Origin of the sequence: Streptococcus oralis, assembly GCF_001578705.1 — a bacterium.
Classification (GTDB): Bacteria; Bacillota; Bacilli; order Lactobacillales; family Streptococcaceae; genus Streptococcus; species Streptococcus oralis_J.
Genome location: NZ_KQ969037.1, coordinates 551,821 through 593,369, shown reverse-complemented (window position 1 = coordinate 593,369; position 41,549 = coordinate 551,821). Strand labels below are relative to the sequence as shown.

The following is a 41,549-nucleotide window of genomic DNA, read 5'->3' as shown; positions in this document are numbered from 1 at the left end:
GAGAATGCTAGTTATCCCTTGACTAATTGTGGAGAGCGTACCGCTATTTTCAAAGCAGTTTCGGAGGGACAACGGGAGTTTTCAGAGTTGATTGTCTACGGACAAACTGAAAACCCCATCTCACCATGTGGTGCTTGTCGTCAGGTCATGGTTGAGTTTTTTGAACAAGATCTAAAAGTGACCTTAGTCGCTAAAGATAAATCGACGGTCGAGATGACGGTCGGGGAGTTACTTCCATACTCATTTACAGACTTAAATTAGTCTGAGCTACTCTTCGAGTGGCTGTGGTCTACGTGACCAAACGATCTATACTTGCAACATCGTTGCGCATCTTATTTAGGAGGTTCAGTAATGAACAAGAAACAATGGCTAGGCCTTGGTCTAGTTGCAGTAGCAGCAATTGGCCTTGCTGCATGTGGTAACCGCTCTTCTCGTAACGCAGCTTCATCTTCATCAGATGTGAAGACAAAAGCAGCAATCGTCACTGATACTGGTGGTGTTGATGATAAATCATTCAACCAATCAGCTTGGGAAGGTTTGCAAGCTTGGGGGAAAGAACACAACCTTTCTAAAGATAAAGGTTACACTTACTTCCAATCAACAAGTGAAGCAGACTATGCTAACCACTTGAACCAAGCAGCAGGAAACTATAACTTGATCTTCGGTGTTGGTTTTGCCCTTAAAAATGCAGTTGAAGAGGCAGCAAAAGAACACACTGACTTGAACTATGTCTTGATTGATGACGTTATCAAAGATCAAAAGAACGTTGCAAGTGCTACTTTTGCAGATAACGAAGCGGGTTATCTTGCAGGTGTTGCTGCGGCTAAAACAACTAAGACAAAACAAATCGGTTTTGTAGGTGGTATGGAATCTGAAGTTATCTCACGTTTTGAAGCTGGTTTCAAAGCAGGTGTTGCTTCAGTAGACTCATCTATCAAGGTTCAAGTAGACTACGCTGGTTCGTTTGGTGACGCAGCTAAAGGTAAAACAATCGCTGCTGCTCAATATGCCGCTGGTGCAGATATTGTTTACCAAGTAGCTGGTGGTACAGGTGCAGGTGTCTTTGCAGAAGCAAAATCATTGAACGAAAGCCGTCCTGAAAATGAAAAAGTTTGGGTTATCGGTGTAGACCGTGACCAAGCAGAAGAAGGTAAATACACTTCTAAAGATGGTAAAGAATCAAACTTTGTTCTTGCTTCAACTTTGAAACAAGTTGGTACAGCTGTAAAAGACCTTGCTAATAAAGCGGAAAAAGGTGAATTCCCTGGTGGACAAGTTATTGTCTTCTCATTGAAAGATAAAGGGGTTGACTTGGCAGTAACAAACCTTTCAGAAGAAGGTAAAAAAGCTGTCGAAGAAGCAAAAGCTAAAATCCTTGATGGAAGCGTAAAAGTTCCTGAAAAATAATGGATAAAAGTCATTTCTTAGGAAGCGGCCATCGGTCGCTTCTTTAAGAATTGAGGCAATTTTTGTCTCAATAGAGCTTGTTAATGTGATTAGCAGGTTTTATTGAAATAAAATAAACCTCTGAAAGGAAGAGCATATGGCACACGAAAATGTCATTGAGATGCGGGATATTACCAAGGTGTTTGGTGAATTTGTAGCAAACGACAAGATCAATTTGCAACTGCGAAAAGGTGAAATCCATGCACTTTTAGGAGAAAATGGAGCGGGTAAATCCACTCTGATGAATATGCTGGCAGGACTTCTTGAGCCAACTAGTGGTGAAATTGCAGTGAATGGTCAGTTTGTAAAACTAGACTCCCCTTCTAAAGCCGCTAGTCTTGGAATTGGGATGGTTCACCAACATTTTATGTTGGTCGAAGCTTTTACAGTAGCTGAGAATATCATTTTGGGGAGTGAAATCACTAAAAATGGTATGCTAGATATAGCCGAAGCTACTAGAGAAATCAAGGCTCTTTCTGAACGTTATGGTTTGGCAGTGGATCCTGCTGCTAAGGTGGCGGATATTTCCGTTGGTGCCCAACAACGTGTAGAAATCTTGAAAACACTTTATCGTGGTGCTGATATCCTCATCTTTGACGAACCTACGGCAGTATTGACTCCTTCAGAGATTGACGAGTTGATGGCTATCATGAAAAACCTTGTCAAAGAAGGAAAATCCATTATTTTGATTACCCATAAACTGGATGAAATTCGTGCGGTATCCAATCGTGTGACGGTTATCCGTCGTGGGAAATCAATCCAGACGGTTGAGATTGCTGGAGCTACCAATGCTGATTTGGCAGAAATGATGGTAGGGCGCTCTGTCTCCTTTAAAACGGAGAAACAGGCACCTCAACCAAAAGAAGTAGTTTTGTCTATCAAGGACTTGGTTGTTAATGAAAACCGTGGTGTTCCAGCTGTGAAGAATCTTTCTTTGGATGTTCGTGCTGGTGAGATTGTTGGTATTGCAGGTATTGATGGCAATGGTCAATCTGAACTCATTCAAGCCATTACAGGTCTTCGTAAGGTTGAGTCTGGTAGTATTGAATTAAAAGGCAAATCAATCGTGGGGATGCACCCACGACAAATTACGGAACTCAGTGTAGGGCATGTTCCTGAAGACCGTCACCGTGATGGTTTGATTTTGGAGATGATGATTTCAGAAAATATCGCTCTTCAAACCTACTACAAAGAACCACTCAGTAAGAATGGTATTTTGAACTATGCCAATATCACTTCACATGCAAAGAAATTAATGGAAGAATTTGACGTCCGTGCGGCAAGCGAATTTGTTCCAGCAGCAGCTCTTTCAGGAGGAAATCAACAAAAAGCGATTATCGCTCGTGAAATTGATCGTGATCCTGATCTCCTTATAGTCAGCCAACCAACTCGTGGTTTGGATGTCGGTGCCATTGAATATATCCACAAACGTTTGATTGAAGAACGTGATAACGGGAAGGCTGTCCTTGTTGTCAGCTTTGAATTGGATGAGATTTTAAATGTCTCAGACCGAATTGCTGTTATTCACGATGGTAAGATTCAAGGTATTGTATCGCCAGAAACGACTAACAAACAAGAACTTGGTGTCTTGATGGCAGGTGGAAACTTGGGAAAGGAGAAGAGTGATGTCTAAAAAATTACAACAAATTTCGGTTCCCTTGATTTCCGTATTCTTAGGAATCTTGCTCGGGGCCATTGTCATGTGGATCTTCGGCTACGATGCTATCTGGGGGTATGAGGAGCTGTTTTATACAGCTTTTGGTAGCCTTCGTGGGATTGGGGAAATTTTCCGTGCCATGGGACCTCTAGTCTTGATTGGTCTTGGTTTTGCTGTTGCTAGTCGGGCAGGTTTCTTCAACGTTGGACTTCCTGGTCAAGCGCTTGCCGGATGGATTCTCAGCGGTTGGTTTGCCTTGTCGCATCCAGATATGCCACGTCCAATGTTGATTTTAGCGACTGTGATGATTGCTCTGATCGCAGGTGGAATTGTTGGTGCGATTCCAGGTATTCTCAGAGCTTATCTCGGTACGTCAGAGGTTATCGTAACTATTATGATGAACTACATTGTATTGTATGTAGGGAACGCCTTTATTCATTCTTTCCCGAAAGACTTTATGCAAAGTACAGACTCAACGATTCGTGTGAGTGCCAATGCTAGTTACCAGACACCATGGTTATCTGAGTTGACTGGCAATTCTCGGATGAATATCGGTATCTTCTTTGCTATCATTGCTGTTGGTGTGATTTGGTTCTTGCTCAAGAAAACGACTCTCGGTTTTGAAATTCGTGCAGTTGGTCTCAATCCCCATGCCTCAGAGTACGCTGGTATTTCAGCAAAACGTACAATCATCCTATCAATGATTATTTCTGGTGCCTTGGCTGGTCTTGGTGGAGCTGTCGAAGGTCTAGGAACCTTCCAAAACGTTTACGTTCAGGGGTCATCATTAGCTATCGGATTTAACGGGATGGCGGTTAGTTTGCTTGCTGGGAATTCACCAATTGGAATCCTCTTTGCTGCCTTCTTATTTGGTGTTCTGCAAGTTGGTGCGCCGGGTATGAACGCAGCACAAGTTCCGTCTGAGCTTGTCAGCATTGTAACAGCGTCTATTATCTTCTTTGTCAGTGTTCACTATATTATCGAACGCTTTGTCAAACCTAAAAAACAAGTTAAAGGAGGTAAGTAAGGATGTCTATTACAACATTACTCACCCTCTTAGTCTCTTCTATGCTGATTTACTCAGCACCACTTATTTTTACGAGTATCGGAGGAGTTTTCTCTGAACGTGGTGGTGTCGTTAACGTCGGTCTTGAAGGAATTATGGTTATGGGAGCCTTTTCTGGGGTTGTCTTTAACCTTGAATTTGCAGAACAACTTGGAGCAGCGACCCCTTGGATTTCCTTGTTAGTTGCTGGTATCGTGGGAGCTATTTTCTCCCTCATCCATGCAGTCGCTACAGTTCATTTCCGTGCGGACCATGTTGTCAGTGGTACAGTATTGAACTTGATGGCTCCTGCCTTAGCAGTTTTCTTGGTTAAAGTTCTTTATAACAAAGGGCAAACGGATAACTTAAGCCAGACTTTTGGACGTTTTGATTTCCCAGTTTTGGCTGATATCCCTGTGATTGGAGATATCTTCTTCAAGTCAACCAGTCTACTAGGTTATATCGCGATTGCCTTCTCATTCTTTGCATGGTTTATTCTCTTTAAGACACGTTTTGGTCTTCGCCTTCGCTCTGTTGGTGAACACCCTCAAGCAGCGGATACCTTGGGGATCAATGTCTACAAAATGAGGTATCTTGGGGTTATCATTTCAGGTTTCCTTGGCGGAATTGGTGGAGCTATCTACGCCCAATCAATCTCAGTCAACTTCTCAGTGACAACCATTGTAGGGCCCGGATTTATTGCTCTTGCGGCAATGATCTTTGGTAAATGGAACCCAATCGGTGCTATGCTTTCCAGTCTCTTCTTTGGACTTTCACAAAGTTTGGCAGTTATCGGTTCTCAATTGCCTTTCCTACAAGGAGTGCCAGCGGTTTACCTTCAAATCGCCCCTTATGTCTTGACCATCCTTGTCTTGGCAGCCTTCTTTGGAAAAGCAGTTGCACCAAAGGCAGATGGTATCAACTATATCAAATCAAAATAACAGGCTTATTAATAGCATACAAAAAACGTCAGTTCAAACTGGCGTTTTATTTTTTAGGATTTTGATGAGTTAAGTTCAGTCCCCAAGGAACGAGGTTTTCAGTTTTGTTTTTGATGCGTGTGATATTATCCTTGTGACGAATGATAATCAAGCTAGCAAGTGCTAGGATAATCAGAATGAAGAGAGGGTCATAGCTGTTTAGGATAAAACCAAATAGTGGAAATAGGAGAACTCCGATAACGGCCGCGATAGAAGCAACAACGCTAGATAGCGAAATCATGCTACCCAGATAGAGGGTTCCAAAAAATACAATCGCTAGGTAGAGACAGAAGACAGGCACAAATCCAAAAACAACTCCAGCACTTGTTGCGACAGCCTTGCCACCTTTAAATCCTGCAAAGATAGGAAAGGTATGTCCAATCACAGCCAAAAGTCCAAAGGCAAGAGGTGATACACCTTGTTGGTGGAAAAGAATAGGAAGTAGAGTTGCCAAGGCTCCTTTAAAGAAGTCAATCACAAAGGTTGCCATACCTGCTTTCTTACCTAAAATACGGAAAGTATTGGTCGTACCAGTATTTCCAGAACCGTGTTCACGCAGATTTGTTTGAAAGAAAATTTGTCCAATCCATAGACCAGACGGAATCGAACCTAGCAAATAAGCTAGTATTAATAATACAAATGTCATCATGTGTCTATTATACCATGAAATGGTGTGGAAAGCAGAGAATATCTTGTGAAATTGTGACAGCTGAATGGGAAAAATTTTGCAAAATCCCTAGAAAACCTGTAAAATAGAAAAGATGAACAAATAGGAGGTTCCTTGTGTCAAAAAAGGAAATCAATATTAACAACTACAATGATGATGCCATTCAGGTGCTAGAAGGGTTGGATGCAGTCCGTAAACGTCCGGGGATGTATATCGGATCGACTGACGGTGCGGGTCTCCATCACCTAGTCTGGGAAATTGTGGACAATGCAGTCGATGAAGCCTTGTCTGGATTTGGTGACCGCATTGATGTGACCATCAATAAAGACGGAAGTTTAACCGTTCAAGACCATGGTCGAGGAATGCCGACTGGGATGCACGCCATGGGAATTCCAACTGTTGAGGTTATCTTTACCATTCTCCACGCTGGAGGGAAATTCGGTCAAGGGGGTTATAAGACATCTGGTGGTCTCCACGGGGTGGGATCTTCAGTCGTTAATGCCCTTTCTAGTTGGCTAGAAGTTGAAATTACTCGTGACGGTACAGTCTACAAGCAACGTTTTGAAAATGGTGGAAAACCTGTTACAACCTTGAAGAAAATTGGTACAGCACCCAAGTCTAAGACAGGTACCAAGGTTACTTTCATGCCTGACGCGACGATTTTTTCTACGACAGACTTTAAGTACAATACCATTTCAGAACGTCTCAATGAGTCAGCCTTCCTCTTAAAAAATGTCACCTTGTCATTGACGGACAAGCGAACAGATGAAGCGATTGAGTTCCACTATGAGAACGGAGTTCAGGACTTTGTTTCCTATCTGAACGAAGACAAGGAAACCTTGACGCCAGTCCTATACTTTGAAGGCGAAGACAATGGTTTCCAAGTGGAAGTTGCCCTCCAGTACAATGATGGATTTTCAGATAACATCCTATCCTTTGTCAATAACGTTCGTACGAAAGATGGTGGAACGCATGAGACAGGTCTTAAGTCTGCCATTACTAAGGTCATGAACGATTATGCGCGTAAGACGGGACTTCTCAAGGAAAAAGATAAGAACCTTGAGGGTTCAGACTATCGTGAAGGACTAGCAGCTGTTCTTTCTATCCTAGTTCCGGAAGAACACCTCCAGTTTGAGGGTCAGACAAAGGATAAGCTGGGAAGCCCACTAGCTCGTCCAATCGTCGATGGGATTGTGGCTGATAAGTTGACCTTCTTCCTTATGGAAAATGGTGAATTGGCTTCCAATCTCATTCGCAAGGCTATCAAGGCGCGTGATGCGCGTGAAGCGGCACGTAAGGCGCGTGATGAGAGCCGAAATGGTAAGAAAAATAAAAAAGACAAGGGCTTGTTGTCTGGAAAATTGACTCCAGCCCAGTCTAAGAATCCAGCAAAGAACGAGCTCTACCTAGTCGAAGGGGACTCTGCCGGTGGTTCTGCCAAACAAGGCCGTGACCGTAAGTTCCAGGCTATCTTGCCCCTTCGAGGTAAGGTGATTAATACAGCCAAGGCCAAGATGGCAGATATTCTCAAAAATGAAGAAATCAATACCATGATTTATACCATCGGTGCGGGTGTGGGAGCAGACTTCTCCATTGAAGATGCCAACTATGACAAGATCATTATCATGACCGATGCGGATACCGATGGTGCCCATATTCAAACTCTTCTCTTAACATTCTTCTACCGTTATATGCGTCCGCTAGTTGAGGCAGGACATGTCTATATCGCCCTTCCGCCTCTTTACAAGATGTCAAAAGGGAAAGGCAAGAAAGAAGAAGTGGCCTATGCTTGGACGGACGGAGAGCTAGAAGAACTCCGTAAACAATTCGGTAAAGGCGCTACTCTCCAACGCTACAAGGGTCTTGGTGAGATGAATGCGGACCAACTCTGGGAGACGACTATGAATCCTGAAACCCGTACCCTTATCCGTGTCACCATCGAAGACCTAGCACGCGCTGAACGCCGCGTCAATGTCCTCATGGGAGACAAGGTCGAACCACGCCGTAAGTGGATTGAGGATAATGTCAAGTTTACGCTGGAGGAGAGTGGGGAGATGGTGTTTTAGGGGGAAGAATGTATGGATAAACAAAAATTGATATCTTTTTTCTTTGATTTTACTGGAATGGATTTGGACAAGCTTTTAGAGGGGCTGGGAATAGATGAAAAACTTGAAACCCAAAAAATTCAAAATGCAGTAAACGATTTTGAAAAATATATATTGGAAAGACATGGCGAAAATCCTAGTTATGAGGGTATAGCCAAATTCTGGAAGGAAAATCAAGTTTCTGAAGAGCTTATAAAAATTCGGTATAACTTGAATAGTAAATATAAAGATTATAAAGAATTTAAAAATCACCTCAAAACAATGATTAGTAGCCAAGACTTTAATCCTGATCTGTTTTTTGAATTGATGGATGAATTTGAAAAATGTTTGTCTGATACGATACTTGATCTTTCAACACTCTCAAAATCTGATGTTGCGCTACATAAAAATTGCATGAAGATACTAGGGGTGAAATCGCTAGTTTGTCAGAACAAAGTAGCAAGCAACATCAGGAACTTTTAGAGGTGATTAAACAAGTGCAGAGTCCGGATATTTCAGATTTTGATTGGTATTTTGAAGCTGTCGAGTTAGAAGGTCGTTCTGTTAACTGTTATGAATTGAAATCTCAGTATAAAGATTTAGTATTGAAGGATGTCAAATTTTGGTATGTCAATAAGTTATGGAAAGAGAGACTTGAAGGCGAAATTGACCGAGCTTTAACATGGATTGGATTTATTGAAGATGACATAAAGATTATAGATGAATTTTCTGAAAAGGGCATTCTAAAAATCTTAGGAGATAAATATGTTACCTTGTATCAAAAATATAATTATCAGACTATGAAAGCATGCTTTGAACGTTTAAATTTCAGAGAGCACTATCTACAAAGTAAAGCTATTTTTGAAGATCTGTTTTCCGATGGAACCTCATATAAATGGATTGTGACGAACAAAGCCGAAATAGGGGATATTAAAGTTGGGAGTAAACTTTCTAATACAGATGTAGAGGGTTTCAAAAAATTCTATACTCTTGATTGTGTTGGCGGACCAGCACAATTGGTGAATGACTTTTTCTATGAAGGGAAAAGTCTTCTAGTTATTGAAGGAACTTTTAAAGGTAATAAAATTTATACTGTATTTGAATTTACGACTTCAGGTCAGGCTAATACAAGAAATTTAATTCCGAGCAGAGCTCAATCGTTATCCGATGAAGATGATAAAATTATTGAATTAATAGAAAATTCAATTAAAAAAGGTCTGGATTATGATTTGAATAAGTTTATTGATTATAGTAGTCTATCCAAGATGAAGCATTACTTTATTGAACCTTTAGATTAAAAACTTTTTATATATCCTAGTATTTCACCCCCAAAACAAGAAATCCCACCTGAAGAATATCTTGTCTGGAGGGAAATAACCCAAATCACACATGTGTGTTTTGAGTTATTGGAGTAAAATACGAATATTTAGATATGTTCTGAATTATTTTAGAGCAAAAACTTAAAAACACATCATTGAAAGAGGAGTTTTATGAAAAAAGAATATGGAATCACTAGTTTAACTGTGCGCAATTTGGAAAACAACGAATTTTTCCAGCTCATGTCTGAGAGCAAGGACGAGTTGGAGGCTTTTACAAAAGCCAATAAGTCTGAGCAGGTTTACGCAACGAAGCTTGGGGATATGGAGAAACTTCTTGAGACTTTGCAAGCTGGTTTGCACCGTTCCAAGGCCAGTCAAACGGTGGCTAGTCTGGAAACGTCTGATCGTGAGCGTGATGATGCGCTTTCTACCTTGACTGGTTTGGTCAAGGCCTTCTCTCGTGTCAAAGAAGCAGGTAGCAAGGAAGCTTACGACAAACTCAGCAAACTTTTCAAGAATTATGCTGGGCTAACGAGTATGAGCTACGAAAAAGAGACAGAAGCTATTAACCATTTGCTAAAGGAGCTAAAAGATACTGACTACCAAACTGCCCTTGCAACCCTGCATTTGACAACTCATGTAGAAACCTTGACAAAGGCGCAGGCTCAGTTTGAAAAAGCCTATAAGAAGCGCTTGGCTGAGCAAAAAGGCAAGGCACCTAGTCAAAACAAGGAATTTCGTGTGAAACTGCAGGAAATCTATGACTTCCTTGTGGATTTTACTGCAATCAACGCTTATGCTTATCCAGATAAAAAGCAGTATGCCGATCTCCGTGACCATCTCAACGCTATCCGTAGTCGCTATAAAAAACGCAAGCCAATCAAAAAAATTACCCCAACACAACCAGAAGAAGCCAAGTAGGTTGTTCTGGTTAATTTATGCGAGTCAAAATAAATCTTAGAAAGTGAATATAGGATATAAAGATGAATGAATTAGTGATTGGATTATTTGCGGCTCTGTTAGGTGCAATTGTATCAATCTTTACCTTATATACCAATTATAGAAGTTCTTTAGATGGCATTTCAGGCTGGCGCTCAAAGCTTTTTGATGCAGCTTCTGCTAAAGAAATTACGCTTAAAGAAGTTCAGGTGTTAAGGACAGCTCTACGCTATGAACCAACTCAGAAAGTTCAAGAAAACACTTTTGATTGGATATCTAATATCATGATTTACTATTGTGATTATATTTCGTTAAAGTATTTTGAACATCATGAAACAAGTCTCTTGTATCAAGAACAGGAAATCATCAGAGTTTTTATCAGATGTCTGTTGAAGAACCATTGGGAATACAATGCTTCTATGCTATCATCGTTGAAATTTTTGAAGGTTTATTACAATGCTTCAAAACAACCAGAATTTATTCGTGAAACGTATGAGAAAGCAAAGGCAATAAGTAGAACCTTAGAGAATGACAATGAAGAATACGATCTGATTGAAAAAATCAATAAAAAGATGATGGGAAGTGTATGAGATGAAGCATGATATAGATATTAAGATCACTAAAAATAGTGAGGAGAAGATAAATAAATTTAATGTTGAAGATTATTTAAAAAATGTAAAATCTAGTGAAACTAATCAAGTGGAGGAAGACAAGGATAATATTATGCCAAAAATTTCAGGTTGGGCCATATTGCTCATGATTGTTATTGTAGGAGTTAATTTTGCAAGCAATCAAAGCTGGTGGTTCAAGCCAATTGGACGTCAAACAAATGTATTAGCTGTTCTGTTAGTAGTTTTACTTATTATTAATGAGCTTTTTAAAAAGAAAAAATAAAAACAAAGATGGCTGTCAAAGTCATGAAAAAACTAGGCATGAAATTTGTCAAAGAATTTGATAATGAAAAAGTTCCAGCAGACAGTCCCCTTTATAGACATATCCTCTACAGAATCAAGAATCTCCACTAAAAAGGCAGGTATTTCCATGAGAACAGAATCCGAAATGTTGAATCTAATTTTACAAATCGCAAAAAATCTCCAAGTCGAGGCTGTCGCCATGTCTGGTTCACGGACAAATCCAAAAGCACCAAAAGATGAGTTTCAGGATTACGACGTGGTCTATGTCGTGGACGACTTAGATAATCTGACGAGTGACCTTTCTTGGTTAGACCAGTTTGGCACTCGTACCATTGAGCAGCATAATGTCCTAGGCAACCGTCGACTTTATCTGATGCTATTTGAAGATGGAAATCGGATTGATTTGATCCTCTGTCCTACGGAGTATATTCAAGAGTGGGTGGATAGTGAAGCAGGGTTCACCGTTTTAGAAGATCCTAAGGGTTTGTTTGAACCTTATCTACCGAGTCCTCAACGCTTTTGGACGAGCCCAGCTAGTGCAATAGAGTTTGACAAAGCCTGCAATGAATTTTGGTGGGTATCAGCCTATGTGGTTAAGGGTATTCGTCGTAAGCAACTCATCTATGCGACGGACCATCTCTACGGCATTTGTCAACAAGAACTCTTGAAGATCTTAGCTTGGCAGGTTGCAAGTGATAATGGAACAGTCGATATCGGCAAGAACTACAAGTATCTTTTCCAGTATTTACCTGCAGAGAAGGAGAAGGAATTCTCGAATCTGCTTGATTTTTCAAGTAAAGAGAAAATCACTCAGTCTTTGTTTGCTACGATGGACCTTTTCCACAGAGAAGCGCAGGCCTTCTCTCTTAAAACCGGCTTCCACTATGACAAAGTAACCGCAGAGAGGATGATCAAGTATGCTGAGGAGAGACTCGAAACAAATGAAACATTTACAAAATAATAAGACAACAAAATTTTTACTGATTAGTTTTCTCATTTCTTGGGGATTTGGTTGGGGATTGCTCGCTTTTCTGACGCAAATGAGCCTCTTAAGTCTAGCAAGTCCACTAGGAGTTTTTCTCCATTTACTAGGAGGTTTCGGTCCAACCATTGCAGCCATTTCTTGTTTGCCTCAAAAATCCATTAAAAGCATAGTCTCTTTTATCTTAGGGGACTCAAAGAAATATATTTTGTTATTTCTTTTACTAATTTTCGTGCAGACAGGTGTCATTGCTTTCTCATCTAAGGAGCTTAATCCGGCTTTTCCACTAGGAAATTTGTTTGTTGTTTTTTTGAGTGCAGTCTGTGTTTATGGTGGCGAAGAAGAATTGGGATGGCGAGGCATCTTGCAACCAACTTTGGAAACTAGATTCTCCTTTTGGATTTCCGGTTTGATAACAGGTTGTATTTGGGCAATATGGCATGTACCTTTATGGTTTGTGATTGGAAGTTCCCAAAGTAGGATGCCTTTTATATTATTCAGTCTATTTGCAATTTATCTCAGTATTGTTCTAGCAGCTGTTTTCAAAAAGACTAAGTCGATCCTTTATTGCGCCATTTTTCACGGCCTAATTAATACCCTACTTAGCTTATTTGTTATTAAAATTAATCTTTTATTCATTCTAGGATTAGTAGGATTGCTCTTCTTTTCTCACTACCTACAAAGAAACAGTTAAATTTATACAATATAGATTTACTTTACAATAAAACACTAAAAAGAGAATTATTATGTCTAACATTCAAAACATGTCCCTTGAGGACATCATGGGAGAGCGCTTTGGTCGCTACTCCAAGTACATCATTCAAGACCGAGCTTTGCCAGACATTCGAGATGGCTTGAAGCCGGTTCAGCGTCGCATTCTTTATTCGATGAATAAGGATGGCAATACTTTTGACAAGAGCTACCGTAAGTCTGCCAAGTCAGTTGGGAACATCATGGGGAATTTCCACCCACACGGTGACAGTTCCATCTATGATGCTATGGTCCGTATGTCTCAGGACTGGAAAAATCGTGAGATTTTGGTCGAAATGCACGGGAACAACGGTTCTATGGACGGAGATCCGCCTGCGGCGATGCGTTATACCGAGGCTCGTTTGTCTGAGATTGCAGGCTACCTTCTTCAGGATATCGAGAAAAAGACAGTTCCCTTTGCTTGGAACTTTGACGATACTGAGAAAGAGCCGACTGTCCTGCCAGCAGCATTTCCAAACCTCTTGGTCAATGGTTCGACTGGGATTTCGGCTGGTTATGCCACAGACATTCCACCTCATAATTTGGCTGAGGTTATCGATGCGACAGTTTACATGATTGACCATCCAACTGCCAAGGTGGACAAACTCATGGAATTCTTGCCTGGACCAGATTTCCCGACGGGAGGAATCATACAAGGGCGTGACGAAATCAAGAAGGCCTATGAAACTGGGAAAGGGCGCGTGGTCGTTCGCTCTAAAACTGAGATTGAAAAGTTAAAAGGTGGTAAGGAGCAAATCGTTATCACTGAGATTCCTTATGAAATTAATAAGGCCAATCTGGTCAAGAAAATCGATGATGTTCGTGTCAATAACAAGGTGGCTGGGATTGCTGAAATTCGTGACGAGTCTGACCGTGATGGTCTTCGCATTGCTATCGAACTCAAGAAAGACGCGAATACCGAGCTGGTTCTTAACTATCTCTTCAAATACACTGACTTGCAAATCAATTACAACTTTAACATGGTGGCGATTGATAATTTCACGCCTCGTCAGGTCGGGATTGTTCCAATCTTGTCTAGCTACATCGCCCACCGTCGTGAAGTAATTTTGGCTCGTTCCCGCTTTGACAAGGAAAAAGCTGAGAAACGTCTTCACATCGTCGAAGGTTTGATTCGCGTGATTTCGATTTTGGACGAAGTCATTGCCCTTATCCGTGCTTCTGAGAACAAGGCTGACGCTAAGGAAAATCTTAAGGTTAGCTATGATTTTACAGAAGAGCAGGCTGAAGCTATCGTTACATTGCAACTTTATCGTTTGACCAATACAGACGTGGTTGTCTTGCAAGAAGAAGAAGAAGAGCTTCGTGAAAAGATTGCTATGCTTGCTGCTATCATCGGTGATGAGCGGACTATGTACAATCTCATGAAGAAAGAGCTTCGTGAGGTTAAGAAGAAATTTGCGACTCCTCGTTTGAGTACTTTAGAAGATACAGCAAAAGTCATCGAGATTGATACAGCCAGTCTTATCTCCGAGGAAGATACCTATGTCAGCGTGACCAAGGCAGGCTACATCAAACGGACTAGCCCTCGTTCCTTCGCAGCTTCTACGCTGGAAGAAATTGGCAAACGTGACGATGACCGTTTGATTTTTGTTCAATCTGCCAAGACAACGCAACATCTCTTGATGTTCACGACTCTTGGGAATGTCATTTATCGACCAATCCATGAGTTAGCAGATATTCGCTGGAAGGACATCGGAGAGCACTTGAGCCAAACGATTACAAACTTTGAAACCAATGAAGAAGTTCTCTATGTCGAAGTCGTGGATCAGTTTGATGATGCGACAACCTACTTTGCTGCCACTCGTCTCGGCCAAATCAAGCGTGTAGAACGCAAAGAATTCTCTCCATGGCGGACCTACAAGTCTAAGTCTGTTAAGTACGCTAAACTCAAAGACGAGACAGACCAAATTGTAGCAGTGGCTCCGATTAAACTGGATGATGTTCTCTTGATTAGTCAAAACGGTTACGCCCTTCGTTTCAATATCGAAGAGGTTCCGGTTGTTGGTGCCAAGGCTGCGGGTGTCAAGGCTATGAATCTGAAAGCAGATGATGCACTTCAGGCTGCCTTTATCTGTAACACCTCATCCTTCTACCTCTTGACCCAACGTGGAAGCTTGAAACGTATTTCTTGTGAGGAAATTCCAGCGACTAGCCGTGCCAAACGAGGCCTACAAGTCTTGCGTGAGTTGAAAAACAAACCGCATCGTGTCTTTTTAGCAGGAGCAGTTTCAGAGCAAGGTTTCGTTGGTGATCTTTTTAGTACAGAAGTAGAAGAAAACGACCAAACGCTGCTGGTCCAATCCAATAAAGGAACAATCTATGAGAGTCGATTGCAAGACCTCAACTTGTCAGAACGTACTAGCAATGGAAGTTTTATTTCTGACACCATTTCAGATGAAGAAGTTTTTGATGCTTACCTCAAAGAAGTCTTTAAAGAGGATAAAGCAAATCCTTAAAAAGAATCAGTCCAAGGGGCTGATTTCTTTATGTTGAAAAAATTTTCAGAAAATTACAAATAATACTTGAAATTTTACTAGAAAAGTGTAGAATAGAACACATAGTTTGAATAGTATAAAGGAGAAACACATGACAGTTGCAATTGATTGGGAAAATCTTGGTTTTGCTTATATGAAACTACCTTACCGTTATATCGCTCATTACAAAAATGGTCAATGGGATCAAGGAGAATTGACAGAGGATGCAACCTTGCATATTTCAGAGTCTTCTCCAAGTCTCCACTATGGACAGCAAGCATTTGAAGGTCTGAAAGCCTATCGTACGAAGGACGGCAGTGTTCAATTGTTCCGTCCTGACGAAAATGCCAAGCGTTTGCAACGTACTTGCGACCGTCTTTTGATGCCACAAGTTCCGACAGAAATGTTTGTAGAAGCTTGTAAAGCAGTTGTGCGTGCAAATGAAGAATACGTCCCACCATATGGAACAGGTGGAACCCTTTATCTTCGTCCACTTTTGATTGGTGTTGGAGATATCATTGGGGTAAAACCAGCAGAAGAGTATATTTTCACCATTTTTGCTATGCCAGTTGGTAACTATTTTAAAGGTGGATTGGTTCCAACGAATTTCTTGATTCAGGATGAATACGACCGTGCAGCTCCAAATGGTACGGGTGCGGCCAAGGTAGGTGGAAACTATGCTGCTAGCCTCCTCCCAGGTAAAATGGCCAAATCACGCCATTTCTCAGATGTTATCTACCTAGACCCATCTACACATACAAAGATTGAGGAAGTCGGATCAGCCAACTTCTTTGGAATCACGGCCGACAATGAATTTGTTACGCCATTGAGTCCATCCATCTTGCCATCTATTACCAAGTACTCTTTGCTTTACTTGGCAGAACACCGCTTGGGCTTAACACCGATTGAAGGTGATGTCCCAATCGACAATTTGGATCGTTTTGTAGAGGCAGGTGCCTGTGGTACAGCAGCGGTTATTTCTCCAATTGGTGGCATCCAACACGGCGATGATTTCCATGTTTTCTATAGTGAAACAGAAGTAGGACCTGTTACACGTAAACTCTATGATGAATTGACGGGTATCCAATTTGGTGATGTGGAAGCACCAGAGGGATGGATTGTCAAAGTGGACTAAAAGACATGAAGTAAAGAAGAACTCCGTAGCAGTTGTAATCGCTGAAGTGGAGTTTTTTCTTGCTAGTTTGAGCATTTTCTTGTACAATAGAAAAAGTGAAAAGAGGTACAGTATGAGTAAAAAAGATAAGAAAATTGAAATCCAATTAACAGATGCAAAAGTGACTGTTGGAAAAGACAGTTATGAAGGTTACGTTTTGACAATCGGGAAAAAGGTCATTGGTGAAATTGCCGAATTAGATAGTCAATTTGCCATCATAAAGAATGGAAATGTCGATAGTTTTTATAAAAAACTTGAAAAAGCTGTGGAAATTTTGATTGAAAACTATAATTTAACAAAATAATGCTTGTTTTTTTGAAAATTTCATGATATAATAGTTTTCGTTAAGCATTGGAGAGATAGCGAAGAGGCTAAACGCGGCGGACTGTAAATCCGCTCCTTCGGGTTCGGGGGTTCGAATCCCTCTCTCTCCATCTCATCATTGGGGTATAGCCAAGCGGTAAGGCAAGGGACTTTGACTCCCTCATGCGTTGGTTCGAATCCAGCTACCCCAGTTCTTAGGTAATAAATTCAAGATAAAAAGAAAAATATCTTAGGGTATTTTATTTTTATATTGGAAGACGTGAACAATACGAACATGTTCTTGCGGGTGCTTAGGAAAAAAATTATAAGTATGTCAAGTTTTGGAAAAGACTTGATTGTTGGAGGATTTTTTAGATGAATGAATTTGAAGATTTGCTAAATAGCGTTAGCCAAGTTGAGCCTGGTGATGTTGTTAGTGCTGAAGTATTGACAGTTGATGCGACTCAAGCTAACGTTGCAATCTCTGGAACTGGTGTTGAAGGTGTCTTGACTCTTCGCGAATTGACAAACGATCGCGATGCAGATATCAATGACTTTGTGAAAGTAGGAGAAGTATTGGATGTTCTTGTACTTCGTCAAGTAGTTGGTAAAGATACTGATACAGTTACATACCTTGTATCTAAAAAACGCCTTGAAGCTCGCAAAGCATGGGATAAACTTGTAGGACGCGAAGAAGAAGTTGTTACTGTTAAAGGAACTCGTGCCGTTAAAGGTGGACTTTCAGTAGAATTTGAAGGTGTTCGTGGATTCATCCCAGCTTCAATGTTGGATACTCGTTTCGTACGTAACACTGAGCGTTTTGTAGGTCAAGAATTTGATGCTAAAATCAAAGAGGTTGATCCAAAAGAAAACCGCTTCATCCTTTCACGTCGTGAAGTTGTTGAAGCAGCTACTGCAGCAGCTCGTGCTGAAGTATTCGGTAAATTGGCTGTTGGTGATGTCGTAACTGGTAAAGTTGCTCGTATCACTAGCTTTGGTGCTTTCATCGACCTTGGTGGTGTTGACGGATTGGTTCACTTGACTGAATTGTCACACGAACGTAACGTATCACCTAAATCAGTTGTAACTGTTGGTGAAGAAATCGAAGTGAAAATCCTTGATCTTAACGAAGAAGAAGGACGCGTATCACTTTCACTTAAAGCAACAACACCTGGACCATGGGATGGCGTTGAGCAAAAATTGGCTAAAGGTGATGTAGTAGAAGGAACAGTTAAACGTTTGACTGACTTCGGTGCATTTGTTGAAGTATTGCCAGGTATCGATGGACTTGTTCACGTATCTCAAATTTCACACAAACGTATCGAAAATCCAAAAGAAGCTCTTACTGTTGGTCAAGAAGTTACTGTTAAAGTCCTTGATGTTAATGCTGATGCAGAACGCGTATCACTTTCTATCAAAGCTCTTGAAGAACGTCCAGCTCAAGAAGAAGGACAAAAAGAAGAAAAACGTGCTGCTCGTCCACGTCGTCCAAAACGTCAAGAAAAACGTGATTTCGAACTTCCAGAAACACAAACAGGATTCTCAATGGCTGACTTGTTCGGTGATATCGAACTTTAATCAAATTGATAATCACAAAATCCTTTGTTTAAAACAAGGGATTTTTCTTTTGTCTCTTTCCCATTTTTGATATAATAGTTCTATGTTAGATTCAGAAAAACAATCACAATATCAATTGTTAAATGAGGAACTCTCTTATTTACTAGAAGGTGAGACCAATGTTCTTGCCAATCTTTCGAATGCTAGTGCCCTCCTAAAATCTCGCTTTCCGAATACTGTATTTGCAGGGTTTTATCTGTTTGATGGTAGCGAGTTGGTTTTAGGGCCTTTTCAGGGTGGTGTTTCTTGTATTCGCATTCCACTTGGGAAAGGCGTGTGTGGAGAAGCTGCTGAGTTTCAAGAGACTGTTTTAGTTGGCGATGTGAGTACCTATCCAAACTACATTTCTTGTGATAGTATGGCCAAGAGTGAAATCGTGGTTCCCATGCTCAAGAATGGTCAATTGCAGGGTGTCTTAGACCTGGATTCTTCACTTATTGATGATTACAATGCCATTGACCGTGATTACTTGGAACAATTTGTCGCTATTTTGCTTGAGAAGACAGAATGGGACTTTACGATGTTTGAGGAGAAAGCCTAATGTATCAAGCACTTTATCGAAAATATAGAAGTCAAACTTTTTCACAATTGGTCGGACAAGAGGTTGTGGCTAAAACCCTAAAACAAGCGGTCGAGCAGGAAAAGATTAGTCATGCTTATCTTTTTTCAGGCCCTCGTGGAACTGGTAAGACCAGTGTAGCCAAGATTTTTGCCAAGGCCATGAACTGTCCGAACCAAGTGGACGGAGAACCATGTAATAACTGCTATATCTGCCAAGCTGTGACAGAAGGTAGTTTAGAAGATGTTATCGAAATGGATGCAGCTTCGAATAATGGAGTCGATGAAATCCGTGAAATTCGTGATAAATCCACCTATGCTCCTAGCTTGGCTCGTTATAAGGTCTATATCATAGACGAGGTTCATATGCTGTCTACAGGAGCCTTTAATGCGCTTTTGAAAACCCTAGAAGAGCCAACTCAAAATGTTGTCTTTATCTTGGCGACAACTGAATTGCACAAGATTCCAGCAACCATTTTATCACGTGTTCAACGTTTTGAGTTTAAATCGATTAGAACGCAAGATATTAAAGAGCATATCCAAACAATTTTGCAAAAAGAGAATATCAGTTCTGAACCAGAGGCTGTGGAAATTATCGCTAGACGTGCTGAAGGTGGGATGAGGGATGCCTTGTCTATTTTGGATCAAGCCTTGAGTTTGACGCAAGGGAATGAGCTCACGACTGCCATCTCTGAGGAGATTACAGGCACTATTAGTTTATCAGCTTTAGATGATTATGTAGCTGCCTTGTCCCAACAGGATGTTCCAAAAGCGCTTGATTCTTTGAATCTTTTGTTTGAAAATGGCAAGAGCATGACTCGTTTTGTGACGGATCTCTTGCAGTATTTGCGTGATCTACTGGTTGTTCAGACAGGTGGCGAAAATACTCATCATAGTTCAGTTTTTATGGACAATCTAGCTCTTTCCCAGGAAAGTCTCTTTGAAATGATTCGTCTAGCAACAGTAAGCTTGGCAGATATGAAGGCTAGCTTGCTACCCAAGATTTACGCTGAGATGATGACCATACGTTTAGCTGAAATCAAGCCTGAATCTGCGCTTTCAGGAGCTGTTGAAAGTGAAATTTCTGCACTGAGACAGGAAGTCGCCCGTCTCAAACAAGAACTTGCCAATGTGGGCACAGCTCCTAAACAAGTTGCGCCAGTTCCTAGTCGTCCAGCCACTTCCAAGACAGTCTATCGAGTAGATCGTAATAAAGTTCAATCTATCCTGCAAGAAGCTGTCGAAAATCCTGATTTGGCACGACAAAACTTGATTCGCCTCCAGAATGCATGGGGAGAAGTGATCGAAAGCTTAGCTGGTCCGGATAAGGCCCTTCTCGTAGGTTCTCAACCAGTTGCGGCCAATGAACACCATGCTATTTTAGCCTTTGAGTCTAATTTCAATGCTGGTCAAACCATGAAAAGGGACAACCTCAATACCATGTTTGGCAATATTCTCAGCCAGGCAGCTGGATTTTCACCTGAGATTTTGGCAATTTCCCTAGAGGAATGGAAAGAGGTTCGAGCAGCATTTTCAGCTAAAAACAAGTCTCCTCAAGCTGACCAAGAGGTGGAAGAAGAGAGCTTGATTCCAGAAGGATTCGAATTTCTAGCTGATAAAGTCATGGTTGAAGAAGACTAAAAGTGGATTTCATGATACAATAATCTTATGAATAGACAACAATTTATTATAATAGCGTTATTCACGGCTGCTGAGACTTATTTTTTCAATGAATCTTTGATGACTGGTCGCTATGTTATGGCAGCTTTTTGGGCCATTCTACTCTTTCGAAATTTTAGGTTAAGTTACGTGATGGGAAAAATCGTAGACGCTATTGATCAACACTTAAACCGCAAGAATTAGCCCCCAGCTTCTAGACAAAATCAAAGCCTTTTAGGCTTTTTTTTGTTATACTAGTAGAGTATATTTATTGACCTTTTGTCCTATTTTTTAGGGATTGTAAGCAATTTCCTAAAGTATTGAGCAAAATGTTTGAAAAAGAAAGGAACTATTATGTCAGTATTAGAGATCAAAAATCTTCACGTTGAGATTGAAGGAAAAGAAATTTTAAAAGGAGTCAATCTGACTCTGAAAACAGGAGAAATCGCAGCTATCATGGGACCAAATGGTACTGGTAAATCAACTCTTTCTGCCGCTATCATGGGGAACCCTAACTATGAAGTTACAAAAGGGGAGGTCTTGTTTGACGGCGTAAATATCCTTGAGTTGGAAGTGGACGAGCGTGCGCGTATGGGACTTTTCCTTGCCATGCAATACCCATCTGAAATCCCTGGAATTACCAACGCAGAATTTCTTCGTGCAGCTATGAATGCTGGTAAAGAAGATGATGAAAAGATTTCAGTTCGTGAGTTCATCACTAAACTAGACGAGAAAATGGAATTGCTCAACATGAAAGAAGAAATGGCAGAGCGTTACCTCAACGAAGGTTTCTCTGGTGGTGAGAAAAAGCGTAATGAAATCCTTCAACTCTTGATGTTGGAACCAACTTTTGCCCTTTTGGATGAGATTGACTCAGGTCTTGATATTGACGCCCTTAAAGTTGTATCGAAAGGTGTCAATGCTATGCGTGGCGAAGGATTTGGTGCTATGATCATCACTCACTACCAACGTCTTTTGAACTACATCACACCAGACGTTGTACACGTGATGATGGAAGGTCGTGTGGTCCTTTCTGGTGGTCCAGAATTGGCTGCCCGTTTGGAACGTGAAGGATACGCAAAACTAGCTGAAGAACTTGGCTACGACTACAAGGAAGAATTGTAATTCCCTCGTATCTTTTAGGAGAAGTAAATGACTAAAGAGAATATTAAACTTTTTTCAGAAATGCACGCTGAACCAAGCTGGTTGGCTGACCTCCGTCAAAAAGCCTTTGATAAGATTGAGAGTTTAGAATTACCAGTTATTGAGCGTGTCAAATTTCACCGTTGGAATCTGGGAGATGGAACCATCACAGAAAGTGAACCTTCAGCAAATGTTCCAGACTTCACAGCTCTAGATAATCACTTGAAGTTGGTGCAAGTTGGAACGCAGACTGTTTTTGAACAAACTCCAGTTGAATTGGCTGAACAAGGAGTAATCTTTACAGACTTCCACTCAGCTTTAGAAGAAATTCCCGAACTTATCGAGGAATTCTTCATGTCATCTGTTAAGTATGACGATGACAAGTTGGCAGCCTACCATACAGCTTACTTTAACAGTGGTGCTGTTCTCTATATTCCAGATAATGTTGAGATTACAGAACCAATTGAAGGTATTTTCTACCAAGATAGCGATAGCGATGTCCCATTTAACAAGCATATCCTTATCATTGCTGGTAAAAACTCTAAAATAAGCTATCTTGAACGTCTAGAGTCACGAGGTGGAGGTAGTGCAAAAGCAACTGCCAATATTACAGTTGAAGTGATTGCTCGTTCTGGTGCGCAAGTGAAATTTGCAGCTATTGACCGTTTAGGTGAAAATGTCACTGCCTATATTAGCCGTCGTGGTAAACTAGGCAACGATGCAAGCATTGACTGGGCGATTGGTGTCATGAATGAAGGAAATGTCGTTGCGGACTTTGATAGCGACTTGATTGGAAATGGTAGCCATGCTGACCTTAAAGTCGTAGCTCTTTCAAGTGGCCGTCAGGTTCAAGGGATTGATACTCGAGTGACTAACTACGGTTGCAACTCAATCGGAAATATCCTCCAACATGGGGTTATCCTTGAAAAAGCGACCTTGACCTTCAATGGTATTGGACACATTATCAAGGGTGCTAAGGGAGCAGATGCGCAACAAGAGAGCCGTGTTCTCATGCTTTCAGACCAAGCACGTTCAGATGCCAACCCAATTCTTTTGATTGATGAAAATGACGTAACTGCAGGTCACGCGGCTTCTATCGGGCAGGTGGATCCAGAAGATATGTACTACCTCATGAGCCGTGGCTTGGATAAGGCGACTGCGGAGCGTTTGGTTGTTCGTGGTTTCCTTGGATCTGTTATCGTTGAGATTCCAGTCCAAGAAGTTCGTGATGAAATGATTGCAACGATCGAAGAAAAATTGTCAAAACGCTAAGGGGAAGGCTATGTTAGATGTAGAAGCGATTCGCAAGGATTTTCCAATTTTAGACCAGATTGTCAACGATGAACCTCTGGTCTATCTGGACAATGCTGCGACGACACAGAAACCACTAGCAGTTCTGGAAACAATCAACCGCTACTATGAGCAGGACAATGCCAATGTTCACCGTGGTGTTCATACCTTGGCTGAGCGAGCAACAGCTTCTTATGAAGCTGCTCGTGAAACCATTCGTAAGTTTATCAATGCAGGCTCTACAAAGGAAGTTCTCTTTACCAGAGGAACGACAATCAGCCTTAACTGGGTGGCACGCTTCGCTGAGGAAATCCTGACTGAGGGAGACCAGGTCTTGATTTCTGTCATGGAACACCATTCCAATATCATTCCTTGGCAGGAGGCCTGCCGCAAGACTGGAGCAGAGCTTGTCTATGTTTATCTCAAGGACGGAGCTCTGGATATGGATGACTTGCGAGCTAAATTGACTGATAAAGTCAAGTTTGTCTCTCTAGCTCACGCCTCAAATGTTCTTGGTGTGGTCAATCCTATCAAAGAAATCACTCAATTAGCCCACCATGTTGGAGCTATCATGGTGGTGGATGGTGCTCAATCTACACCTCATATGAAGATTGATGTACAGGACTTGGATGTGGACTTCTTTGCCTTTTCGGGTCACAAGATGGCTGGTCCGACTGGTATCGGTGTGCTTTATGGCAAAGAAAAGTATCTTGAGCAAATGTCACCAGTTGAATTTGGTGGTGAGATGATTGATTTCGTCTATGAGCAATCTGCTAGTTGGAAGGAATTGCCTTGGAAATTTGAGGCTGGGACACCCAATATGGCAGGAGCTATTGGACTTGCAGCTGCAGTGGATTATCTAGAAAAGATTGGTATGGATGCCATTGAAGCTCATGAACAAGAACTGATTGCATACGTCTTTCCAAAATTGCAGGCCATTGAAGGTTTGACTATTTATGGTTCGCAGGATTTGGCTCAACGTTCAGGTGTTATTGCCTTTAACCTAGGTGATCTTCATCCCCATGACCTAGCTACAGCACTGGATTATGAAGGAGTGGCTGTTCGCGCTGGTCATCATTGCGCCCAACCTTTGCTCCAATATTTGGAAGTCCCAGCAACAGCTCGTGCAAGTTTTTATATCTACAATACTAAGGCGGATTGTGACAAACTAGTCGATGCTTTACAAAAGACAAAGGAGTTTTTCAATGGCACTTTCTAAACTAGATAGCCTTTATATGGCAGTGGTGGCAGACCATTCGAAAAATCCACATCACCAAGGGAAGCTGGAAGATGCTGAGCAAATCAGCCTCAATAATCCAACCTGTGGGGATGTCATCAACCTCTCTGTCAAGTTTGACACAGAGGACCGTTTGGAAGATATTGCTTTTCTAAATTCAGGATGCACGATTTCAACTGCCTCTGCTAGTATGATGACAGATGCCGTTTTAGGAAAAACCAAGCAAGAAATTTTAGAACTTGCGACCATTTTTTCAAAAATGGTGCAGGGGCAAAAAGATGACAGACAAGATAGTCTTGGAGACGCTGCTTTCTTGTCAGGTGTTGCCAAATTCCCTCAACGAATCAAGTGTGCAACCCTAGCTTGGAACGCTCTTAAGAAGACAATTGAAAATCAAGAAGATAAATAAGAAACATAGAAATATATAATGAAAGAAAGGAAATTATGGCTGAAGAAAGAGTAGAACCAAAACCAATTGACCTTGGTGAATATAAATTTGGTTTCCATGATGATGTAGAGCCTGTCCTATCGACAGGAAAAGGACTCAACGAAGGTGTTATTCGTGAATTATCTGCTGCCAAGGGTGAGCCAGAGTGGATGTTGGAATTCCGTTTGAAGTCTTATGAAACCTTCAAGAAAATGCCTATGCAAACTTGGGGAGCGGACTTGTCAGAGATTGACTTTGATGACTTGATCTACTACCAAAAACCATCTGATAAACCAGCCCGTTCTTGGGATGATGTACCTGAAAAGATCAAAGAAACCTTTGAACGTATCGGAATTCCAGAAGCTGAGCGTGCCTATCTAGCAGGAGCCTCTGCTCAGTACGAGTCAGAAGTGGTATACCACAACATGAAGGAAGAGTTTGAGAAGTTAGGAATTATCTTTACAGATACAGATTCTGCCCTCAAGGAATACCCAGACTTGTTTAAACAATACTTTGCGAAGTTGGTGCCACCAACAGATAACAAGTTGGCAGCCCTTAACTCAGCAGTATGGTCGGGTGGAACTTTTATCTACGTACCAAAAGGGGTCAAAGTGGATATTCCACTTCAAACTTATTTCCGTATCAACAATGAAAATACAGGTCAGTTTGAACGTACCTTGATTATCGTTGACGAGGGAGCAAGTGTCCACTACGTAGAAGGATGTACAGCACCAACTTATTCAAGCAATAGCTTGCACGCTGCCATTGTAGAAATTTTCGCTTTGGACGGAGCTTATATGCGTTATACGACTATTCAGAACTGGTCTGATAATGTCTATAACTTGGTAACAAAACGTGCCAAAGCTTTGAAAGATGCGACTGTTGAGTGGATTGATGGAAACTTAGGTGCCAAAACAACCATGAAATACCCATCTGTTTACCTAGATGGAGAAGGGGCGCGTGGTACTATGCTCTCTATCGCCTTTGCTAATGCAGGGCAACACCAAGACACGGGTGCTAAGATGATCCACAACGCTCCACATACAAGCTCGTCTATCGTGTCTAAATCCATCGCTAAAGGCGGAGGAAAGGTGGACTACCGTGGACAAGTAACCTTTAACAAAAACTCTAAGAAATCTGTTTCTCATATCGAGTGTGATACCATTATAATGGATGACTTATCAGCGTCAGATACTATTCCATTTAATGAAATTCACAACTCGCAAGTTGCTTTGGAACACGAAGCCAAGGTATCTAAGATTTCAGAGGAACAAGTCTACTACCTCATGAGTCGTGGTTTGTCAGAATCTGAGGCAACCGAGATGATTGTCATGGGATTTGTGGAGCCCTTCACCAAAGAGCTTCCAATGGAATACGCAGTTGAGCTGAACCGCTTGATTAGCTATGAAATGGAAGGGTCTGTTGGGTAAAAATATGCAAAATCTGAACAGGAAGTCTTCCTGTTCAGAATTTTTTTTAAAAAAGAACCTAATAAATATTCACAAAAGTGCTTTTATATGGTAAAATAAAACAATTACATTTAGTGGAGATGAAGTATGAATATTTTTAGAACCAAGGATGTTAGTCTGAGACAGACAGAGATGCATCGCCATTTGAAATTGTGGGATTTGATTCTTCTAGGGATTGGTGCCATGGTAGGGACGGGGATTTTCACCATTACAGGAACAGCGGCAGCTACACTAGCTGGTCCATCACTAGTGGTTTCCATCGTGATTTCTGCCCTATGTGTTTCTTTATCAGCGCTCTTTTTTGCAGAATTTGCCTCTCGTGTTCCTGCGACAGGAGGCGCTTATAGTTATCTCTATGCGATTTTAGGAGAATTGCCAGCCTGGATTGCTGGCTGGTTGACCATCATGGAATTTATGACAGCTGTTTCAGGTGTGGCGTCTGGTTGGGCAGCTTATTTTAAGGGCTTACTCAGTAATTATGGTATTTCCATGCCCCAAGCCTTAAATGGTACTTTTAACCCCGAACAAGGCACCTATATCGACCTTTTACCTATTTTGGTGCTTGCTTTGGTAACAGGATTGGTTTTATTAAATTCCAAGGCAGCCTTACGCTTTAATTCGCTTTTAGTGGTCTTGAAATTCTCAGCTCTCGCCTTATTTATCCTAGTTGGTATTTGGTACATCAAGCCAGAAAATTGGATGAATTTTGCTCCTTTTGGTTTTGGTCAGCTTTATGGAGGAAGCACTGGGATTATGGCAGGTGCATCTTTGATGTTCTTCGGTTTTCTCGGTTTTGAGTCGATTTCCATGGCAGTTGATGAAATTCAAAGTCCGCAAAAAAATATTCCTCGCGGAATTGTGCTTTCTCTGACAATTGTCACTATTCTCTATGCCTTGGTAACAATAGTATTGACTGGGATTGTTCACTATAGCAAACTCAATGTGGACGATGCAGTGGCCTTTTCATTGCGTAGTATCGGAATTGGCTGGGCAGCCAATTATGTTTCGCTCGTAGCCATTCTTACCCTGATAACGGTATGTATTTCCATGACCTACGCTCTGTCTCGAATGATTTACAGCTTAGCACGTGATGGTCTTTTACCTCGAAGTTTTAAACAGCTAAGTAAAACTAGCCGAGTTCCAAAGAATGCGACCATCTTAACAGGAGTTGCTTCAGCCATTGCAGCAGGAGTCTTTCCGCTAGCCAGTATCGCTGCCTTTTTAAATATCTGTACGCTAGCTTATCTCATTTTGCTAGCCTACGGTATTATCAAGCTCAGAAAGGATAAGGGCATGCCAAAAGAAGGAGAATTCAAAACTCCTTTAGTGCCGCTTTTGCCAATCCTTTCCATTCTTATCTGTCTTTCCTTTATGCTTCAGTATACCAAGGAAACATGGATTGCCTTTGGACTTGCTTTGTTGGTTGGACTAATGATTTACTTTACTTATGGCTATCGTCACTCTACACTTTCTGAAGAAGAATAAAAGCTGGGAATTCCCAGCTTTTTTAATCTTTTACATAAGTAAATCCTTCCCCCAGAATTTCATGAGCCTCTGTGATGGTGATAAAGGCTTGAGGATCGACTTGGTGAATCACATCCTTCATTTTAACGATTTCATTTCGACCGACGATACAGTAGATAATTTTTAAATCCTTTTTGCTGTAGTAACCTTGACCAGATATAAAGGTTACGCCGCGTCCGAGTTCATCGTTAATTTTTTCGGCTAACCGATCTGGAAATTGAGTTATAATCATAAATCCTTTACCAGCATAACCTCCTTCACCGATCAGGTCAATAACACGAGCAATGATAAAGTCAAATAAGAGGGTATAAGTCACTAGGCGCAAATCTTGGAAGATAATCAAAATCAACATTAGAATAATGAAATCAAGCGAGAAAAGCAATTTTCCAATTGAAATATTGGTGTATTTGTTGAGGATGCGAGCAACAATATCTGATCCACCTGTTGTACCACCAGCATTAAAGATAATTCCTAAACCAACTCCCAGTAAAACACCAGAAACTAAAGAGACAATAATGAGATCACCTTGCAAATCAAATTGTAAAGGAATTCGTTCAAAGACAGCAAGCCAGATCGAGAGGGAAATGGTTCCCAAAAGGCTGGAGTAGAGAGTTTTGGGACCAAATATCTTCCAAGCGAGGATAAAGAGAGGGATGTTAATCAAGAGATTCATCACTGAGACAGGAATTTTAAAGAGATAGAAGGTAATCAATGTGATACCAGTTGCTCCGCCTTCAAACAAATGATGAGGAACTACAAAATAGGTAAGACCAAAGGCATAAATAGCTGCCCCAAGTATGATAGTGACAATAGGCTGAACTTTTCGGATCATGATTCTCCCTCGCTTTTCTATAGATAGATTATACCAAAATTCCAAGCTTTTTCATTGGATTCATTATGATTTTTTAACAATTTTTTGATATAATAAAAGTGATAAATCCCTATCTTATTGAGAAGAATAGAAAGATTGAAGATATGACACAAGTAAAAATTGTAACGGATTCCTCTGTTACTATTGAACCAGAAGTGGTTAAAGAATTAAATATCACCGTTGTTCCTTTATCTGTGATGATTGATGGTATCCTTTATTCTGATGCAGATTTGAAAGAGGGGGAATTCCTTCATCTTATGCAGCAAAGTAAAAACCTACCCAAAACCAGTCAGCCTCCAGTGGGAGTATTTGCTGAAGTTTTTGAAGAGTTAGGCAAAGATGGTAGCCAGATTCTCGCTATCCACATGTCCCATGCACTATCTGGTACTGTCGAAGCTGCTCGCCAAGGAGCAAGCCTCTCTAGCGCTGATGTGACCGTTATTGATAGTTCTTTTACTGACCAGGCGATGAAGTTCCAAGTAGTTGAAGCTGCTAAACTTGCCCAAGAAGGCAAAGATTTGGAAACTATCTTGGCACGTGTGGAAGATGTGAAAAATCATACCGAACTTTATATCGGTGTTTCGACTTTGGAAAATTTAGTCAAAGGTGGTCGTATTGGGCGTGTGACAGGCTTGATCAGTTCTCTGTTAAATATTCGTGTCGTCATGCAAATGAAGGAGCATGAACTGCAACCTATTGTAAAGGGGCGCGGTGCTAAGACATTTAAAAAATGGCTTGACGAGTTGGCCGAGACCCTTTCTCATAAATCCGTTGCGGAAATTGGAATTTCCTACGCTGGTACCAATGAATGGGCCAATGAGATGAAGAATGTTTTACAAACTTATGTCGAAAAACCAATCTCAGTATTGGAAACAGGTTCTATCATTCAAACCCATACAGGTGAAAATGCGTGGGCTATCTTAGTTCGATATCATTCCTAAAAAAATAGAGAAAAATCGTTAGAAATAGCGTTTTTGACTTGACCTGTGGGCGATTTTAGGATATGATTATATTTGTTAATTAGAAATTATTTGGAGGAATTATTAACATGGCAAACAAACAAGATTTGATCGCTAAAGTAGCAGAAGCTACAGAATTGACTAAGAAAGATTCAGCAGCAGCAGTTGACGCTGTATTTGCAGCGGTAACTGAATACCTTGCAGCTGGTGAAAAAGTTCAATTGATCGGTTTTGGTAACTTTGAAGTTCGTGAGCGTGCTGCACGTAAAGGGCGCAACCCACAAACTGGTAAAGAAATCAAAATCGCAGCTTCTAAAGTTCCAGCATTCAAAGCTGGTAAAGCTCTTAAAGACGCTGTTAAATAATGAATTTAGAAAAAGCCTATTGTATCAAGCTTTCTAGCTTGGTCAACGGGCTTTTTGTTTTGGAAAATATGATTTTATCGTTCTGTGCAAAAAGAAAAAGGCTCCCATGAAATGAGAACCTTCTTTTAATTAGTTTTTAGAAGCTGCTTGGAAATCAGGGTTTTTCCATGCTTCATCAATGATTGCTTGCAATTCTTTAGCAGATGCTTGCATTTTTTGAGTTTCCGCGTCGTTCAATGGGATGTTTACTGGACGAACGATACCGTGTGCACCAACAACAGCTGGTTGACCGATAAAGACGTTTTCAACTCCGTATTGACCTTCTTGGAATACAGAAAGTGGAAGTACTGCATTTTCGTCATCAAGAATTGCTTTTGTGATACGAGCGAGTGCTACGGCGATACCATAGTATGTAGCTCCTTTTTTGTTGATGATTGTGTAAGCAGCATCACGAACACCTTCGAACAATTCAATCAATTCAGCTTCTTGAACGTTTTGAGTGTCTTTGAGGAATTCTTCAAGGTTTACACCAGCGATGTTGGCATGTGACCAAACAGCGAATTCAGAGTCTCCGTGTTCACCCATGATGTAGGCGTGAACTGAACGAGCATCAACATCCAATTTTTCGGCAAGTGCTTGACGGAAACGAGCTGAGTCAAGTGAAGTACCTGAACCGATAACGCGTTCTTTAGGGAATCCAGAGAATTTCCAAGTTGAGTAAGTCAAAACGTCAACTGGGTTAGCAGCAACAAGGAAGATACCATCAAAACCTGATTCAACAACTTGTGTTACGATTGATTTGTTGATAGCCAAGTTTTTACCTACAAGGTCAAGGCGAGTTTCACCTGGTTTTTGAGGAGCACCTGCAGTGATAACAACAAGGTCAGCATCTGCACAGTCAGAGTATTGAGCAGCGTAGATTTTTTTAGGTGAAGTGAAGGCAAGGGCGTGACTAAGGTCAAGCGCATCACCAACAGCTTTTTCGTGTAATTGTGGAATTTCGATAATTCCAAGCTCTTGTGCAATTCCTTGGTTAACAAGTGCGAAAGCGTAAGATGAACCTACGGCACCGTCACCAACAAGGATCACTTTTTTGTGTTGTTTAGTTGAAGTCATTATCTAAACATCTCCTTCATTTTTTTTAGGGGAATCCCCAGACACTTTCATTCTATCACTTTTAAAAAGCTTTGTCACGAATATTCTATTCGGTTATCGATGTAAACGTTTTAGTAGTTTCAGAAGCCTGAAATAAAGGACATTTTATGGTATAATATATCTAATTACTAATAGTGAAATGAGGCATTTATTAATGCAGGATAAAAATTTAGTGAATGTCAATCTGACAAAGGAGATGAAGACCAGTTTTATCGATTACGCCATGAGTGTTATCGTAGCGCGTGCTCTTCCTGATGTTCGAGATGGCTTGAAGCCTGTTCACCGCCGTATTCTTTACGGAATGAATGAACTAGGTGTTACTCCAGACAAACCTCATAAAAAATCAGCCCGTATCACAGGGGATGTTATGGGTAAATACCACCCGCACGGGGATTCCTCTATTTACGAAGCCATGGTCCGTATGGCCCAGTGGTGGAGTTACCGTTACATGCTTGTAGATGGACATGGAAACTTTGGTTCCATGGACGGGGATGGTGCCGCCGCACAGCGTTACACTGAGGCTCGTATGAGCAAAATTGCTCTGGAAATGCTTCGTGATATCAATAAAAACACAGTTGATTTCGTAGATAACTACGATGCCAATGAACGTGAACCCTTGGTCTTGCCAGCTCGTTTTCCAAATCTTTTGGTCAATGGGGCAACTGGTATCGCTGTTGGGATGGCAACTAATATCCCACCCCACAACCTAGGTGAAACCATTGATGCGGTGAAGTTGGTTATGGACAATCCTGAAGTGACGACTAAGGACTTGATGGAAGTCTTACCTGGTCCAGATTTTCCAACTGGTGCCCTTGTTATGGGGAAATCAGGGATTCATAAGGCCTATGAGACTGGTAAAGGATCGATTGTACTTCGTTCTCGCACAGAGATTGAAACCACTAAGACGGGTCGCGAGCGCATCATTGTAACAGAATTCCCTTACATGGTCAATAAAACCAAGGTCCATGAGCATATTGTTCGCTTGGTTCAGGAAAAACGTCTTGAGGGCATTACAGCTGTACGTGATGAGTCCAACCGTGAAGGGGTTCGCTTTGTGATAGAGGTCAAACGCGACGCGTCTGCCAACGTTATCCTTAACAATCTCTTCAAGATGACCCAGATGCAAACCAATTTTGGTTTCAACATGTTGGCGATTCAGAATGGCGTACCGAAGATCTTGTCCCTTCGTCAAATTTTGGATGCCTATATCGAGCATCAAAAAGAAGTGGTTGTTCGTCGGACACGTTTTGATAAGGAAAAAGCAGAAGCACGTGCACACATCTTAGAAGGTCTTTTAATCGCACTTGACCATATTGATGAAGTGATTCGTATTATCCGTGCTAGTGAAACAGATGCGGAAGCGCAAGCTGAGTTGATGAGCAAGTTCAAACTTTCTGAGCGTCAAAGTCAGGCTATCCTTGATATGCGTCTCCGTCGTTTGACAGGATTGGAACGAGATAAGATTCAGTCAGAGTATGATGAATTGATTGTCTTGATTGCAGATTTGGCAGATATTCTTGCCAAACCTGAGCGCGTGGCTCAAATCATCAAAGAGGAATTGGACGAGGTCAAACGCAAGTTTGGTGACAAACGTCGTACCGAGTTGATGGTCGGAGAGGTCTTGACCCTTGAAGATGAAGATTTGATTGAAGAGACAGATGTCTTGATTACCCTATCTAACAAGGGCTACATCAAACGTCTGGACCAAGGTGAGTTCACTGCTCAAAAACGTGGTGGTCGTGGAGTCCAAGGTACGGGAGTTAAGGATGATGACTTTGTGCGTGAATTGGTTTCAACCAGCACACATGATCATTTGCTCTTCTTTACCAATAAAGGACGCGTCTATCGCCTTAAAGGTTATGAAATCCCAGAATATGGTCGTACAGCCAAAGGATTGCCAGTTGTCAATCTTTTGAAGTTGGACGAGGGTGAGAGCATTCAGACCATTATCAACGTTGAGTCTGAACGTAGTGATGATGCCTATCTCTTCTTCACAACTCGTCACGGTGTTGTGAAGAGAACCAGTGTCAAAGAATTTGCCAATATTCGTCAAAATGGACTTAAGGCCTTGAATCTCAAGGATGAGGACGAATTGATTAATGTTCTATTGACAGAAGAAGACACAGATATTATCATTGGTACTAAGTTTGGTTATGCTGTTCGCTTTAATCAGTCAGCCGTTCGTGGCATGAGCCGTATCGCGACTGGTGTTCGAGGGGTCAATCTTCGTGAAGGTGATACAGTAGTTGGCGCAAGTGTTATTACTGACCAGGATGAGGTCCTTATCATTACTGAAAAAGGATACGGTAAACGTACACTTGCTACTGAATATCCTACTAAAGGCCGTGGTGGTAAAGGGATGAAGACAGCCAATGTTGCTGAGAAGAATGGTCCTCTTGCAGGTCTCCTCACTGTTAAAGGGGATGAAGACCTGATGATTATCACAGATACAGGTGTCATGATTCGAACAAATGTTGCCAATATTTCACAAACAGGACGCTCAACGATGGGAGTTAAGGTGATGCGTCTAGACCAAGATGCTAAGATTGTGACCTTCACAACGGTTGCTGCAGCAGAAAAAGAAGAGGTAGCAACAGAAGAGAGAACAGAGGGTGAAGCATAATGTCTCACAGAAAATTAAAGAAGAATAACCGTAAAAATATACTAATCAATATTTTAGCTGGATTTTTAATTCTTCTATCCCTTGCCTTGATTTTTAATGCTCAAATTCGTGACATCTTTATGGTTTGGAATACCAATAAATACCAAGTCAGTCAGGTGACTAAGGAAAAGATTGAGGAAAATAAAGAGACAGAAGGAAATTTCGATTTTGATTCTGTCAAATCCATTTCATCGGAAGCGGTGTTAGCTGCCCAGTGGGATTCTCAGCAACTTCCAGTTATCGGAGGGATTGCCATTCCTGAAGTAGAGATTAACCTGCCTATTTTTAAAGGTTTGGATAATGTAAACTTGTTCTACGGAGCAGGAACCATGAAAGCAAATCAGAAAATGGGGGAGGGCAACTATTCTCTAGCTAGTCACCATATCTTTACTGCTGAAAATGCGAGTCAGATGCTCTTCTCACCTTTGGTCAATGCCAAAGCGGGGATGAAAATCTATCTGACTGATAAAGATAAAGTATACACCTATGAGATTCGTGAAGTGAAGCACGTAACCCCCGATCGGGTAGATGAAATCGAGGATCATGAAGGAGTTAAGGAGATTACGCTGGTAACTTGTGTGGACTATAATGCGACAGAGCGGATTATTGTTAAAGGTGATTTTAAAGAAGTTAAAGCTTATTCTGAAACATCTGATGATATCCTAAGCGCCTTTAATCAGCCATATAAACAACGTTATTAACCTAAAAAACCAGTGAATTGTATTTTTCACTGGTTTTTGTCAGATAGAACCGTCGGTCAAAGGAGAATAATGCATGTTCGAATATCTTTGGATTGGAATGAAAACGTTGTGGAAAAATCCTGTCTTTAGTTTTTCCATTTATTTATTGGCAGCTATTCTTTTACTAATCCTTTGGCGTCGTTTTATAATTGTCCGTCGTAGTGGTGGTGATTTTTTTGCCCCGTTTCACATTGCCAATGGGAGACTTTATATTCACAATGCTTTTGTATTTGTGAAGAGAATCATTCCGCTGAATAACATCAAAATGATTGAAGTCAAATATATTCGAAGTGTCAAATTGAATGGGGCAAGGTATCATTTGTGTATCGAAAGAAAAGATGGAAAAGCTGTCAGTTTTTTCTTCGGACAATCAAAACAGAATGATCTGCTTGTGAAGAATCTAAAGAATGAAACTAAAAACTACCATATTAGAATTGTAATAGATGGATAAGTGTTTAGTTTAAGAAAGGAATGATCATGGATAAGCTACAAGAAGTCAGAGAAAATGAACAGTTAAGGACCTTACTGATGACTGAATGTGATATTTATTTTTATGACAAGATAAGTGAAGTCCAGTTTTCAGGGAACAATGAGGAGTACTCTCTTGCCTGTAAGGCTTTTGCTCAAGACGGTAGTGGGGGAGAATATGTTTTTCTCTAAGATAACAGCATAGGCTTTATCGGAAGTGAGGGCCAAGTGGGGAGAGTAGCAGAAAGTCTGGATGACTTACTGACATTCCTACTTCACGCAGGTTGTATTTCGGATTTTAGTTGTCGGTATCTTTATCAGAACACAGACTTATTGAAAGCATTTTGTAGGGGCTATGTGTCTAAAATACGAGAAAGCTATCAGGTTAAGCAGGAAAATTGGGATCTGGTACGAGGAAATATGGCTCAAAAACTATCACTTGATTTCAATCCCCAAAAACTAGAAAAAGTAGCCATGACATTTTATCAAGCGGCGACAAGGAAGCCTGTCCTTTCCTGTAAGTATATCGATGGGGAAGAAAAGTACACCTGCGATCCAGTCTTGTCGGACATTGTAGGCTTGTGGACGACAGAACTTGTAGGTATGAGTAGAGAAGAAATTGAAAACTATAAAATTTGATAATGTATGATACTTGCAAGATGATCATTCAACTTTAATAGCATCTTTTTAATGTGAAAGGAAACTGGTCAGTAGGTTAAAAGATTTATCGTAAGCAACCGAAGGATGTCTAGTATAAGAGAGGATAGATAATGAGTCAGTTAAGAGAAAAGTCTTTAGTTACGCTCAAAGAAGACATAACAAGTAGTTTTCCATTTGACAAGGATCTTCCTATGATATTCTTGGGAGAAATTGCCAATATGACTGAACACTGAATCTTCATAGGAAAATCGGGGAAGTCTTATTTTGGATATCATATTTCACATTTTAGAGAACTAGGTGAAGATGAGATATAGGACTTTCGCAGTAGGAAAAATAGATGAGGAGTTGACAATGAATAATCAGATCGACTTGGTACTTCCAAACCTATACGCAGAATTCTTGAGTAAAATCGATAAAGCAGGAGAGTTGGTAATAGAGAATACAGGCATCACCTTATACTCAAGACTAGATTTGCTAGAAAGAAACTCCACCTACCAAATAGAAGAGTGGGAACCTGATTTTTTCCTGATTGGGCAAGATGGGGATGTCGCTTTTTTTATAAAGAAAGATTCTGACGACACTATTTATATGAATGATTTGGGGGCATTAGGTTCACTGGAAATGAAACCCATATCTTTGAATATTTTCGAGTTTGTGCAAAAAGCGAGTGAACATTATGATGATATCTTCTAATCATTGCAAGTGTTGTTATTTTATCGTACGCGTGTGTGGAAGACATTTTTATGAAATCATTTGAACATTTTGATTAATGTTAATAAATTTTTAGTAAATGATAATGATTTGGAGAGTGAACAATGAATTTTGATGAGAGTTTACAGCAATACACTTATGAGCATGAGGGAGTGACCTTTGTTTGGGACGAAGAGCCTGATTGTGACTTTATAGATAAAGTTGAACTGTTATCAAAAAATTATCAGGAAAATCTCAATAGAATTATCAACTTCATGCTAGCTGATCTTAAGGAAATGTATGGAGCAGTCAGCGAGGAAGATGTGAAGAACAAGCTGGGAAAACCTATCATTGACTACAATCAAGGAACAGTTAGTTATTGTGAGCAAACCTTCGATGACTGGCACCTATTTGAGTTTGAATTTTTGGATGATCAATTTGAAACATTGAAATGTTTTTCTGTTAATGGGTAAAGGAGAGATTTATGGAATTCCCCCAATGCCTTGATTTTCTTTGTAGAAAACGTATACAAGAAAGGCTTTTCAAATTGCGTGTTTTATGTTATAATATTCACAAATAAAAGTTTTAGGAGTTTTTTATGGTCTCTTCAGAATTTATCTCAAAGATTGAATTTGCTTGTAAGAAGAAAGAAAGTCTTTATAGCCAAAGCAAGTTTAAGTATGCGATTCGTTCCATGTTTGCAGGAGCTTTCTTAACATTTAGTACAGGTGCAGGGGCAATCGGTGCTGACTTGATTAATAAAATAGCACCAGGTAGTGGACGTTTCCTCTTCCCATTCGTTTTTGCTTGGGGATTGGCCTACATTGTTTTCTTGAATGCTGAGCTAGTAACTTCAAATATGATGTTTTTGACAGCTGGCAGTTTTTTGAAGAAAATTTCTTGGAGAAAAACGGCTGAGATTCTACTTTACTGTACCTTGTTCAACCTCATCGGAGCTTTGATAGCAGGTTGGGGCTTTGCCCACTCAGCAGCCTATGCAAATCTAACACATAATAGCTTCATTTCAGGAGTTGTAGAGATGAAATTAGGTCGTTCCAATGAGCTAGTCTTGCTTGAAGGTATTTTAGCCAATATCTTTGTAAACATTGCCATTCTTTCATTTGTTTTGGTCAAAGACGGTGGAGCCAAACTTTGGCTTGTCTTATCAGCAATTTACATGTTTGTATTCTTAACAAACGAACACATTGCTGCGAACTTTGCTTCTTTTGCGATTGTTAAATTCAGTGTTGCAGCGGATTCAATTGCAAACTTTGACATTCCTAATATCCTTCGCCACTGGGGTGTAACCTTTGTCGGGAACTTTATCGGAGGAGGTCTCTTGATGGGCTTACCATACGCCTTCCTCAATAAAAACGAAGATACTTATGTCGATTAAAGAAATGAGCACGAGTTAATCGTGCTTTTTTGTTTGATGTGTATGACTAGTCATAGTTGTTCCTTATATCAAAATATAGAAAAACTGTATTGGAAAAGACTGGTACAAGATGATACAATATCCGTAATGAAGCTATTTGGAGGACGTCTTATGACTCGTGATTTTAAATTTGAAACCCTACAATTACATGCTGGGCAAGTCGTTGATCCAGCGACCAAGTCTCGTGCAGTACCGATTTATCAAACAACATCCTTCGTTTTTGATGACACGCAGGAAGGTGCTGATTTGTTTGCCTTGAGAAAACCAGGCAATATCTATACTCGTATCACCAATCCTACAACAGCAGCCTTTGAGGAAAGAATCGCTGCTCTTGAAGGCGGTGTTGGAGCATTAGCGACAGCATCTGGTATGGCTGCTGTAACCTACACTATTTTGGCGCTTGCTCACGCAGGTGACCATGTGGTGGCTGCGTCAACTATTTACGGTGGGACCTTCAACCTCTTGAAAGAAACACTTCCTCGTTATGGGATTACAACAACCTTTGTCGATGTGGATAATTTGGAGGAAGTGGAAGCAGCTATCGGTGACAATACCAAGCTTGTTTTGATTGAAACCTTGGGCAACCCCTTGATTAATATTCCTGACTTGGGAAAATTGGCTGAGATTGCGCATAAACACAAGATTCCTCTCGTTTCAGACAACACTTTTGCCACACCATATTTGATTAACGTCTTCTCTCACGGTGTAGATATTGCCATTCATTCAGCAACTAAGTTTATCGGTGGGCATGGTACGACTATTGGTGGTGTCATTGTTGATAGCGGCCGTTTTGACTGGGAAGCTTCAGGGAAATTTCCTCAATTTGTTGAGGAAGACCCAAGTTACCATAACTTGAGCTATACTCGGGATGTGGGTGCAGCAGCCTTTATTATCGCTGTTCGTGTCCAATTGCTTCGTGATACAGGTGCTGCCTTGTCACCATTTAATGCTTTTCTCTTGCTCCAAGGACTTGAAACCCTTTCGCTTCGTGTAGAACGCCATATTCAAAATACAGAGAAAATTGTTGATTTTCTTGTTAACCATCCTAAGGTTGAGAAAGTAAATTATCCAAAATTAGCTGACAGTCCTTATCATGCCTTGGCTGAGAAATACCTTCCTAAAGGTGTAGGTTCAATCTTTACCTTCCATGTCAAAGGTGGAGAGACAGAGGCACGCAAGGTGATTGATAATCTTGAAATCTTCTCTGACCTAGCAAACGTTGCAGATGCCAAATCGCTTGTTGTCCATCCAGCGACAACCACTCACGGTCAGTTGTCAGAAAAAGATCTAGAAGCAGCAGGTGTCACACCAAACCAAATCCGCTTGTCTATCGGACTTGAAAATGTAGAGGATTTGATTGAAGATTTGCGCTTGGCCTTGGAAAAAGTATAAAGTAAACAGATAAACAGTGGGTTTCGACTCACTGTTTTTGATTTTCCCTAAGGCATGATATAATGGATAAAGAAGTCTAGAAAGAGGAAAGTTATGAACGAAATCAAATGTCCCAACTGTGGGGAAGTCTTTACAGTAAATGAGAACCAGTATGCCGAACTTTTATCCCAAGTGAGAACGGCTGAGTTTGATAAGGAATTGCACGATCGCATGAAGCAGGAGCTGGCCTTGGCTGAGCAGAAGGCTATGAATGAACAACAGACTAAACTGGCTCAAAAAGACCAAGAAATCGCGCAATTACAGAGTCAAATCCAAAACTTTGATACAGAGAAAGAACTGGCTAAGAAAGAGGTTGAACAAACAGGTCATCAGGCCTTATTGGCTAAGGACAAGAAAGTACAGACCTTAGAAAACCAATTGACTATCTTACGTTTGGAGCATGAAAATCAACTGCAAAAGACCCTTTCTGACCTAGAAAAAGAACGGGATCAAGTCAAAAATCAGCTCCTCTTGCAAGAAAAGGAAAATGAGTTATCTCTAGCTTCCCTCAAGCAAAATTACGAAGCCCAGCTCAAGGCAGTTAGTGAACAAGTAGAGTTTTATAAGAACTTCAAAGCTCAACAATCTACAAAAGCTATCGGGGAAAGTCTGGAACAGTATGCAGAGAGTGAGTTTAACAAGGTCCGCAGTTTTGCCTTTCCAAATGCCTACTTTGAGAAGGATAACAAGGTCTCTGCGCGCGGGTCTAAGGGAGATTTTATCTTCCGTGAGTGTGATGAAAATGGAGTGGAAATTATTTCCATCATGTTTGAAATGAAAAACGAAGCGGATGGGACGGAGAAGAAGCACAAAAATGCAGATTTTTATAAGGAATTAGACAAGGACCGTCGGGAGAAAAACTGTGAATATGCCGTTTTGGTGACCATGCTTGAGGCAGATAACGACTACTTTAACACAGGGATTGTTGACGTCAGCCACGAGTATGAAAAGATGTATGTGGTACGTCCTCAATTCTTTATCCAGTTGATTGGTCTCTTGCGAAATGCAGCGCTTAATTCTCTCAAATACAAGCAAGAGTTGGCCTTGGTTCGTGAGCAGAATATTGATATTACACACTTTGAGGAAGACTTGGATGCCTTCAAAGTAGCTTTTGCCAAGAACTACAACTCAGCTTCGACCAACTTTGGCAAAGCCATCGATGAAATTGATAAAGCAATTAAGCGTATGGAAGAAGTCAAGAAGTTCCTGACCACATCCGAAAACCAACTCCGCCTCGCTAATAACAAATTGGAAGATGTTTCGGTTAAAAAATTGACCCGAAAAAATCCAACCATGAAAGCGAAATTTGAAGCGCTGAAGGGGGAGTAGCCTTAAATATGAAATAACTTTAAAATAGTCGTATGTCTACATTAAATATTTACAACTTTATGTACAGGAAACGAAGAGCTATTTAGAAAGATAAAACTGATATAAGTTCTTACCGTACGTCACCTATGTAAAAGAACATAACCAGGTCAAACAAGACTACGCAACAGTTAAGACGACCACTGAAACAGGGGTGAGAACGGTGGATCATCTCCAAAGGACATTTGACTATGTCGCAGAGCATCCAGTTGAGTCGGTAGCAATAGCTTTTGGTGCAGTAATTGCTATAGGTGCCGCTGTAGCGTTTGCTCCTTCAGCTATCGCTGCTCTAACTGCTTTTGGAACTCTAAAATTACTAGGAGGGTTAACTAGCATCCTTATTGGAATATCTATTTTTAATAATAAAGGGGAGTAACATATGAAATTAGTTGAAAAAATAGTTAGTAGGGAGGCAGAAAACACTCTTCTACAACTTGATAGGGCTATTCTAATTTGCTTATTTTTAGTCTTGGCTGTTGATGTGATGGCACTATTTTTAGTATTTCAAAGTAATTTGAAAATATTGGGACTCATATTATTAGTTATTGACTTTTTAGCTCTCGTCTTTGTATTTTATTTAAGATTTATATCTAGCAAAGTTGTTTATCTAATGTTAAACGATGCTATTAATCTTAAACTCTATGAAGACATGTTTAGGGTTCAATCTGAAAAATCTATTAAGCCCTATAGAGCAACGTACCAAGAAAATTTCCATTTTGTTAAGGGACAAGTGACTTATTTGAAAGGAGATTTTCAAGCTGCGAAAGAAAATTTTGAAAAAATTAATTTAAAAAAAGTTTGGAAGAGATTTAGTACAGACATATTCCTAAGATTAACTTATGGTCAATTGTTGGTTTCCATCCATCTTCAAGATGCGCAAGATATTGCTTTCTTTGAGGAACAGTTGTCCAAGGCGCCAGATTCGAAAGATGGTAAGGCTAAACTCGTTGCTCAAGCCCAAGCCATAAAAGATATTGTGTTCAATAAAGAAGTGAACGACTACTTCGACACCACTGAACCAGAAAGTAATCTAGCTCGAATCATGTTTTCTTATTACGGAGCCCTCAAC

General features: G+C 40.7%; 41 protein-coding genes, 2 tRNA genes and 2 pseudogenes. 42 read left to right on the top strand and 3 right to left on the bottom strand.

Going from position 1 to position 41,549, the window contains the following annotated elements; genetic code table 11:
- The 5 genes from SORDD05_RS02895 to SORDD05_RS02875 form a co-directional block, all read left to right on the top strand.
- Window positions 1–261 (top strand): cytidine deaminase (locus tag SORDD05_RS02895; protein WP_061417008.1); only part of this gene is annotated, 261 nt, incomplete at its 5' end.
- 90 nt (window positions 262–351) lie between these two features.
- Window positions 352–1,407, top strand: a complete 1,056-nt coding sequence (locus SORDD05_RS02890; protein ID WP_061417007.1) for a BMP family lipoprotein — start codon at window positions 352–354, stop codon at window positions 1,405–1,407.
- Between the two features lie 136 nt (window positions 1,408–1,543).
- The gene (locus SORDD05_RS02885; protein ID WP_061417006.1) at window positions 1,544–3,079 is read left to right on the top strand and encodes an ABC transporter ATP-binding protein; all 1,536 of its coding nucleotides are present in this window, start codon (window positions 1,544–1,546) and stop codon (window positions 3,077–3,079) included.
- Entirely contained in the window at window positions 3,072–4,130 is a 1,059-nt protein-coding gene (locus SORDD05_RS02880) for an ABC transporter permease (RefSeq protein WP_061417005.1), read from the top strand. Before SORDD05_RS02885 ends, SORDD05_RS02880 begins: the two co-directional genes overlap by 8 nt.
- 2 nt (window positions 4,131–4,132) lie before the next feature.
- Window positions 4,133–5,089: an ABC transporter permease gene (locus SORDD05_RS02875; RefSeq protein ID WP_009730274.1), complete on the top strand. Its 957-nt coding sequence runs from the start codon at window positions 4,133–4,135 to the stop codon at window positions 5,087–5,089.
- Between the two features lie 46 nt (window positions 5,090–5,135).
- Here SORDD05_RS02875 and plsY read toward each other — a convergent pair whose 3' ends face one another.
- Window positions 5,136–5,777, bottom strand: a complete 642-nt coding sequence (plsY, locus tag SORDD05_RS02870; protein ID WP_061417004.1) for a glycerol-3-phosphate 1-O-acyltransferase PlsY — start codon at window positions 5,775–5,777, stop codon at window positions 5,136–5,138.
- A 134-nt stretch (window positions 5,778–5,911) separates the two neighbouring features.
- On the opposite strand from plsY, the gene parE reads away from it, so the two are divergent.
- The 24 genes and pseudogenes from parE to SORDD05_RS02755 all read left to right on the top strand — a co-directional run bounded on the left by parE (window position 5,912) and on the right by SORDD05_RS02755 (window position 27,640).
- Window positions 5,912–7,861, top strand: a complete 1,950-nt coding sequence (parE, locus tag SORDD05_RS02865; RefSeq protein ID WP_061417003.1) for a DNA topoisomerase IV subunit B — start codon at window positions 5,912–5,914, stop codon at window positions 7,859–7,861.
- Window positions 7,862–7,873: 12 nt separating this feature from the next.
- The gene (locus tag SORDD05_RS02860; RefSeq protein WP_061417002.1) at window positions 7,874–8,362 is read left to right on the top strand and encodes a hypothetical protein; all 489 of its coding nucleotides are present in this window, start codon (window positions 7,874–7,876) and stop codon (window positions 8,360–8,362) included.
- Window positions 8,323–9,177 carry a hypothetical protein gene (locus SORDD05_RS02855; protein ID WP_196757192.1) on the top strand — a complete coding sequence of 285 codons (855 nt, stop codon included), beginning with the start codon at window positions 8,323–8,325 and terminating at the stop codon, window positions 9,175–9,177. The genes SORDD05_RS02860 and SORDD05_RS02855 overlap by 40 nt, the downstream gene beginning before the upstream one ends.
- 192 nt (window positions 9,178–9,369) lie before the next feature.
- On the top strand, window positions 9,370–10,119 hold the full coding sequence (locus SORDD05_RS10115; RefSeq protein ID WP_061417000.1) for a DUF6261 family protein: 750 nt from the start codon (window positions 9,370–9,372) through the stop codon (window positions 10,117–10,119).
- A gap of 62 nt (window positions 10,120–10,181) precedes the next feature.
- Complete coding sequence (locus SORDD05_RS02845) at window positions 10,182–10,727, top strand: hypothetical protein (RefSeq protein ID WP_061416999.1); 546 nt, start codon at window positions 10,182–10,184, stop codon at window positions 10,725–10,727.
- A gap of 1 nt (window position 10,728) precedes the next feature.
- Window positions 10,729–11,031: a hypothetical protein gene (locus SORDD05_RS02840; protein ID WP_061416998.1), complete on the top strand. Its 303-nt coding sequence runs from the start codon at window positions 10,729–10,731 to the stop codon at window positions 11,029–11,031.
- A 17-nt stretch (window positions 11,032–11,048) separates the two neighbouring features.
- Window positions 11,049–11,162, top strand: a pseudogene (locus tag SORDD05_RS10365) (N-acetyltransferase); the annotation flags it as partial.
- 16 nt (window positions 11,163–11,178) lie between these two features.
- Complete coding sequence (locus SORDD05_RS02835; RefSeq protein WP_061416997.1) at window positions 11,179–12,012, top strand: aminoglycoside 6-adenylyltransferase; 834 nt, start codon at window positions 11,179–11,181, stop codon at window positions 12,010–12,012.
- Entirely contained in the window at window positions 11,993–12,727 is a 735-nt protein-coding gene (locus SORDD05_RS02830; protein WP_061416996.1) for a CPBP family intramembrane glutamic endopeptidase, read from the top strand. The genes SORDD05_RS02835 and SORDD05_RS02830 overlap by 20 nt, the downstream gene beginning before the upstream one ends.
- Window positions 12,728–12,779: 52 nt before the next feature.
- The gene (gene parC, locus SORDD05_RS02825) at window positions 12,780–15,260 is read left to right on the top strand and encodes a DNA topoisomerase IV subunit A (RefSeq protein ID WP_081102447.1); all 2,481 of its coding nucleotides are present in this window, start codon (window positions 12,780–12,782) and stop codon (window positions 15,258–15,260) included.
- A 115-nt stretch (window positions 15,261–15,375) separates the two neighbouring features.
- The gene (locus tag SORDD05_RS02820) at window positions 15,376–16,413 is read left to right on the top strand and encodes a branched-chain amino acid aminotransferase (protein WP_320410136.1); all 1,038 of its coding nucleotides are present in this window, start codon (window positions 15,376–15,378) and stop codon (window positions 16,411–16,413) included.
- 112 nt (window positions 16,414–16,525) lie between these two features.
- Complete coding sequence (locus tag SORDD05_RS02815) at window positions 16,526–16,756, top strand: DUF2969 domain-containing protein (RefSeq protein WP_000037107.1); 231 nt, start codon at window positions 16,526–16,528, stop codon at window positions 16,754–16,756.
- A 49-nt stretch (window positions 16,757–16,805) separates the two neighbouring features.
- Window positions 16,806–16,886, top strand: a tRNA-Tyr gene (locus SORDD05_RS02810).
- Between the two features lie 9 nt (window positions 16,887–16,895).
- Window positions 16,896–16,967: transfer RNA gene (locus SORDD05_RS02805), tRNA-Gln, on the top strand.
- Window positions 16,968–17,130: 163 nt separating this feature from the next.
- Window positions 17,131–18,333 (top strand): 30S ribosomal protein S1, encoded by a 1,203-nt coding sequence (gene rpsA, locus SORDD05_RS02800; protein ID WP_001001617.1) that lies wholly within the window; start codon window positions 17,131–17,133, stop codon window positions 18,331–18,333.
- A gap of 82 nt (window positions 18,334–18,415) precedes the next feature.
- The gene (locus tag SORDD05_RS02795; protein WP_061416994.1) at window positions 18,416–18,913 is read left to right on the top strand and encodes a GAF domain-containing protein; all 498 of its coding nucleotides are present in this window, start codon (window positions 18,416–18,418) and stop codon (window positions 18,911–18,913) included.
- Window positions 18,913–20,571 carry a DNA polymerase III subunit gamma/tau gene (gene dnaX, locus SORDD05_RS02790; protein WP_061416993.1) on the top strand — a complete coding sequence of 553 codons (1,659 nt, stop codon included), beginning with the start codon at window positions 18,913–18,915 and terminating at the stop codon, window positions 20,569–20,571. Before SORDD05_RS02795 ends, dnaX begins: the two co-directional genes overlap by 1 nt.
- A gap of 27 nt (window positions 20,572–20,598) precedes the next feature.
- Window positions 20,599–20,793 (top strand): DUF3272 family protein, encoded by a 195-nt coding sequence (locus SORDD05_RS02785; protein WP_061416992.1) that lies wholly within the window; start codon window positions 20,599–20,601, stop codon window positions 20,791–20,793.
- Between the two features lie 150 nt (window positions 20,794–20,943).
- Window positions 20,944–21,714: a Fe-S cluster assembly ATPase SufC gene (gene sufC, locus SORDD05_RS02780; protein ID WP_061416991.1), complete on the top strand. Its 771-nt coding sequence runs from the start codon at window positions 20,944–20,946 to the stop codon at window positions 21,712–21,714.
- Between the two features lie 27 nt (window positions 21,715–21,741).
- Window positions 21,742–23,004: a Fe-S cluster assembly protein SufD gene (gene sufD, locus SORDD05_RS02775; protein WP_061416990.1), complete on the top strand. Its 1,263-nt coding sequence runs from the start codon at window positions 21,742–21,744 to the stop codon at window positions 23,002–23,004.
- A gap of 10 nt (window positions 23,005–23,014) precedes the next feature.
- A complete protein-coding gene (locus SORDD05_RS02770) occupies window positions 23,015–24,241 on the top strand; it encodes a cysteine desulfurase (protein WP_061416989.1) in 1,227 nt (408 codons plus the stop codon).
- Window positions 24,228–24,668, top strand: coding sequence for a Fe-S cluster assembly sulfur transfer protein SufU (gene sufU, locus SORDD05_RS02765; RefSeq protein WP_061416988.1), 441 nt, complete (start codon window positions 24,228–24,230; stop codon window positions 24,666–24,668). Before SORDD05_RS02770 ends, sufU begins: the two co-directional genes overlap by 14 nt.
- Window positions 24,669–24,703: 35 nt before the next feature.
- The gene (sufB, locus tag SORDD05_RS02760; RefSeq protein WP_061416987.1) at window positions 24,704–26,116 is read left to right on the top strand and encodes a Fe-S cluster assembly protein SufB; all 1,413 of its coding nucleotides are present in this window, start codon (window positions 24,704–24,706) and stop codon (window positions 26,114–26,116) included.
- A gap of 126 nt (window positions 26,117–26,242) precedes the next feature.
- Entirely contained in the window at window positions 26,243–27,640 is a 1,398-nt protein-coding gene (locus SORDD05_RS02755; protein WP_061416986.1) for an APC family permease, read from the top strand.
- Between the two features lie 22 nt (window positions 27,641–27,662).
- On the opposite strand, the gene SORDD05_RS02750 is transcribed toward SORDD05_RS02755, so the two are convergent.
- Window positions 27,663–28,511 carry a YitT family protein gene (locus SORDD05_RS02750; RefSeq protein WP_000619968.1) on the bottom strand — a complete coding sequence of 283 codons (849 nt, stop codon included), beginning with the start codon at window positions 28,509–28,511 and terminating at the stop codon, window positions 27,663–27,665.
- 143 nt (window positions 28,512–28,654) lie between these two features.
- Here SORDD05_RS02750 and SORDD05_RS02745 point away from each other — a divergent pair, with 143 nt between their 5' ends.
- On the top strand, window positions 28,655–29,491 hold the full coding sequence (locus tag SORDD05_RS02745; protein WP_061416985.1) for a DegV family protein: 837 nt from the start codon (window positions 28,655–28,657) through the stop codon (window positions 29,489–29,491).
- 107 nt (window positions 29,492–29,598) lie between these two features.
- A complete protein-coding gene (locus tag SORDD05_RS02740) occupies window positions 29,599–29,874 on the top strand; it encodes an HU family DNA-binding protein (RefSeq protein ID WP_001284636.1) in 276 nt (91 codons plus the stop codon).
- Between the two features lie 129 nt (window positions 29,875–30,003).
- Here the strand turns inward: SORDD05_RS02740 and SORDD05_RS02735 are convergent, their stop codons facing one another.
- Complete coding sequence (locus SORDD05_RS02735; protein ID WP_061416984.1) at window positions 30,004–30,990, bottom strand: L-lactate dehydrogenase; 987 nt, start codon at window positions 30,988–30,990, stop codon at window positions 30,004–30,006.
- A gap of 193 nt (window positions 30,991–31,183) precedes the next feature.
- Between SORDD05_RS02735 and gyrA the strand changes: the two genes are divergently transcribed.
- The 11 genes and pseudogenes from gyrA to SORDD05_RS10220 form a co-directional block, all read left to right on the top strand.
- Window positions 31,184–33,652 carry a DNA gyrase subunit A gene (gyrA, locus tag SORDD05_RS02730; protein WP_061416983.1) on the top strand — a complete coding sequence of 823 codons (2,469 nt, stop codon included), beginning with the start codon at window positions 31,184–31,186 and terminating at the stop codon, window positions 33,650–33,652.
- Window positions 33,652–34,392 (top strand): class A sortase, encoded by a 741-nt coding sequence (locus SORDD05_RS02725; RefSeq protein ID WP_061416982.1) that lies wholly within the window; start codon window positions 33,652–33,654, stop codon window positions 34,390–34,392. The genes gyrA and SORDD05_RS02725 overlap by 1 nt, the downstream gene beginning before the upstream one ends.
- 73 nt (window positions 34,393–34,465) lie before the next feature.
- Window positions 34,466–34,882 (top strand): hypothetical protein, encoded by a 417-nt coding sequence (locus tag SORDD05_RS02720; RefSeq protein ID WP_061416981.1) that lies wholly within the window; start codon window positions 34,466–34,468, stop codon window positions 34,880–34,882.
- A 26-nt stretch (window positions 34,883–34,908) separates the two neighbouring features.
- Window positions 34,909–35,538, top strand: a pseudogene (locus SORDD05_RS02715) (hypothetical protein).
- A 372-nt stretch (window positions 35,539–35,910) separates the two neighbouring features.
- Window positions 35,911–36,252 (top strand): hypothetical protein, encoded by a 342-nt coding sequence (locus SORDD05_RS02710; protein WP_061416980.1) that lies wholly within the window; start codon window positions 35,911–35,913, stop codon window positions 36,250–36,252.
- A 122-nt stretch (window positions 36,253–36,374) separates the two neighbouring features.
- The gene (locus SORDD05_RS02705; protein WP_061416979.1) at window positions 36,375–36,722 is read left to right on the top strand and encodes a hypothetical protein; all 348 of its coding nucleotides are present in this window, start codon (window positions 36,375–36,377) and stop codon (window positions 36,720–36,722) included.
- Between the two features lie 125 nt (window positions 36,723–36,847).
- Window positions 36,848–37,645: a formate/nitrite transporter family protein gene (locus SORDD05_RS02700; RefSeq protein ID WP_061416978.1), complete on the top strand. Its 798-nt coding sequence runs from the start codon at window positions 36,848–36,850 to the stop codon at window positions 37,643–37,645.
- Between the two features lie 150 nt (window positions 37,646–37,795).
- The gene (locus tag SORDD05_RS02695; protein WP_061416977.1) at window positions 37,796–39,076 is read left to right on the top strand and encodes an O-acetylhomoserine aminocarboxypropyltransferase/cysteine synthase family protein; all 1,281 of its coding nucleotides are present in this window, start codon (window positions 37,796–37,798) and stop codon (window positions 39,074–39,076) included.
- A gap of 93 nt (window positions 39,077–39,169) precedes the next feature.
- Window positions 39,170–40,444, top strand: a complete 1,275-nt coding sequence (locus SORDD05_RS02690) for a DUF2130 domain-containing protein (protein WP_061416976.1) — start codon at window positions 39,170–39,172, stop codon at window positions 40,442–40,444.
- 199 nt (window positions 40,445–40,643) lie between these two features.
- The gene (locus tag SORDD05_RS02685) at window positions 40,644–40,856 is read left to right on the top strand and encodes a hypothetical protein (protein ID WP_061416975.1); all 213 of its coding nucleotides are present in this window, start codon (window positions 40,644–40,646) and stop codon (window positions 40,854–40,856) included.
- A gap of 3 nt (window positions 40,857–40,859) precedes the next feature.
- Window positions 40,860–41,549: hypothetical protein (locus tag SORDD05_RS10220; RefSeq protein WP_231077313.1), on the top strand; the 690-nt coding region annotated here is incomplete at its 3' end.

Excerpts from the sequence above, each read along its gene's own strand:
- SORDD05_RS02890 (WP_061417007.1), top strand. The coding sequence starts at position 352 with ATGAACAAGAAACAATGGCTAGGCCTTGGTCTAGTTGCAGTAGCAGCA.
- SORDD05_RS02885 (WP_061417006.1), top strand. The coding sequence starts at position 1,544 with ATGGCACACGAAAATGTCATTGAGATGCGGGATATTACCAAGGTGTTT.
- SORDD05_RS02880 (WP_061417005.1), top strand. The coding sequence starts at position 3,072 with ATGTCTAAAAAATTACAACAAATTTCGGTTCCCTTGATTTCCGTATTC.
- SORDD05_RS02875 (WP_009730274.1), top strand. The coding sequence starts at position 4,133 with ATGTCTATTACAACATTACTCACCCTCTTAGTCTCTTCTATGCTGATT.
- plsY (WP_061417004.1), bottom strand. The coding sequence starts at position 5,777 with ATGATGACATTTGTATTATTAATACTAGCTTATTTGCTAGGTTCGATT.
- SORDD05_RS02860 (WP_061417002.1), top strand. The coding sequence starts at position 7,874 with ATGGATAAACAAAAATTGATATCTTTTTTCTTTGATTTTACTGGAATG.
- SORDD05_RS10115 (WP_061417000.1), top strand. The coding sequence starts at position 9,370 with ATGAAAAAAGAATATGGAATCACTAGTTTAACTGTGCGCAATTTGGAA.
- SORDD05_RS02845 (WP_061416999.1), top strand. The coding sequence starts at position 10,182 with ATGAATGAATTAGTGATTGGATTATTTGCGGCTCTGTTAGGTGCAATT.
- SORDD05_RS02840 (WP_061416998.1), top strand. The coding sequence starts at position 10,729 with ATGAAGCATGATATAGATATTAAGATCACTAAAAATAGTGAGGAGAAG.
- SORDD05_RS02835 (WP_061416997.1), top strand. The coding sequence starts at position 11,179 with ATGAGAACAGAATCCGAAATGTTGAATCTAATTTTACAAATCGCAAAA.
- SORDD05_RS02830 (WP_061416996.1), top strand. The coding sequence starts at position 11,993 with ATGAAACATTTACAAAATAATAAGACAACAAAATTTTTACTGATTAGT.
- parC (WP_081102447.1), top strand. The coding sequence starts at position 12,780 with ATGTCTAACATTCAAAACATGTCCCTTGAGGACATCATGGGAGAGCGC.
- SORDD05_RS02815 (WP_000037107.1), top strand. The coding sequence starts at position 16,526 with ATGAGTAAAAAAGATAAGAAAATTGAAATCCAATTAACAGATGCAAAA.
- rpsA (WP_001001617.1), top strand. The coding sequence starts at position 17,131 with ATGAATGAATTTGAAGATTTGCTAAATAGCGTTAGCCAAGTTGAGCCT.
- SORDD05_RS02795 (WP_061416994.1), top strand. The coding sequence starts at position 18,416 with ATGTTAGATTCAGAAAAACAATCACAATATCAATTGTTAAATGAGGAA.
- dnaX (WP_061416993.1), top strand. The coding sequence starts at position 18,913 with ATGTATCAAGCACTTTATCGAAAATATAGAAGTCAAACTTTTTCACAA.
- SORDD05_RS02785 (WP_061416992.1), top strand. The coding sequence starts at position 20,599 with ATGAATAGACAACAATTTATTATAATAGCGTTATTCACGGCTGCTGAG.
- sufC (WP_061416991.1), top strand. The coding sequence starts at position 20,944 with ATGTCAGTATTAGAGATCAAAAATCTTCACGTTGAGATTGAAGGAAAA.
- sufD (WP_061416990.1), top strand. The coding sequence starts at position 21,742 with ATGACTAAAGAGAATATTAAACTTTTTTCAGAAATGCACGCTGAACCA.
- SORDD05_RS02770 (WP_061416989.1), top strand. The coding sequence starts at position 23,015 with ATGTTAGATGTAGAAGCGATTCGCAAGGATTTTCCAATTTTAGACCAG.
- sufU (WP_061416988.1), top strand. The coding sequence starts at position 24,228 with ATGGCACTTTCTAAACTAGATAGCCTTTATATGGCAGTGGTGGCAGAC.
- sufB (WP_061416987.1), top strand. The coding sequence starts at position 24,704 with ATGGCTGAAGAAAGAGTAGAACCAAAACCAATTGACCTTGGTGAATAT.
- SORDD05_RS02755 (WP_061416986.1), top strand. The coding sequence starts at position 26,243 with ATGAATATTTTTAGAACCAAGGATGTTAGTCTGAGACAGACAGAGATG.
- SORDD05_RS02750 (WP_000619968.1), bottom strand. The coding sequence starts at position 28,511 with ATGATCCGAAAAGTTCAGCCTATTGTCACTATCATACTTGGGGCAGCT.
- SORDD05_RS02745 (WP_061416985.1), top strand. The coding sequence starts at position 28,655 with ATGACACAAGTAAAAATTGTAACGGATTCCTCTGTTACTATTGAACCA.
- SORDD05_RS02740 (WP_001284636.1), top strand. The coding sequence starts at position 29,599 with ATGGCAAACAAACAAGATTTGATCGCTAAAGTAGCAGAAGCTACAGAA.
- SORDD05_RS02735 (WP_061416984.1), bottom strand. The coding sequence starts at position 30,990 with ATGACTTCAACTAAACAACACAAAAAAGTGATCCTTGTTGGTGACGGT.
- gyrA (WP_061416983.1), top strand. The coding sequence starts at position 31,184 with ATGCAGGATAAAAATTTAGTGAATGTCAATCTGACAAAGGAGATGAAG.
- SORDD05_RS02725 (WP_061416982.1), top strand. The coding sequence starts at position 33,652 with ATGTCTCACAGAAAATTAAAGAAGAATAACCGTAAAAATATACTAATC.
- SORDD05_RS02720 (WP_061416981.1), top strand. The coding sequence starts at position 34,466 with ATGTTCGAATATCTTTGGATTGGAATGAAAACGTTGTGGAAAAATCCT.
- SORDD05_RS02710 (WP_061416980.1), top strand. The coding sequence starts at position 35,911 with ATGAATAATCAGATCGACTTGGTACTTCCAAACCTATACGCAGAATTC.
- SORDD05_RS02705 (WP_061416979.1), top strand. The coding sequence starts at position 36,375 with ATGAATTTTGATGAGAGTTTACAGCAATACACTTATGAGCATGAGGGA.
- SORDD05_RS02700 (WP_061416978.1), top strand. The coding sequence starts at position 36,848 with ATGGTCTCTTCAGAATTTATCTCAAAGATTGAATTTGCTTGTAAGAAG.
- SORDD05_RS02695 (WP_061416977.1), top strand. The coding sequence starts at position 37,796 with ATGACTCGTGATTTTAAATTTGAAACCCTACAATTACATGCTGGGCAA.
- SORDD05_RS02690 (WP_061416976.1), top strand. The coding sequence starts at position 39,170 with ATGAACGAAATCAAATGTCCCAACTGTGGGGAAGTCTTTACAGTAAAT.